The 57671-nt window shown below is 42.0% G+C and carries 38 protein-coding genes, 1 pseudogene and 1 riboswitch (1 of these 40 running past the window's edge); of the genes and pseudogenes, 32 read left to right on the forward strand and 7 right to left on the reverse strand.

Annotation, left to right across the window (positions count from 1 at the left end; translation table 11 throughout):
- The first annotated feature begins 467 nt into the window (after positions 1 to 467).
- The 3 genes from LPH68_RS02845 (at position 468) to LPH68_RS02855 (ending at position 2097) form a co-directional block, all read left to right on the forward strand.
- Positions 468 to 620: a hypothetical protein gene (locus LPH68_RS02845; RefSeq protein ID WP_004326181.1), complete on the forward strand. Its 153-nt coding sequence runs from the start codon at positions 468 to 470 to the stop codon at positions 618 to 620.
- 29 nt (positions 621 to 649) lie between these two features.
- The gene (locus LPH68_RS02850; RefSeq protein WP_009038782.1) at positions 650 to 826 is read left to right on the forward strand and encodes a hypothetical protein; all 177 of its coding nucleotides are present in this window, start codon (positions 650 to 652) and stop codon (positions 824 to 826) included.
- 479 nt (positions 827 to 1305) lie between these two features.
- On the forward strand, positions 1306 to 2097 hold the full coding sequence (locus LPH68_RS02855; protein ID WP_151923848.1) for a hypothetical protein: 792 nt from the start codon (positions 1306 to 1308) through the stop codon (positions 2095 to 2097).
- A gap of 116 nt (positions 2098 to 2213) precedes the next feature.
- Here the strand turns inward: LPH68_RS02855 and LPH68_RS02860 are convergent, their stop codons facing one another.
- Positions 2214 to 2942, reverse strand: coding sequence for a GntR family transcriptional regulator (locus tag LPH68_RS02860; protein WP_004321898.1), 729 nt, complete (start codon positions 2940 to 2942; stop codon positions 2214 to 2216).
- A gap of 142 nt (positions 2943 to 3084) precedes the next feature.
- Here LPH68_RS02860 and LPH68_RS02865 point away from each other — a divergent pair, with 142 nt between their 5' ends.
- From LPH68_RS02865 to LPH68_RS02905, 9 genes are all read left to right on the forward strand, one after another.
- Positions 3085 to 4815, forward strand: coding sequence for a class I mannose-6-phosphate isomerase (locus LPH68_RS02865; protein WP_151923847.1), 1731 nt, complete (start codon positions 3085 to 3087; stop codon positions 4813 to 4815).
- A 33-nt stretch (positions 4816 to 4848) separates the two neighbouring features.
- Entirely contained in the window at positions 4849 to 5949 is a 1101-nt protein-coding gene (locus tag LPH68_RS02870) for an ROK family protein (protein ID WP_121960290.1), read from the forward strand.
- A 39-nt stretch (positions 5950 to 5988) separates the two neighbouring features.
- Complete coding sequence (locus LPH68_RS02875; protein ID WP_121960291.1) at positions 5989 to 9036, forward strand: TonB-dependent receptor; 3048 nt, start codon at positions 5989 to 5991, stop codon at positions 9034 to 9036.
- Positions 9037 to 9047: 11 nt separating this feature from the next.
- The gene (locus tag LPH68_RS02880; protein ID WP_004313538.1) at positions 9048 to 10652 is read left to right on the forward strand and encodes a RagB/SusD family nutrient uptake outer membrane protein; all 1605 of its coding nucleotides are present in this window, start codon (positions 9048 to 9050) and stop codon (positions 10650 to 10652) included.
- A gap of 30 nt (positions 10653 to 10682) precedes the next feature.
- A complete protein-coding gene (locus tag LPH68_RS02885) occupies positions 10683 to 11822 on the forward strand; it encodes a SusE domain-containing protein (RefSeq protein WP_008024909.1) in 1140 nt (379 codons plus the stop codon).
- 12 nt (positions 11823 to 11834) lie between these two features.
- Positions 11835 to 13061, forward strand: a complete 1227-nt coding sequence (locus LPH68_RS02890; RefSeq protein WP_008024907.1) for a glycoside hydrolase family 76 protein — start codon at positions 11835 to 11837, stop codon at positions 13059 to 13061.
- A gap of 3 nt (positions 13062 to 13064) precedes the next feature.
- Complete coding sequence (locus LPH68_RS02895) at positions 13065 to 14261, forward strand: glycoside hydrolase family 76 protein (protein WP_151923846.1); 1197 nt, start codon at positions 13065 to 13067, stop codon at positions 14259 to 14261.
- Positions 14262 to 16637, forward strand: coding sequence for a GH92 family glycosyl hydrolase (locus tag LPH68_RS02900; RefSeq protein ID WP_151923845.1), 2376 nt, complete (start codon positions 14262 to 14264; stop codon positions 16635 to 16637).
- A gap of 78 nt (positions 16638 to 16715) precedes the next feature.
- Positions 16716 to 17885: a sugar MFS transporter gene (locus LPH68_RS02905; RefSeq protein WP_151923844.1), complete on the forward strand. Its 1170-nt coding sequence runs from the start codon at positions 16716 to 16718 to the stop codon at positions 17883 to 17885.
- Positions 17886 to 17988: 103 nt separating this feature from the next.
- On the opposite strand, the gene LPH68_RS02910 is transcribed toward LPH68_RS02905, so the two are convergent.
- From LPH68_RS02910 to LPH68_RS02920, 3 genes are read right to left on the reverse strand one after another with little or no spacing between them, the layout of a single operon-like run.
- Positions 17989 to 18744 carry an ABC transporter ATP-binding protein gene (locus tag LPH68_RS02910; RefSeq protein ID WP_004313546.1) on the reverse strand — a complete coding sequence of 252 codons (756 nt, stop codon included), beginning with the start codon at positions 18742 to 18744 and terminating at the stop codon, positions 17989 to 17991.
- A complete protein-coding gene (locus LPH68_RS02915; protein ID WP_151923843.1) occupies positions 18741 to 19757 on the reverse strand; it encodes an iron ABC transporter permease in 1017 nt (338 codons plus the stop codon). Before LPH68_RS02915 ends, LPH68_RS02910 begins: the two co-directional genes overlap by 4 nt.
- A complete protein-coding gene (locus tag LPH68_RS02920) occupies positions 19754 to 20887 on the reverse strand; it encodes an ABC transporter substrate-binding protein (RefSeq protein ID WP_192923132.1) in 1134 nt (377 codons plus the stop codon). Before LPH68_RS02920 ends, LPH68_RS02915 begins: the two co-directional genes overlap by 4 nt.
- Positions 20888 to 21012: 125 nt before the next feature.
- Positions 21013 to 21224: riboswitch (cobalamin riboswitch) on the forward strand.
- A 210-nt stretch (positions 21225 to 21434) separates the two neighbouring features.
- Between LPH68_RS02920 and LPH68_RS02925 the strand changes: the two genes are divergently transcribed.
- The 6 genes from LPH68_RS02925 to LPH68_RS02950 all read left to right on the forward strand — a co-directional run bounded on the left by LPH68_RS02925 (position 21435) and on the right by LPH68_RS02950 (position 30961).
- Positions 21435 to 23441, forward strand: a complete 2007-nt coding sequence (locus tag LPH68_RS02925) for a TonB-dependent receptor (RefSeq protein ID WP_008641099.1) — start codon at positions 21435 to 21437, stop codon at positions 23439 to 23441.
- The gene (locus LPH68_RS02930) at positions 23438 to 24598 is read left to right on the forward strand and encodes a DUF5074 domain-containing protein (RefSeq protein ID WP_004313552.1); all 1161 of its coding nucleotides are present in this window, start codon (positions 23438 to 23440) and stop codon (positions 24596 to 24598) included. Before LPH68_RS02925 ends, LPH68_RS02930 begins: the two co-directional genes overlap by 4 nt.
- A 20-nt stretch (positions 24599 to 24618) precedes the next feature.
- Complete coding sequence (locus tag LPH68_RS02935; protein ID WP_008641102.1) at positions 24619 to 25935, forward strand: PKD-like domain-containing protein; 1317 nt, start codon at positions 24619 to 24621, stop codon at positions 25933 to 25935.
- A gap of 30 nt (positions 25936 to 25965) precedes the next feature.
- The gene (locus LPH68_RS02940) at positions 25966 to 27267 is read left to right on the forward strand and encodes a DUF5074 domain-containing protein (RefSeq protein ID WP_004313554.1); all 1302 of its coding nucleotides are present in this window, start codon (positions 25966 to 25968) and stop codon (positions 27265 to 27267) included.
- Between the two features lie 252 nt (positions 27268 to 27519).
- Positions 27520 to 30276: an outer membrane beta-barrel protein gene (locus LPH68_RS02945; RefSeq protein ID WP_151923563.1), complete on the forward strand. Its 2757-nt coding sequence runs from the start codon at positions 27520 to 27522 to the stop codon at positions 30274 to 30276.
- Positions 30277 to 30328: 52 nt separating this feature from the next.
- Complete coding sequence (locus LPH68_RS02950) at positions 30329 to 30961, forward strand: AAA family ATPase (RefSeq protein ID WP_004313556.1); 633 nt, start codon at positions 30329 to 30331, stop codon at positions 30959 to 30961.
- Between the two features lie 94 nt (positions 30962 to 31055).
- Here LPH68_RS02950 and LPH68_RS02955 read toward each other — a convergent pair whose 3' ends face one another.
- A complete protein-coding gene (locus LPH68_RS02955) occupies positions 31056 to 32720 on the reverse strand; it encodes a putative transporter (protein WP_008641106.1) in 1665 nt (554 codons plus the stop codon).
- Positions 32721 to 32989: 269 nt separating this feature from the next.
- Here LPH68_RS02955 and mutA point away from each other — a divergent pair, with 269 nt between their 5' ends.
- The 11 genes from mutA (at position 32990) to LPH68_RS03010 (ending at position 50856) form a co-directional block, all read left to right on the forward strand.
- Complete coding sequence (mutA, locus tag LPH68_RS02960) at positions 32990 to 34891, forward strand: methylmalonyl-CoA mutase small subunit (RefSeq protein WP_008641109.1); 1902 nt, start codon at positions 32990 to 32992, stop codon at positions 34889 to 34891.
- A 1-nt stretch (position 34892) separates the two neighbouring features.
- Entirely contained in the window at positions 34893 to 37040 is a 2148-nt protein-coding gene (scpA, locus tag LPH68_RS02965) for a methylmalonyl-CoA mutase (protein ID WP_087318868.1), read from the forward strand.
- Between the two features lie 148 nt (positions 37041 to 37188).
- A complete protein-coding gene (locus LPH68_RS02970; protein ID WP_151923564.1) occupies positions 37189 to 37740 on the forward strand; it encodes an RNA polymerase sigma-70 factor in 552 nt (183 codons plus the stop codon).
- Positions 37741 to 37803: 63 nt separating this feature from the next.
- Positions 37804 to 38811 (forward strand): FecR family protein, encoded by a 1008-nt coding sequence (locus LPH68_RS02975; protein WP_004313561.1) that lies wholly within the window; start codon positions 37804 to 37806, stop codon positions 38809 to 38811.
- Between the two features lie 228 nt (positions 38812 to 39039).
- Complete coding sequence (locus LPH68_RS02980; RefSeq protein ID WP_055235746.1) at positions 39040 to 42402, forward strand: TonB-dependent receptor; 3363 nt, start codon at positions 39040 to 39042, stop codon at positions 42400 to 42402.
- Between the two features lie 5 nt (positions 42403 to 42407).
- Positions 42408 to 44048 (forward strand): SusD/RagB family nutrient-binding outer membrane lipoprotein, encoded by a 1641-nt coding sequence (locus LPH68_RS02985; RefSeq protein WP_134985099.1) that lies wholly within the window; start codon positions 42408 to 42410, stop codon positions 44046 to 44048.
- A 25-nt stretch (positions 44049 to 44073) separates the two neighbouring features.
- Complete coding sequence (locus LPH68_RS02990) at positions 44074 to 44976, forward strand: glycoside hydrolase family 18 (protein ID WP_049702108.1); 903 nt, start codon at positions 44074 to 44076, stop codon at positions 44974 to 44976.
- A 12-nt stretch (positions 44977 to 44988) separates the two neighbouring features.
- Positions 44989 to 46287 carry a DUF1735 and LamG domain-containing protein gene (locus LPH68_RS02995; RefSeq protein ID WP_049702109.1) on the forward strand — a complete coding sequence of 433 codons (1299 nt, stop codon included), beginning with the start codon at positions 44989 to 44991 and terminating at the stop codon, positions 46285 to 46287.
- Positions 46288 to 46322: 35 nt separating this feature from the next.
- Complete coding sequence (locus LPH68_RS03000; protein WP_118408312.1) at positions 46323 to 47885, forward strand: BT_3987 domain-containing protein; 1563 nt, start codon at positions 46323 to 46325, stop codon at positions 47883 to 47885.
- A 199-nt stretch (positions 47886 to 48084) separates the two neighbouring features.
- The gene (locus tag LPH68_RS03005; RefSeq protein ID WP_049702111.1) at positions 48085 to 48852 is read left to right on the forward strand and encodes a DNA-binding domain-containing protein; all 768 of its coding nucleotides are present in this window, start codon (positions 48085 to 48087) and stop codon (positions 48850 to 48852) included.
- 285 nt (positions 48853 to 49137) lie between these two features.
- Positions 49138 to 50856 (forward strand): ATP-binding protein, encoded by a 1719-nt coding sequence (locus LPH68_RS03010; RefSeq protein WP_008015586.1) that lies wholly within the window; start codon positions 49138 to 49140, stop codon positions 50854 to 50856.
- Positions 50857 to 50903: 47 nt separating this feature from the next.
- On the opposite strand, the gene LPH68_RS03015 is transcribed toward LPH68_RS03010, so the two are convergent.
- On the reverse strand, positions 50904 to 52466 hold the full coding sequence (locus LPH68_RS03015) for an ATP-binding protein (RefSeq protein WP_008641128.1): 1563 nt from the start codon (positions 52464 to 52466) through the stop codon (positions 50904 to 50906).
- Positions 52467 to 52589: 123 nt separating this feature from the next.
- Here LPH68_RS03015 and LPH68_RS03020 point away from each other — a divergent pair, with 123 nt between their 5' ends.
- Both LPH68_RS03020 and LPH68_RS03025 read left to right on the forward strand, forming a co-directional pair.
- Entirely contained in the window at positions 52590 to 54767 is a 2178-nt protein-coding gene (locus LPH68_RS03020) for a DNA topoisomerase 3 (RefSeq protein WP_151923565.1), read from the forward strand.
- Positions 54768 to 54876: 109 nt separating this feature from the next.
- Entirely contained in the window at positions 54877 to 56913 is a 2037-nt protein-coding gene (locus LPH68_RS03025) for a hypothetical protein (RefSeq protein WP_151923566.1), read from the forward strand.
- A 27-nt stretch (positions 56914 to 56940) separates the two neighbouring features.
- Here LPH68_RS03025 and LPH68_RS26595 read toward each other — a convergent pair.
- A pseudogene (locus LPH68_RS26595) lies at positions 56941 to 57084 on the reverse strand (formylglycine-generating enzyme family protein); the annotation flags it as partial.
- A gap of 181 nt (positions 57085 to 57265) precedes the next feature.
- Here LPH68_RS26595 and LPH68_RS03030 point away from each other — a divergent pair.
- On the forward strand, positions 57266 to 57671 hold the 5' portion of the coding sequence (locus LPH68_RS03030) for a linear amide C-N hydrolase (RefSeq protein WP_008024815.1). Its footprint extends 653 nt past the window's final position; 406 of the gene's 1059 nt are visible here — the first part of the coding sequence; the start codon lies at positions 57266 to 57268; the stop codon falls past the right edge of the window.

Below are 57671 nucleotides of genomic sequence, written 5' to 3' on the forward strand. Positions count from 1 at the left end.
TTTTGCGGTTCATCCTAGGATCTTCTATTTGTTTACAAAGGTCAATTATGCCAATTTTCATGTTAGTTTATGTTTTAATATATCTTATAAAGATAAGAAAAACAATCGATATAAACAAATGATAGTGTATTAATAATCAGTAGTATAGCAAAGAAATAACAAAGGAGAATATAGTAAAAAATATAATGCGTCTGCCCTGTTAATTACTACTATTAATTCGTTCTACCAAGGTTATTCTTTAGTTCTACCTTGGTTATCGTTTGGTTCGACCATGGTATTTGTTTAGTTCTACCTAGGTGGAACGAATTGTTATTTGCTACAAAAGTAGGTAGTTTATGTAAGAGAGAGGTGCTTTAATTGTAGAGTGGTTTCTTATTTGAATAAGATAACTTCGTTATAACTTGCACTTCCTGATTTATTCAATTACTTTTGTAGCGTATAAACCCAAAGAAAGGAGTTGTATAAGTATGGCAAGACCAATTAAGGAAACTCCGATACTTTTCGGAGAAGATGCTCGGCGATTTGAAGAACGGATGAAAGAGAAGCGTAGTGAAACGCCGGAGCAGCGGGAAAAAAGGTTGAAAGACTATGAACTGGCAATGAAAATCTTTAAAAAATAAAATACGAACCTTTTCTTTATCGGGAAGCTTTGTTAGCTGTAAGTAATGTACTTGAAAATAAAACGGGTTGTCGCTTTTTAACTGTAGATGCGTATGCAGCAGCTGTTCCTTTTTATGAGAAAAATGGGTTTATTCCTTTGAATAATGAAGATGTGGATTCTGCTACACGTTTGCTTTATTTTGACTTGAATGATATTGTGCTCTAGATTAGAGCAGCTTTATTAAATATTTTGTTTTGTATACGAGACAAAATGGTGTGCCCCTTATTTTATATACGAAACAAAAAACTTATTGAAACCTGCCTTTTTATATACATACGCTTTAATTATACAATCATCATTCGTTTTCTTTCCTAAACATTTATGACTCTCTCTTGTTATTTTCCGAAAAGTATTTGTACCTTTGTCATTGGAACGTAGCACGCCTTTGTGGTGTGCGATTGTGCGTTTCCTCGGCTAGTAGGAAATTGTAACGGATTTTTTAATGCATGCTGGGAAGACGCCTGTACTTCTATGACTTCTCATAGGGTACGGGTTGTCTGCCCGTATGCATTGGGTAGCCGTTACTACCTCCTACTAGCGGGATGTGACAGCTCCGTACTCTTTTATAATAAAAGGTACGGGACTAGTTAATATTATTAATCTAGTTCCGTTTTTTTATGTCAAATTGGCTCACAACAAAACAGATGTCTGAAAGACGCGACATTCAAGAAGCTATTCTAAAGAATTGGGCAAATCTTGGATACATTACGAGTTCCCGAATCAACGATCAGTTGTTTTTGGATGATGAGAGTTTGGATGCTTATCTGGAAGCTCACAAAAGACTTGGTTTAGAAGCAGGTTACCTTTCTAAAATCGTAGAAGAAAAGAAACTGGAACGGGACTTTATCATTTCAAAATACGATGATCTACTATATGTATTGAGAACACAGAAGACTTGTAAACCGCTATATGAAATAATCATTCGTGAACTGTCAGCATTGATTCTTCACCCTGTTACCCGCGATATCTTCTATTCAATTTCTACAGGAGAATCAGTAGAGAAAGTGGCTGATCGGCATCGAATTACCTATGGGAAGACATTGCAAATGTATAACTCTATACTTAAAGGGTTGAAACTGAAAAAAGATATATTGGCTACTTATCGAAAGCGTGCTATCGATGCTCGTTTTTTATCCTTGGTAGACAATAATAAGAATATAAATGTTGGGCAGGAGGAATGGATACTTCAATTGCCTGTTCGTAAAGTAGCTGATACCCGGTTGGCTAATATCTTGTATAATCAAGATGTTCGAACGGTGAAAGATTTGTTGGATATAGTATCGGGAAGAGGTTGGAAAAGTCTGTTGAGAATAGAAGGAGTAGGAAAAACTTCCTACTATCATTTATTATCCAAACTTCAGATGATAGGTGTTGTGGATGAAAGTCTGGATCGGATTCTTGCCGGATGCTCTAATGGTAAGTTCGATAATAAATGACGGGTAGGACATAATTATGGAAAGAGAGATGATATAAAGAGGTTATTTTAAAGGAAAGATAGAAATTTCAACTTCTAAAATAGCCTCCTTATATTATATATGTATGAACATACGGTCTATCTCTCTGCCTCTATTGTATAAGTAAAGCTGTCTGCCCGATAATACCCGACGTTGTATTCAATAGGTACTCCGTTCACATCATAAACAAATCTTCTCCTTATTAATATAGGGTCATTGGATTTTATCTCCAGTTTCTCTGCAATAAATTCCCCTGCAAGTCTGGCTGAAATCTCCTCCTTGCTGGTCTTTACTACTATATTATATTGGGTTTCCAGCATTTCGTATAATGGGCGTGTATAATCTTCCTCTCCGGTTAGTGGAATATTGGGGTTGAAATAAGAGATGAAGTAAACAAACGGATATTCTTTTTTTCCTCTGACACGCTCCATCACTACACAGCGAGTGTCGGGATTGGAACCTAAATCAAAGAATGTGCCGATTTCTTCGGTTGGACGCTTTAAACTGATATGCAGCTCGAAATTGCGAATCTCGATACCTAACATCTTCATCTCCTGTGAGAAACTAAGCCAGTTCTTTACTCCGCCTACGATACCTTTCTTTACTACCTTCGTTCCGTAACCTTTCTTTCGCACCAAAAGCCCCTCAAACACGAGTTTGTTGATAGCTTGTCTTAATGTGTTCCTTGAAATGTGTAATTGTTCAGACAATTCGACCTCGTTGGGAAATAGCTTCCCGTTTTTGTACTCTTCAGATTCTATGAGTCTTCTTAGTATCTCTTCTGCCTGAATATGAAGCGGTTTATCACTATTATGATCTAATTTCATATCTATTCTGATTGGTTTATTTTCAGCAAATATAAGATTTATCAAAAAATAATCCAAGTTTTGTTTGGAATAAAAATAAAATCTATATATTTGCACAATTGAAAGTATGTATGAACATATAAAATTTAAAAACGCTATAAACATGAGAAAAGCTAATTATGGTAAATTTCCTTCTACGAAGCTGACGGGGATGCTTGTTCAGGGGTGGGATTCTATCATTTCTATGTTAAAAGAGAAAATGGATGCAAGAAAAGTGCTGGCTGTGGATTTATATACAGGAGTATATGAAGAAGAAGTGCTGGATGCTTTTTCAAAAGAATTCTCCGGAAGAGTGATGAATGTACGTGATTTGATGAAACCGGAAAAAGAAATTCAAACGTTGACAGAACGCTTCATGACTGAAGATGTATTATTCGGCTATGTCACCAATTTGAAGCTGGAAGATTATTTGGATGCGGATAAGGTGGCTGTTGCACGGAAGCAAATCAGTGAAGCAAAAGAAACCATTGTAATCATAGGTACGGGTGCTGCTGTTGTTGCTCCACAGGACGCAATGGTGGTTTATGCGGATATGGCACGTTGGGAAATCCAACAACGTTTCCGCCGGCATGAGGTAAAAGCTTTAGGTATAGACAATCGGAACGATGCTGTTTCTTTGCAATACAAGAGAGGGTATTTCAACGATTGGAGAGTATGTGATAGGTATAAGGAAGGATTGTTTGACAGGGTAGAATTCTGGATTGACACCCATGTGGCCGGGACACCGAAGATGATTGATAAGGATACTTTCTTTAAAGGGGTAGAGGCAACGGTGAACACACCGTTCCGGGTAGTTCCTTTCTTCGATCCGGCTCCCTGGGGTGGTCAATGGATGAAAGAGGTTTGCGACCTGGATCGTGAACGCGAAAATTTCGGCTGGTGCTTTGACTGTGTACCTGAAGAGAACAGCCTTTATTTTGAAGTGAACGGAGTGCGCTTTGAACTGCCTTCGGTTGATTTGGTTTTGCTGAAAAGTAAAGAGTTGCTTGGTGAACCGGTGGAGGCACGCTTTGGAAAAGACTTCCCTATTCGTTTCGACTTTTTGGATACGATGGGCGGAGGTAATTTGAGTTTGCAGGTGCATCCTACTACTCAATTTATCCGCGACAGCTTCGGTATGTACTACACACAGGATGAAAGTTACTACATGGTGGATGCGGGAGAAGATGCCGTAGTTTATCTGGGAGTGAAGACGGGGGTTGATAAGGAGGCGATGATCGGCGATTTGCGTAAAGCACAAAAAGGTGAATTGGTGTTCGACGCAGAAAAGTACGTAAATAAGATTCCGACAAAGAAACACGATCACTTCCTGATTCCGGGAGGAACGGTTCATTGTTCCGGTGCCAACAGTATGGTGCTTGAAATCAGTTCGACTCCGAACCTCTTTACTTTCAAACTATGGGACTGGCAACGCTTGGGACTGGATGGAAAACCGCGTCCGATCAATGTGGAACGTGGTAAATGCGTAATCAACTGGAACCGGGATACGGAATATGTGAATGAACATCTTCGCAACCAGTTCAAGGAGGTTGCTTCCGGAGAAGGCTGGATAGAAGAACGTACCGGATTGCATCCGAACGAATTTATCGAAACCCGCCGTCACCGTTTCTCATCACCGGTATTGCATCATACAAACGATAGTGTAAATGTACTGAATCTGTTGGAGGGAGAAGAGGCCGTAGTTGAGAGTCCTACTCATGCTTTTGAACCTTTCGTGGTACATTATGCCGAAACATTTATCATTCCTGCCGGGGTGAAAGAATATACCATTGCCCCGTATGGTAAATCTGCAGGAAAAGAATGTGTAACGATCAAAGCTTACGTACGCTTTTAATAATGAAATAAATCATCTAATATCTTGAAAACTATGTATGAACATGATGAACGAATCGTAATGACGCTCGATGCGGGAGGCACTAATTTCGTGTTTTCAGCCATACAAGGTTGTCGCGAAATTGTGGAACCTATTTGCCTTCCGGCAGCGTCCGACGACTTGGAGCGTTGCTTGTCTGTTCTTGTAGAAGGTTTCCTGGAAGTTGAAAAACGATTGCCGAAACTTCCGGTAGCTATCAGTTTTGCTTTCCCCGGGCCTGCTGACTATGAGCATGGAATTATTGGTGACTTGCCCAACTTCCCGGCCTTCAGGGGAGGAGTGGCACTTGGACCTTATTTGAGGGAACAGTTTGGTATTCCGGTTTTTATTAATAATGACGGTAATTTGTTTGCTTATGGCGAAGCCTTGGCAGGCACTTTGCCCGAAGTGAATAAACGCCTGAAAGAAGCAGGCAGCAGTAAGGTATATAAGAACCTGCTCGGAATTACGCTGGGTACGGGATTTGGTGCCGGAGTGGTGATTGACAGCCGGTTACTGACCGGAGACAACGGTTGCGGCGGCGACGTCTGGATTATGCGGAATAAGAAATATCCCGAAATGATCGCGGAAGAAAGTGTCAGTATCAGGGCTGTCAGGCGAGTATATCAGGAATTGACCGGAAAGGATGCTTCTTCTTTGACTCCCAAAGATATATATGATATTGCCGAAGGGACTGCAGAGGGAGATCAGCAGGCTGCTGTCCGGAGTTTTAACGAACTGGGAGAGATGGCCGGTGATGCTATCATCCGTGCATTGAATATTGTTGATGGCTTGGTAGTGATTGGCGGAGGAGTGGCCGGAGCGGTTAAATACATACTTCCGGGAATTATGAATGAGATGAATCGGCAGATTGGCACGTTTGCAGGAGCTTCTTTCCCTTGTTTGCAGATGGAGGTGTTCAATCTGTCCGAAAAAGAGGCATTTGATAAATTTCTGAAAGAAAAAGACAAGATGGTGAAAATACCATTTTCGGAGAGAGAGGTACATTATGCCTGTCACAAGAAAATAGGCATTGCTGTTTCTACATTAGGAGCAAGCAGGGCTGTTGCTTTAGGGGCTTATTCCTTTGCTTTGTCCCAACTTAATATCTTATAATATATGATAACTCTTCTATTAATTCAAATATAAAATGTTATGAAACAATCTAATCTATTGAACGCGCAATTTGCCCGCCGGCTTTTCAGAACGGCATTTTCGAGTTGGCAATTATTGGCTGTTATGTTGATTGTTTGTATGAATGTGGCTGTTGGTTCCAAACTGTATGCGCAATCTAATACAATCGCAGTGAAAGGTAAGGTAATGGCAGACGGGGAACCCGTGATTGGGGCTACCGTGCTGGTGAAAGGTGTATCTACGGGTACGGCTACGGATATGGATGGAAATTTTTCACTGAATGTTGCTTCGAAAGCGGTATTGGTAGTTTCCTCAATAGGATATGAAACACAGGAAGTTCCGGTGAACGGCCGCCAGTTTATCAATGTGGTGTTGAAGTCGGATGTGGTTGCTTTGAAAGATGTGGTAGTGGTAGGCTACGGTGTGCAGAAGAAAGTCAACCTGACAGGAGCTGTGTCTTCTGTTTCTACGGATGAATTGGAAGGAAAGCCGATTTCCAATGTATTGGAAGCGATGCAGGGAACGACTCCCGGTTTGGTAATTCAGCAGGGAAGTTCTACTCCGGGTAGTGTACCTTCTATTAATATCCGTGGTTTGAATACGATGAACAACAATGATCCGTTGGTGATTATTGACGGAATTGAAGGATCGCTCGCCAATCTGAATCCGGCTGATATTGAGCAGATTTCTATTTTGAAAGATGCTTCTTCTACTGCTATTTATGGTTCACGTGCTTCCAATGGTGTGGTACTTGTCACTACCAAGAAAGGAAAAGCTGGTAAGGTGGAAATCTCTTATGATTTTATGTATGGTGTTCAGCAACCTACTTCATTGCCTAAGATAGCAGACTCGTGGGTATACGCTGAACTGTATAATGAAGCGGCTGTTAATTCGGGAAGAGCTGCAAAATTCACTCCCGAGCAGATTGCGCAATATAGAAATGGTGGTCCGAATGTAAATTGGGTGAAAGAACTTTATAATCGTAATTCTCCTCAAAGTTCACACAATGTTTCGATGACAGGCGGTAACGACCAGTTGTCTTACATGGCTTCTTTGGGTTATATGGATCAGAACAGTATGTTCAAGGGACCTGATTATGGTTATAAACGCTACAATGCACGTCTGAATGTAAGCCATAAGGTGACGAATAACTTTACATTGAATTTGACTTCTCAATTTGCCCGTAATGATATTAAAGAACATGCTTACTGGACGGAATGGATTATCGAGCAGGCAAACCGTATGCCGCCGATTTACCCGATCAAGAATGAGGATGGTAGTTATAATTATCCTGCCGGAAGTAACTCAAACGGTTTGCAGCGTTTGGAAGAAGGCGGTTATCGCCAGAATGTGAATGATGAATTATTGGGAACCATACAAGCCGAATGGGAAGTATATAAAGGACTGAAACTGATCGGAAGTGCCGGTGGACGTGTTTGGAATAATAATTTGCATGAAAACCGGAAGGCCTTCGAAGGTACGGGAGATAGTGAAAATAAGTTGACCGAGCAATTCTATCGTTCTAAGAATATCACTACCAATCTTATGGTGACTTATAATACGAAAATAGGGAAACACTCTATCGGTGGATTATTAGGATATGCTTATGAGGGTTTCTCTGAAAAGCAGTTCTCTACCAGTCGTTTGACGGAGGATTCTAAATATGATATTTTTGTAGGTGATTTGAGTGGGGATAAAGTTAGCAATGGTGGTTCGGCAAGTGACTGGGCTATCTATTCCGGTTTTGCAAGAGCCACTTATAATTATGATGAGAAATATCTGCTGGAATTTAATATTCGTAATGACTATTCTTCTTATTTTGCGAAAGGAAACCGTTCGGGAGTCTTCCCGTCTTTCTCGGCAGGATGGCGTATCTCGGAAGAAAAATTCTGGTCTGTACTGAAACCGTATGTTTCTTCTCTAAAAATCAGAGGTTCATGGGGATTGGTTGGTAATAACCGCATTGGTGCTTATCAATACATGCAGACCGTGTCTGTAAAGAACGGTATCAGTTTTGGCGACAAGCTGGCGCAGACGGCTGAATTCGCTTCTACAAACCCTGATCTCAAATGGGAAACTACCCGTATGGCTAATATCGGCTTCGAATTGGGATTGTTGAATAATGATTTGAATATTACTTTTGATTGCTTCAATAATCGTACAAAAGATATTTTGGTGAATTTACCGGTTCCCGGATTGTTTGGTAATGGTGCCCCGATTCAAAACGCTGGTAAGGTAGAGACGAGAGGATGGGAATTATCAGTAAGTTATCGTTTGAAGACCGGTCCGGTAGTGCATAACTTCGCCGGAAATATTTCGGATAGCTTTAATGAAGTAATAGATACACGCGGTACGGAAATTATCGGTGGCTCGGATGTACAGACAATTATCAAGGAAGGTTATCCGTTGTACTCTTACTATGCATATCGTTCGGATGGATTTTTCCAGAATGAGGAAGAATGTCAGAAAGGACCGCACTTGGAAGGTATTACACCGAAACCGGGAGATATTCGTTATTTGGATAAGAACGGCGATGGTGTGATTAAACCGGACGATGACCGTTTTATTGTTGGTAATGACTTCCCAAGATATACTTTCGGCTTCACCTATGGTTTGGAATATAAAGGTTTTGATTTCTCGATGATGTGGCAAGGAGTAGGAAAACGTAACAAGTGGATGCGTGGTGAATCTGTAGAGGCTTTCCATAATAACAATGAAGGTCCTGTAATGGATTTCCATCAAGATCGCTGGACTCCGAATAATCCGGATGCTACTTATCCCCGTCTGACAATGGGTGCGGAATCTGCTAATAATGCAGCGAAATCAGATTTCTGGATTCAGGATGCTAAATACTTGCGTTTGAAAAATGCGCAGATTGGATATACTTTCTCGCAACAATGGATGAAAAAACTCTATGTCAAGAATTTAAGAATCTTTGCCAGTGTGCAGAATCCGTTGACTTTCACAAAGATGAAAGGCGGATGGGACCCGGAATATACCGGAGACGGCAGTGGTCGTTCTTATCCTGTGGCAAGAGTATATTCATTTGGACTTAATGTTAAATTTTAAACTGTACCGTGATGAAAACAACTATAAAGAATTTGATTTTATCTGCTGTCTTGGTAGTGGGCGGTGCCTCTTGTGTTGACTTGGATACGGCACCGTATGACAGAGAAACGGACTTGACTTATTGGGAAGAGGATCCTGAAGCAGCTGTCAAGGCGTTGAATACTTGCTATACCTATTTGGGAAATATGGACGAACAGCTTTATTGTGAAGCAATGACGGACAATGCTTATACCAAGCAACCGAACGATGCTACACAGAATATCGGTAATGGTTCATATTCTACAGCAGACCCTTACGTGAAAAAGGTTTGGGACGGACGTTATACGGGGATTCGTATGTGTAATGAACTATTGGAGAATATTGATCGCGTACCGGATTTGGATCCTGAATTGAAGAAACGTTATATTGGCGAGGCAAAAGTGCTTCGTGCTTATAATTATTATGAGTTGTATACGAAATTCGGAGATGTTCCTTATACTACCAAAGTGCTTTCTATTAAAGAAAGTATGTCTATTGCACGTACGGCCAAAGCCACTGTAATAGCAAATGTTTTGGCCGATCTGGATGAAGTGATTAATGGTAACTATTTGCCGACTTCTTATGATGCGGATAATAAAGGTCGGATTACCCGTTGGGCGGCAATGGCGATTAAAGCTAAAATCTATTTGTTTGAAGGTAATTGGACGCAAGTGAAAAATATCACTTCTACCATTATGACAGAGGGAGGCTTTAAACTCTTTGGAAGTTATGCAGGATTGTTTGAGATCGCTAATGAATACAACTCTGAAGTAATTTTGGATGCACAGTATCGTCCGACCAGTCGTGAACATCAGATGATGTATGTTTTCCTGCCGCCCACTTTGGGTGGATATTCCCAGCTTTCTCCTTTGCAGGAGTTGGTAGACAGTTATATTATGCTGGATGGAAAAACAATTAAGGAAACAGGAACATCGTTTGATGAAAGTCATCCGTATGCTAATCGTGACCCACGTTTGAAGGCAACGGTGATGTACACTGGAAACTCATATACGTTGGCCGACGGAACAGAAGTTGTTATCAACTGTGAGAAAGGTGAAGGCAAAGATGGTTATGGGGTAGGTTCAGACTGTTCGGCTACCGGTTACTATATTAAGAAATATTGGGATAACACTTATCGTGCTACTCTTTATTCTGGTTTGAATCCGATTCTGATTCGTTATGCTGATATTTTATTGATGAATGCGGAAGCATTGGCAGAATTAGGAGAACTGGATAAGACGGCTTGGGATGCAACTATTAAACCAATTCGTGATAGGGCCGGATTTACACTTGCTTCAGCACTGGAATTCCCGGAAGGAGCTTCTAAAGATAAACTGATTGAGATTGTACGAAACGAACGTCGTTCGGAATTGGCATTGGAAGGACATCGCCATAAAGATATTATCCGTTGGAGAATTGCGGACAATGTATTGAATGGATGGTGTCACGGATTAAAGACAAATGATGTGGTAGGTACGGATGATGGATACGTTCGGGTTGAAAACAGAACCTTTAATGCAAATAAACATTATTTGTGGCCTATACCACAGGCTGAACGTGACTTGAATGGTAATTTGGAGCAGAATCCGAATTGGTAATTGGTTAAAACGACTCAAAAAGGAATGATTATGAAAAAGATATTATGGATATGTTCAGTACTTCTGGCAATGGTTTCATGTCAGGAAGATTATGAATTGAACACGGATTTTGCAGTCCCTACAGAATTAAGTTCCCCTGCTTCTATCCAGTTGAATGTGTCATCTCCAACGCCTGTTGTGTTGTCGTGGTCAGGAGGTGGTGCGGCAGATGGCGGAATTGTATTGTACGAGGTGCTGTTTGATAAGGCAGACGGTGATTTTTCAAAGCCGCTGGCTACGGTGAAAAGTGATTTGGGAGCTGCGACCAGTTTGTCAATCACTCATGCAGCTATTAATACGATTGCCAGAAATGCAGGCATTTATCCTTTGGAAACCGGAGATATAAAATGGACGGTAAATGCTTCGAAAGGTGGAGTGGTGAAGAGAACCGACAAGGTGGCTACCATCACAGTAACTCGTGGAGAGGGAATTGATAATATTCCGGCTGAATTGTATTTATATGGTTCGGCTACGGAGAACAGTGGACAGGGGGGAATTCCGTTCCGTTGTGTAGAAGAGGGCGTTTTCCAGATTTATACGAAGTTATCTGCAGGAAATATATCATTTAAGTCTGCTACTACAGGTGAAACATTCAGCTATTATATTGATGATAGCTCGAAGTTAAGAGAAGGGGAGGGCGAAACGGCAGTCGCTGCTTCCGAAGAAGTAACCCGTCTGACTGTGAACTTTAATACAATGGCAATGACCACGGAAAAAATCGGTTCTTCTGTTCGTTGTATTTGGGGAGCAACATTTGGAGATATAGCTGTATTAGAGTATGCGGGTGATGGTAAATTTGTGGGAGAGGGTGATATCCGATTCCTTGATCCGTCCAAACCGGAAACCGGTGCTCCTGATTGGTTAAGTTGGATAGAAGAACGTTACTACTTTTTAGCAAAAGTAAATGGTGGTGATATGTGTTGGGGTAGAGGTGATGGCGTGAGTGCCGAACGTCCGGTAGGTGGAGAACCTGCTTCTTTCTATGCTTTGTATGAATTCCAATGGAGTCAGTGGGATCATCTTTGGAAAATGAAAGGTAGTCTGGATTATACGCATGCGACTATCACTATCGATACGAATTCGGATGGATTGATGATACATACATTTACTAATGTGACTCCGATTAATTAATAAAACTAAGTTATGAAAAAGATAAAGACTATTTTAGCTATTCTTCCGGCACTATTATTCTCCTGTGCCGGAGATGACGTAGAGAAATATATCCCGCCTACACCGATTGCTCCGTCAGAACCCGGAGAGGAGGTCGTTTATCATAAACGTGCCAAAGAGCAGTTTGACTTGATTAATCAGTGCTACCGGATCAATAGTGGGGCAACAGAAGGACTGTATAATGAAAATTATCCTAAGAAAGACGGGGATAATTCCGCTTCTTTCTTGTGGCCGTATGACGGACTGGTTTCCGGAGCAGCAGCTTTGCATGCCTTAGGTTATGATGTGAATTATGCAGATATGGTAGACCAGTTTGAAGTTTATTATCGTACTCCTAGTGGAACTGTGGGTGGTTATGGTTCTCAAACCAATGGTACTACCGGTAGTGGAACACGTTTTTATGATGATAATTCTATTGTGGGGATTGAACTGGTAGAGGCTTTTAATTTGCTAAATAATCAAGATTATTTAACGAAAGCTAAAAGAATCGTTGAGTTCCTGCAAGCTGGTGAAGATGATATGTTTGGAGGAGGTCTTTGGTGGAATGAGGACCAGAAAGGACAGCAGGGAGTTGGTGATTCGAATAAACCGACATGCGCTAATGGATATGCAACGCTATTCTTGCTTGAATATTATTCTGTATGTCCTCAAGAGGAAAAAGCGGATGTGTTGGCTCTGGCAAAACGTTTATATGCTTGGACGTTGACTAACTTGCGTGATCCGGAGGATGGCTGTTACTGGAATGATAAACAAGCAGACGGATCCATTAATAAAACAAAATGGACTTACAATACAGGTGTAATGATTTCTAACGGAGTCCGTCTATACAAAATAACAGGTGAGCAGACTTATCTGGACAGTGCCATTGCTTCTTCCGAAGGTGCGTATAATTATTTTGTACGTCCGCTTAATGGGTTGGCGTTGGCTTATCCTGATCATGACCCTTGGTTTACAACCAAATTAGTTCGTGCATTTATTGATATTGAACCTTATTACAAAAATGCAGGCAATTATATCAAAACATTCATCAACTTCCTGGATTATGCATACGAAAATGCCCGTTTATCAAACGGACTGTTCTATGAAGACTGGACAGGAGCAACTCCAAAACGTGCTGAACAGTTGTTGATGCAGGATGCTGCGCTTGAATCTTTGGGAATGATTGCTTTGTACAAAGGAGAAACAGTGACAGAGGAATAGGATATGAATAGTAAAATTAGAAATATAGTTTTATTTGTATCGACGGTATTCGTGCTTCTTTCTTGTGCCGGAGAATCAAAAACGACTCCGAATAAAGATAAGGCAGAAGAAATGTTTCAGCGTGTTTGGGAACTCTACCGGGTTCCCAAATACGGCCTCTTCTCTGAATATTACCCAAGCAGTCATCGTCCTGATCTGACTTATTTTAATGATTCCACCCGGCAAGCGCAGGAAGTTTCTTATCTGTGGCCTATGAGTGGTGTCTTTTCTTCGGCAGTGTTGATGGCTGCTATCGAACCGGAGAAATATACGGTTTATGTCGATTCGATGGTGATGGCAATGGAGCGTTACTATGATACAACGCGTGTTCCTTTTGGTTATCAGGCTTACCCTGTTCAGTTTGGAAAGGTAGACCGCTATTATGATGACAATGGTTTGGTGGGGATTGATTATATTGATTCTTATCTGGTAACTAAAAATTCTCATTATCTGGAGAAAGCGAAACAGGTATTGACCTTTATTTTAAGTGGCTGGGATGAGAACTTTGAAGGAGCTGTTTCCTGGCTGGAAGGAGTGAAAGATCAGAAACCTGCCTGTTCTAACGGAAAAGCGATGGTGTTGGCTTTAAAACTTTATGAAGCAACTAAAGATGAGTATTATCTGGAGGTGGGAAAGAAGTTCTATCATTGGATTGATAAATATCTGAAAGATCCGGAAAGAGGAGTCGTTTGGAATTCATGGTTAACAACGACTTCGGCAGTATGCCCGGATTTGTATACTTACAATACAGGTACTTTATTACAAGCAGCTGTAGCTTTATATAATTATACGGGTGAGCAGGCGTATCTGGATAATGCTAAATTTCTGGCAGAAGGAAGTTACAAAGTGTTTTTTAAGTATACGGAAGACGGTATTCCTTATATTGCAGATTTGCCTTGGTTTAATTTGGTTTTGTTTAGAGGTTATCACGATCTGTACAATGTTACGGGGGATTCAAAATATGTGGATACGATGATAAAAGGACTGGATTATGCTTGGGAGCATGCACGTGACCAGGCGGGACTGATGTATCATGACTGGACAGGGCGGACTGATGAAAAACGTAAGCCGAAATGGTTATTGGATGCTTCGTGTGTACCGGAGTATTATGCACGTGTGGCGATGATTAAAGGAGAAGTTACAAACAGAAAAAATAAATAAATGATGAAATTAAAATGGATAGGCAGCTTGTTGATTTTGGCAGGTGTTGTTGGGTGCAAAACACCTGATCGTCCCAATTTGGTAGAATATGTAAATCCTAATATCGGAACTGTACATAGTCGTTGGTTTTTCTATACTCCGGCTGCGGAGCCTTTCGGCTTGGCTAAGTTAGGTGCATCTACAAACGGTACGTATGGAAACAATCAAGGTTGGGAGGCCGTAGGTTATGAAGACGGTCATACTTCTATTGATGGCTTTCCTTGTCTGCATGAGTTTCAGATAGGTGGCATTGCATTAATGCCTGTAACGGGAGAAGTAAAAACAAACCCCGGAAAACTGGAAGATCCCGATAAAGGTTTCCGTTCCTGTTTTGATAAGAAAGATGAAACGGCTCGTCCGGGATATTACTCTGTATTATTAAAGGATTATCAGGTAAAGGCAGAACTTACCGCTACGGCTCGTGTCGGATTTCAGCGGTATACATTTCCCGAGTCGGAGAATGCCCATATTTTGTTTAATATAGGTAATCGTCAGGGAGAAAGTGGAGCAGTGCGTGATGCGTATATCAAACAGATAGATGAAAATACAATTGAAGGTTACGTGATTACGGAACCGGAATACGTGAAGAAATATCAGGCAGGCGCTTCCGTTGCCATGTATTTTTATGCTAAATTGGATCGTGCGCCGGAATCTGTCGAGGTATTCTATCAGGATAGTGCTTTAACGGCTCGTAACGAAATAAAAGGGCCCGGGGCTATCATGTGTCTGAATTATAAAACAAAGAAAGATGAAGTAGTCAATGTAAAAATAGGTCTGTCGTATACTTCCATCGAAAATGCCAAAGTGAATTTGGAATCAGAAGCGAAAGACCTTACTTTTGATGAGGCTATGAAAGCGACCACAGATAAATGGAATGAGTCTTTGAGCCGCATATTGGTTTCCGGTGGTACGGAAGATAGCAAAATCAAATTTTACACTGGGTTGTATCATGCATTATTAGGTAGAGGACTCGCGAGTGATGTGAACGGGGCTTATCCTAAAAATGACGGTACTATCGGTCAGATACCTTTAAATAAAGATGGCAAACCGGAACATAATCATTATAATACGGATGCGGTTTGGGGAGCTTACTGGAATCTTACTTCTCTTTGGGCATTGGCATATCCGGAATATTATAATGACTTTGTAAACAGTCAGTTGCTGGTGTATAAAGATGCTGGTTGGCTGGGTGATGGTATTGCAACCAGTAAGTATGTTTCCGGGGTAGGAACCAACATGGTGAGTATCACTCTGGCAGGTGCTTATAACAGTGGAATTCGCAATTTTGATGTGGAAACAGCTTATCAGGCAGCATTGAAGAATGAACTGGGCTGGGAAGGACGTATTGAAGGTGCGGGCAAAATGGACGTAAAACAGTTTGTTGAAAAAGGTTATGTGCCTTATGAGAATAGTGTTCATTTCGGCACCCATCCGGAAGGTTCCAGTTTCTCCGTATCTCATACATTGGAATATAGTTTTAGTGCTTATGCGGTGGCTCAATGGGCAAAAGCCTTGGGACGTACGGAGGATTATAAACGTTTGATGGAACTTTCTGCCGGTTGGGAGAAGTTATTCGATGATTCGTTGAAGATGATTCGTCCGAGAGTGCCTAGTGGTGAGTTCATTGATAACTTTAATCCATTGGAATCATGGAGAGGATTTCAGGAAGGAAACGCGATGCAATATACTTTCTTTGTTCCACAAAATCCGGCTCGTTTGATTGAAAAGGTTGGAAAGGATGAATTTAACAACCGGTTGGATTCTATCTTTACGGAAGCTCGTAAGTCGATCTTTGGCGGTGGAAAGGTTGTAAATGCCTTCTCGGGTTTACAGAGCCCTTATAATCATGGAAATCAGCCTAGTCTTCATATTTCCTGGTTATTCAATTTTTCCGGTAAACCTTACTTGACACAGAAATGGACGCGTTTGATTTGTGATGAGTTTTACGGAACAAACGGAGAGCATGGTTATGGCTACGGTCAGGATGAAGATCAGGGACAGTTGGGAGCTTGGTATGTGATGGCGGCAATGGGATTGTTCGATGTACAGGGCGGTTCTTGTGAACGGCCGACTTTCCAGATTGGCAGTCCGTTGTTTGATAAGATTGAAATCAAACTTAGCCCGATGAATGCGACGGGAAAAACGTTTGTGATTGAAACGACTGGTAATATACCGGATGCCTATTATGTACAGTCTGCTACGTTGAACGGTAAACCGCTGGAACAATGTTGGATGTACCGGGATGAACTCTATAAAGGTGGAACATTGAAACTCACAATGGGTAATCAACCGAATGAAAAATGGGGAGTGGAAAATCCGCCTCATTGTTCTGAATAAACAGCTTATTTTCCTCGGTGCCGATGTTGCTTGACATGGTGTCGGGGACTCTACATTTTATAATATAGTGAGTTAAATATGAAAACACAAAACTCTATTTATGCCGCCCTTCCCGTTCTTTTCGGGTTCTTTGTAATGGGCTTCTGTGATATAGTCGGCATTTCGTCCGATTATGTTCAACGTACTTTCAACTGGTCTCCTGTGATGACGGGATTTGTTCCTTCATTAGTATTTATCTGGTTCCTGTTTTTGAGTATTCCTATTGGAAATCAGATGAACAAATGGGGACGTAAAAATACAGTTCTGCTTAGTATGGGAATAACGGTAGTGGGTATGTTATTACCATTGATCGTTTATAATAGCGCGACTTGTATGATAGCTTATGCTCTTTTGGGAATTGGTAACGCTATTCTGCAAGTTTCACTGAATCCGTTGTTAAGTAATGTGGTAACCAGTCAACGTTTATTGACTAGTAGCTTGACGGCAGGGCAAGTAATCAAAGCTGTGTCTTCTCTTGTTGGGCCGGAGATTGTATTGTTGGCTGTAGCTCACTTTGGAGACGACAAATGGTATTATTGCTTCCCGATATTAGGTTTTATTACATTATTATCCGCTGTTTGGCTGATGGCTACCCCTGTTAAGCGAGAAGATTCCAGTGCTGCAACCCAACAACTTTCTATCAGTGATACTTTTTCTTTGTTGAAGGATAAAACGATTCTGTTGTTATTTTTGGGTATCTTCTTTATTGTGGGGGTAGATGTTGCCACTAACTTTATCAGCTCTAAGCTGATGGCAGAACGTTTTGACTGGACGACAGAACAAGTGAAGTTTGCTCCACAAGTTTATTTTTTAAGTCGTACGGTAGGTGCTTTATTGGGTGCTTTCTTGTTGGCCCGTATCGCTGAAATAAAATATTTCCGTGTGAATATTGTTGCCTGTATTTTCTCTTTGCTTATTCTGGCTTTTGTGAAAAACGATATGGTAAATCTGATTTGTATCGGTGCTGTCGGTTTCTTTGCGTCATCCGTATTTTCTATCATTTATTCGATGGCTTTGCAGGCAAGACCGGAAAAAGCAAATCAAATTTCAGGGTTGATGATTACTGCTGTTGCCGGTGGCGGAGTAGTTACTCCAGTTATTGGGTTTGCGATTGGAACAGTAGGTGTTATCGGAGGCGTTTTTGTCACTTTAGCTTGTGTGTTTTATTTGACTTATTGTGCTTTTGGAGTGAAAACAGCCAAAGCATAGTTTTATTGAGAGGAGGAAGCTATCTTTGCCCGAATCCTGCTCAATGACATGGAGGTTCTTAGACGGAGAAGTTGCTTTCTCCGTCTGAAGTAAACTTTTGTTTTTATTTGATGATTATCTTCATAGCTTGTGCATCAAATGTCACAGACTCGTTCCGGAATAGTCTTTCTATATGTCCGCTCGTTATCATCTCATTTGTGGGGAGACTATACAATTGTGGGTTGTCAATCAGCATGATCGTGTCGCAGAGAGACAGGGCAATGTCCAGGTCGTGTGTGGAAAACAGGATACATTTTCCTTCCGTTTGCGCGAGTTTTTTCAGTAGCAGACAGAGTTCGTAGCGATTAGGTAAATCCAGAAAAGCAGTAGGCTCATCAAGAAGAATGATAGGTGTGTCTTGTGCAAGTGCGCGTGCTATCATGATTCGTTGGCATTCTCCGTCGGACATCTTATCCATTGTCTTTTCTGCATAATCGGACATTCCTACCAGGTGCATGGCAGTAACCACTCTTTTCTCATCTTCCGCCTGTAACTGTCCGATCCAGTTGGTATAAGGAGCACGTCCCAATGCGACTACATCTTTACAACGCAGGTTGGCGATGCGTACTTTGTCGGTAGTTACAAAACTAATCTTTCGGGCTAATTTCTCCGGTTTCAGTGAAGCGATGTTTTTCCCATGCAGGATGATTTCTCCGTTTTTAGGTGTTTCCAACCCCATGATGGCACGGAGAAGCGTGCTTTTTCCTGTACCATTCCGTCCGAGCAGTGCGACAAGTTGCCCACCCGTGATATGGGTGGAAACTTTCTCCAGCAATATACGTTGTTCGTATCCTAATGTCAGATCTTTTAGTTGAATCATTTGAATATACGCAAGTTTTTACCTATTACCCATAAAATAACCGGAACACCCAATAGCGCAGTGATGCAATTCACCGGCAACAGAAACTTCTTGGCTATGATGTCACAAATCAGCATCCCGATCAACCCTGTCAGCATTGTACCTGGCATCAATATCCGGTGATTGGCGTTGTCAAACAGAATCCGTGTGATATGTGGGATAGCCAGCCCGATGAATCCTACCGGACCGCAAAAGGCTGTGACCGTTCCTGTCAGTAACGCTGTAGATATAAAAATAAGCGTTCTTGAGCGCTTGATATTCATTCCCATGGTGCGTGCGTAATTTTCACCAAGCAACAACAGATTCAGTGATTTGATGCAGGCGATGGATAGTAGTAATCCTATGCATATTACTGGTAGCATAATCGTTAATTGCCCTGTCGTGATGTGGCTAAGTGAGCCCAAAGACCAGAGTGTGAACATTTTCAGTTGTTCTGCAGAACTTAGGTATTGTAATATCTGGATGATAGCTCCCGCCACATAACCTATCATGACTCCCATAATCAGTACACCTAATATATTCTTTACTTTTCGACTGATGATGGCTACTCCTAGCAGTATGGCGGAAGTCCCTATCCACCCCGAACCTACAATACCGACTGATTGCAGAAAGGGAAAATCTGTCCAACCGAGAAGCGGGGCGCCTAGTATAAACAATGCCACTCCAAGACCCGCCCCGGAGCTTACTCCCAACAGGTAAGGATCTGCCAGCGGATTCTGGAAAATTGTCTGCATTTGCAGACCGCTAACTGAAAGCGCTATACCTATCAATGCAGCCACTATGACGCGGATAAAGCGGATGGAGAGAATTATATTGCGGGTGGTTTCGTCACATTCACCTCCGGTGAGTACTGCTCCTATCTTTGATATAGGGATGAAAGTATCTCCTGTTGCCATATCTACTAATAGTAACAGAATGGCAACTATTCCTAATGCGGTGAATAATAGAGCGGTACGTCTGCGGGATTGTTTCATTCCAGGTGTCTGTAATAATAAGGTGAATCGGAAACGAGTTCCGGATGGAAAATATGAATCAGATCACGCAACACCACATCAGGACGAACAACTGCTGATTCCCAATAATCATTGCCTCCTGTCGATGTCAGTCGCAGGTTATTGTTGTAGACTGTCTTTTCCCGGACGGCTTTAGCATCTGCAAATTTAGGATTGACAGCTTTTAATTCATCTAATGTGGTGACCGAACCTACATTGATCCAATAATCTGCCTTTTGTATCAGTCCGTAGGCTGTTTCCAAGCCGATAGGAGTTGAACTGTTGGAATTGTTCTCTTTGTAAATGTAGTCTGCTCCAGCGTCTGCGATTAATTGTGCCATGTAGCTTTGAGTGGAAGGCATTACCCAACTGTCGTTCCACGGAGTGTTGAACATGACGGTAGGGTGTTGGCTGATGGAGTCGGTGAGAGCTTTTAAAGCATAGTAGCGTTTCGGGATTTCCCGGAACACCTCAATCCCTTTCTCCCGGTTATCAATCAATTCGGAAAGAACAACCATCCACTCGGCTTTTCCTAGTGGAGATTCTTCCAGATATTCTCCCATATATATATAAGGTATGGCTAATTCTTTCAGTTTATCTGTAACAGCTGTTTGAGCATCACCAATGCCATATAATAGTACGACGTCCGGCTTTAATCCCAGCAACAACTCATAATTCATTTCCGCTCCCATATCTTTGATTGAATCTTTGTGGGCGAGAATGTAGGGATTAGACACGTAATTGATGCCGGATACTCCGACAATACGTTTGAGTTCTCCCAATGCATCGAGCATGGCGATGTAGGAAGAAGACATACATACGATATTTCTGGCTCCGGCAGGAATGACAGGACCATTAAAACCTGCAGGAGCTTGCTCTCCGTTGCGCGAAATGAAATAGGACATTTTCACGTCCTGTGCTCCTTGCCATGGATTGGAAACTTGAATGAGGGTACTGGCCGCATTGTCTGCCCCCAGGATTTTAAATCCGGAAGCGTATTCGGGAGTATATATATCCTGATTGAATCTCTCCAGAGATGTTTTATTACGTGATATACAGCTTGCCAAAAAGAAGAGGCATAGTAGCGCGATGGTTAAGATTGGAGATTTCACTTTTATACAGATTTTAATTAGAAAAAAGATTAGTGGATGCTCTCGAGTGGCAAAGATAGGACTAATTATTAGTTTGTTTTTATTTTCATTAGAATTTTCTTCTGATTTGTTTCTATTTGATGTATCTTTGCCGCAGAAATTTTGGTGTCATTCGTCCGATGCTACGGAAGAATGGTGAAAAGGGAATCAGGTGTAAATCCTGAACAGACCCGCTGCTGTAAGCTCCGCCAGAAGTTTTCCTACAATACTCAAATCCACTGTCTCGCTTTGGAGAGATGGGAAGGGCGTTAGGAAAATGGAGTAAGTCAGAAGACCTGCCAAAATTGAATTCTTGAAACTTTCCGGGATTAGAGTTTGAAGAGTGCAGTTTTTAATTCAAAATACATCTTTAATTGCTGATGTGAAGTTTCAGAAAGGAGAAATATGCCTTTTTGAATGTACCATTATACGGGGGAGAAGTACGTATATTGGTTTGAGTATGTAGAAAATTGCATCCTTGCTGTAACCTTATGAAAGTTTATTATTTAAATTAATAAACAGGAGGATTATGTTCAGGCAGATTCATTTTAGAGTATTTTGGATAGGATGCTTTTCGAGCATGTTTTTATTACTATCAGCACAAAGTAAACTGGATAGCTTACACCATCTTCATGAAGTAGTAATTACTGCTAAAATTAATAAGGAAGTGATTCCGGTACAGTCTTTATCTGGTGATAAGTTAGAAAAATTAGCCGTACATTCGGTTGCAGATGCCATACGCTATTTTTCGGGAGTGCAAATAAAGGATTACGGTGGAATAGGAGGATTGAAGACCGTAAATATCCGAAGTATGGGGACGAATCATGTCGGAGTGTTCTATGATGGCATTGAATTGGGGAATGCACAGAATGGAGTGATTGATTTGGGACGCTTTTCTTTGGATAATATGGAGGCCGTTACTTTATATAATGGGCAGAAAAGTGCTATTTTCCAGCCGGCGAAAGATTTCGGTTCTGCCGGTTCTATTTATCTTCAGTCGAGAACGCCTGTTTTTCAGGCGAATAAGGCTTATCATGTAAAAGCTGCTTTTAAAACAGGTTCCTTTGGCGTTGTCAATCCATCTCTACTTTGGGAACAGAAACTAAGTGAGAATGTAAGTGCGTCACTTAGTACTGAATATATGTATACCACCGGAAAGTATAAATTTACTTATGCAGTAGCTGGGGGATACGATACTACGGCAGTCCGCCGTAATGGCGATGTGAATGCTTTACGCACGGAAGGTGGTTTATATGGTAAAATAAAAGGCGGTTACTGGCGCACAAAAGCTTATTTTTATAATTCAGAACGTGGGTATCCCGGTGCTGTTGTGCGGAATCGTTTTTCACATGAAGATCGCCAATGGGATACCAATTTCTTTCTTCAGTCTTCTTTTAAGAAAGATTTTGGTGAAGCATATAGTCTGTTGTTGAATACCAAATATGCATATGATTATTTACACTATTTGGCAGATCCCAGAAAAGAGGAGGCTACTATGTATGTAAATAATACATATCGTCAACAGGAGGTTTACTTGTCAATGGCTAATAGAGTCACTGTTCTTCCTTTTTGGGATATAAATCTTTCAGTGGACTACCAGTGGAATAAGTTGAATGCCAATCTGACTGATTTCCCTTATCCACGGCGAAATACGACGTTGGTGGCAGCGGCTACCTCTTTGCATTTTGATCGTTTTAAGTTTCAGGCTAGTGTCTTGGGAACTTTCGTGCATGAGAACGTTGCTTCGGATACTACTTCAGCTGGGAATAAAATGGAATTTACTCCTACTGCCATCGCTTCCTATAAACCTTTCAAGAATATTGATTTTAATTTGCGTGCCTTTTATAAGCGGATATTTCGTATGCCGACTTTAAATGATTTGTATTATACATTCATAGGAAATATCAAATTAAAACCAGAATATACAAATCAGTATAATATTGGATTCACTTATCAGAAGTTATTTACCGGAACATGGTTGCAAGCCTTGAATGTTCAGTTGGATGCATATTATAATGAAGTGGAAAATAAAATAATAGCTACTCCTACCAATAATTTCTTTCGTTGGACAATGATTAATTTGGGGCTTGTTGAAATAAAAGGAGTGGATGTTGTTTTACAAGGAGGCTGGAAATTAGGTGATAATTGGACCTTTGACAGCCGCTTATCATATACTTATCAGAAAGCACAGGATTTTACTGATAAGTTGGATGAGGATACATATGGAGGACAAATATCGTATATACCTTGGCATAGTGGCTCGGCTATACTAAATGCTGAATATAAATCATGGGAACTAAACTATAGTTTTATATATATAGGTGAGCGCTATGGTATTTCGGCCAATACTCCGCATAATTATTATCTTCCCTGGTATACAAGTGACGTGTCTCTGGCAAAGAAATTCAATTGGAAAAAGAAGGATTTCAAGTTGGCTTTGGAAGTCAATAATATTTTAAATCAACAATATGAAGTGGTGAGGGCTTATCCGATGCCAGGAACTAACTTTAAATTCATTTTAAACTTAACTATATGATTGTGAATAATATTTTTTCACGCATCTTGTTTGGAATATTAGCAAGTTGCTGTTTGCTGGCTTGTCGGGGGGAGCTTCCGGTTTTACCGTCTGATGAGATAGAAGTCGGTAAGGATCCTTTAGGGGGTGTTCATATTAAAGGAATGTATCTTCTCAATGAAGGAAATATGGGTAGTAATAAGTGTACACTTGATTTTTATGACAGTACTACCGGTAAGTATCATCGTAATATTTATGCTGAACGGAATCCATCTGTAGTGAAGGAGCTGGGAGATGTTGGAAATGATTTGCAGATTTATGGAGACAAGTTGTATGCTGTAATCAATTGTTCCAATTTTATAGAGGTGATGGATGTGGAAACTGCACAACATTTGGGGCAAATAGATGTGGTTAATTGCCGTTATATCACTTTTAGTAATGGAAAGGCGTATGTCAGTTCGTACGCGGGGCCTGTTGGGATAGATCCCAATGCGCGTCCGGGAAAAGTGGTTGAAGTGGATACGACAAATTTAGCTATCACCCGTGAAGTGGTAGTCGGTTATCAACCGGAAGAGATGGTGATAAAGGATGGAAAACTTTATGTTGCCAATTCTGGCGGATATCGTTTCCCTGATTATGACCGGACTGTATCGGTTATTGATTTGAAGACTTTTCAGGTTATTAAAACAATTGATGTAGCTATTAATCTTCACCATATGAAGTTGGATCGTTATGGACGTATATATGTTAGCTCGCGAGGGGATTATTATGGAACCGGATCAAATGTCTTTGTTATAGATACTCAAACGGATTGTGTGACAGGAAGCTTGGGTATTGCCGCGAGTGAAATGTGTTTAAGTGGGGACTCTATTTACATGACTAGTGTAGAATGGAGTTACGTTACAGAAAGTAATACAATTACTTATGCTCTCTATGACGTGAAACAAAATAAAATGGTCTCTCGCAATTTTATAACCGATGGAACAGAGGCGGAAATAGCAATTCCGTATGGGGTGACTGTGAACCCGGAGACGAAAGAAATATTTGTAACAGATGCAAAAAGTTATGTTGTGCCTGGTTATCTCTATTGTTTTAGTCCTGAAGGAAAGAAAAGATGGAAAGTCAGGGCAGGCGATATACCGGCTCATTTTGCTTTTACAACAAAAACATTTCAATAACTAACTGATATTTAATAAAAATGGACAAAAAGATTTTAAGACTAACATTAGTCATTGCAGTTTCTTTATTTTGGGGAACTGCATTTACAGGGTGTAGTGATGAAGAAGATACTCCGGCGGCTTATCAACTAAAGAAGGAGGATATTCGTGTATCACAACCGGAGGGTGGTTTTGCGGTTGTGATAGATCAACTACTAAAAGTGCAGGTTGAAAGTGAATCAGACGAAGGAATCTCTTATGTGTGGTTGTTGGATGGTACTGAAATTGCTCAGACGAAAAGCTTGGAGTATATGTTTGAAGAGGTGGGAGAATACGAATTGACATTACGTGTGTCACAGGGAGAGAGTCGTTTTGATTATCCCTTTACGGTTACTGTAACTTTTGAAAACATAGAACCTGCTCCTGAAGGAGCGACAGCTTATGTTACTAAAGTTTTTGATTTTGTTCCGGCTGTCGGACAATTTACTAATACATTGCCGGTATATAAAGAAGGTGATACACAGGAGGCTATGAATGAAAAAGTATTGGCAGCCATTGGCAATAATAAAAAAGGGATGATTTCGTTAGGGGGATTCGGAGGATATGTTGTAGTCGGTTTTGACCATACGATAACCAATGTTACTGGGAAACGTGATTTTCGGGTACTTGGCAATGCTTTTTATTCTGCGGCTAATCCAGACTCTGGCGCGCCAGAAGGAGGAAGTTGTGAACCGGGAGTTATCATGGTGGCTTATGATAAAAATCAGAATGGGAGACCGGATGATGATGAATGGTATGAAATTGCTGGTAGTGCTCATGAAGATGCTACATTAGAATTATGGTATGATAAGGCTGTTGCTGCCGGGAATGATGTGAAGACTTATCGAAATTATGAAATTACTTACTATCGGCCGGAAAAAGAACCGACAACTGCGGAAGAAAGAGAAATGTATATTCGCTGGGAAGATAACCAGGGAAAATCTGGATATAAAGTGAAGAATACATTTCATAATCAATGCTATTACCCGGAATGGATAAAGGAAGATAAAGTAACATTTAAGGGAACTTGTTTGCCTCAAAATGCTGTTGATGAGAGTGGACAAGGAAGTTATTTTGTTTTGTATAAATTCCGATATGGTTATGCTGATAATGAATTGAATAGTAAGGATGAATCTGCTATTGATATAGATTGGGCAGTAAATTCGAAAGGTCAAAAAGTACACCTGCCAGGAGTCGATTTCATAAAGATATATACTGGTGTCAATCAGGAAAACGGTTGGCTGGGTGAATGTTCTACTGAAATATCAGGGGTTGAGGATTTACATGTTTTAGGAGTTGATATTGATGCTCGCAAATAAGCTAAGAAATAATTGAAAATAAAAGTAAGAATGAGAAAGTTTTTAGTATTGGCAACTGTTGCCTTGGGATTTGTTTTTACAGCGTGTGATGATGAAGATAATTTGAATTCGTCTGTATTAATCGGAAATAAGTCGGGAAGTAATGTGATAGTGCAATTAGATACCTTGTATCTGGATGCCCGGGCTGAAAATCTGTCCGGAACGATGGAGTATTTATGGACAGTAGATGGGAAAGAAGTCTCAACCGCTTCAACATATAAGTTTTCACAACCTAAGACTGGAGAGTATGTTATAGGGTTGACTGTGTCGGATGGCAATGGAGAAACTCTTCAAACGAATATAACTGCCAAGGTAGAAGGTCGGTTTGGAAAAGGAACTTTTATTTTGAATGAAGGAAATATGAGTAATGAAACCGGAACTTTGACCTTTGTGGATTCAAAAGGAACAGCGATGGATAGTGCATACTATCGGGTAAATCAAACTTTACTCGGTAATGTCTGCCAGGATTTGTTCATTAGTGATAGTAAAATTTATGTACTTTCTCAAAATGGAGCAAAGAATGGTGGCGAGGGATTACTGACTATTGCTAATGCGGATAATTTAGAGAAAGAAAGAATTTATGATAATGCTACTTTGTCTTGGCCTACTAATTTAGCGGTAATAAAAGAGGCTCTTTATATTCGTGATAATAAAGGTGTCTATATGCTAAATACTTCTACAGATGCTTTGACTTTTGTCGAGGGTACTGGCGGAGCCTTGAAAAATCGTATGGCTGTGGTTGGAGAAAAAGTTTTTGTGATGGGTAGTAAGAAGCTTTTTGTTATTCAGAATGGAACAGTTATACATACTATTCCTTTTGAAAGTGCCTTGTCTGGTATCGCGAAGGCATATGATGAAAACTTATGGGTATCATGTACAAATCCGGCAAGTATTAATAAAGTTAATCCTCTTGATTATACGGTTGAGTCTCATGCTTTAGATGTTAGTATTGGCGCCGGTTGGGGTGTTGCTCCTGCTTTTTCTGCGAAAGATGATATTGTTTATTTCAGTAATGCAGGCTTTAATCTGTATCGACATATTTTCTCTCAAAATAAGACGGAAAAAGTTGCTAATATCAAAGATTATGTAGAAGATGCCGGAACATATTACAATAGCTTAGGTGTTGATCCGGTAAGTGGAGAGGTTTATTTTGCGACTTTAAAGGGATTTTCAGAGTACAAAATAAATGATATTGCCATATTTGATTTTACTAAAACACCAGCTTTACAGGCTGACATTAAAAATAAGAATAGTTTTCCGGCAGGAGTTTTCTTTACGGAGAATTTTAAGTGATAGATTTAACTCTATAATCTATCATTTTTATTGATGAGGACTTTCTCATTCAATCAAAAAATGTCCTTTTAAAAAGAGTCTGTTTTTTGATTGATGGGAAAGTCTTTTTGGGGATTATACTGTGACCTTATGTGATTGGAATGTAATTAGTTTTAATTAAATAAATAAAGTAGTATATTTTCAAGAAAACTCCTTAATTTTACCTCCACAATTTTGACTCAAATTAGAATATAGACTTATACTGCTATTGACATGAAAACTTGTAGACTATGTGGACTACTTTTGCTGTTACTTTGCATACATACTGTATTATATGCTCAACAAACAAGAACTGTCAAAGGCAGAGTGCAGACGTTGGAGTCTGGGAGTAATAAACGACAGCCTTTACCTTCGGCTAGTGTTATTGTTTTGCAAAAGAATGACTCTACTTTCATAAAAGGAATAACAAGCGATAAAAATGGTCGTTTTACTCTTAGTTACCAGTCGCAGAAGAAAAAACAATATCTGTTGAAAGTCTCTTTTATGGGAATGCAATCCGTATATCATGCATTGGGCGATTCGGCATTGGTAAATGTTGGTACACTTACATTGAAGGATGATGATATTCAGATTGGGGAAGTGGTAGTGACCGGGAAATTGCAAGAAGTAGTAATGGAAAGAGATACTACCGTTATCAATGCTGCTGCTTATAAAACTCCCGATGGAGCTTATTTGGAGGATTTAGTGAAGCGTGTTCCGGGATTGGTATATAATAAGAAAGATCAATCGCTGACATATAATGGGCAACCTATCAGTGAAATCAATGTGAATGGCGAAGCTTTTTTCTCCGGAGATAAAAAGACGGCACTCGAAAATTTGCCGGCAGATTTGATTAGTAAGTTGAAAGTGTACGATAAAAAATCAAAAGAAGAAGAATTTACCGGAATTAGTTCAGGAGAAAAGAAATATGTACTTGACTTGCAGACTAAGGATGAATTGAATAAAACCTGGCTGACGAATGCCACTGTGGGATATGGAAACAATCAAAAGAAGGATTTGGAAGGGCAGGTGAATTATTTTAGCAAAGATGGAGAAAATCTTTCTTTCATAGGACGTTCCACCAACCGATATCAGAATAGCACTTACAAGGATAATATTAATAATTCGGTGGGAATGAATATGACTCATAAATTCGGAAAGAAGTTTTCTTTGACCGGAAACATGAACTATAATCTCAATCGGAACGGAAATATTTCTTCCATGTATCAGGAGCAATATTTAACTGCTGGTAACCAATATTCTGCGTCCACTAATGAAGGTAACTCTAAAAGCCGGTCGTTCAATTCTAATATCATGGGTAGTTGGGAAGTGGATAAACGTACACGCATACATTTTAACGGTGGTTTCAGCTTTTCTCCTAACCGGAATGAAAGTAATAGCCAGAATGCTTCTTTTGACGCTCCTCCTAACGTCAATCATGAAAGCTTGTTCGATGATTTTGAATCGATTACCCAAGATATCAAAGTAAATCGTAGTGAAAACCGGTCGCGTTCGGAAGGGCAATCGAACCGTTATAATTGGATGATGGGGATTATGAGGCGGCTGAATGAAAAAGGTACAACTTTAGGATTGAACATTCAAAGTTCGGATTCTTGGGGGGATAATGAAAGTTTTTCGCTTTCAAAAACTACTTATTTCCGTCTCAAAGATAAGCAAGGCAACGATTCATTGCTTTATCGTAACCAGTATTTGAAGTCACCCCAGAAAAATAATTCGTGGCGGGTAGGGATTAACTTCACCCAACCTATCGGTAAGAAAATGTATATTCGTGCAGCGTATAACTGGAACACTCATTATGAACGCGATAACCGCGACACTTATGAATTGTCTTCTTTGGCGAAGTCGGATGTTTTTGGTGAGTTGCCTCCTGACTATGAAAAGGGGTATGTAGATAGTTTGAGTAATCGAAGTCATAGTCGTACTAATGGACATGATCTGAATGTAGGCTTCAATTACTCTGATGACACATGGATGGTGAATGCATCATTAGGGATTACTCCGCAAAGGCGAACCATTGAACGGAAAATGGGGAAACTGTATGCGGATACCACTGTGCATACTATCGACTTTCAGCCTATGATATGGCTGGCCTGGAAAAAGAAAGAGGCACGAATAACTTTCAATTATGACGGTAGAACCCGGCAACCTTCTTTATCGGACTTAATGCCACTTACAGATAATAGTAATCCATTATATATTACTCGAGGGAATCCGGATTTGAAGCAAATGTTTGCTCATAGTATGCGTATAAGCTTTCAACATTCTAAAAAAGGCATATCTGCGAATCTTGGAGGACAGTTGGAACAGAATAGCGTTACACAGGTAATGATATATGATGCACAGACTGGCGGACGTGAGACATATCCTGTTAATATAAACGGTAACTGGAATATGTATGGAAGTGCTAACTGGTGGAAACGTTTAGGACATTTCTCTTTACGGTTGGATATGAACGGTAATCATAGTAATCGTGTCAGCATGATTAATGAAGATAGAAGTCTTGAGCCGGTGAAAAGTACAACGCGTGACACTGGCTTGAATTGTGAAGCGAATGTTTCTTATCAGCCTGCCTGGGGAGGTATTGACTTCTCTACTTCCTGGAATTATCAGTATTCGCTCAACTCTGTGAATGATAACAATACATATACCCGTTATTATAATTTCCGTTTGGAAGGATATGTTGATCTTCCTTTGGGCATACAATTACGGACGGATGGGGCTTATACTTTCCGTAATGGTACGAATATCCGTAAAGGAGAAGATGATGAGATGTTATGGAATGCGAGTGCTACCTGGAGATTCTTGAAAAAGAAAGAAGCAGAACTGTCTGCTTATTGGGTAGACATTTTAGGAAAGAGGAAAAGTTATAACCGTATGGCAACTTCCGACGGCTTTTATGAGTATCGTACGCAGGAAATAAAAGGGTATTTCATCGTTACTTTCAAATATAACTTTCGTTTGATGATGTGATTTTTAGAAAAAAGTCGTATGTTTGCTATAGAACCATAAAACAAAATGTACTATGAGCGGTAATTATGTTATCAACATCGGTCGGCAACTAGGTAGCGGCGGAAAAGAAATAGGAGAGAAGTTGGCAGCCCGTTTGGGGATTGACTTCTACGATAAAGAATTGATTAATCTGGCTTCTGAAGAAAGCGGGTTGTGCAAAGAATTTTTTGAAAAAGCGGATGAGAAAGCTTCGCAAGGTATTATTGGCGGATTGTTCGGCATGCGTTTTCCTTTTATCAGTGAAGGAGCTATGCCATGTAATAACTGTTTGAGTAATGATGCCCTGTTTAAAGTGCAAAGTGATGTGATTCGTCATCTGGCGGCAGAAAAATCTTGTGTCTTTGTCGGACGCTGTGCGGACTATATTCTGCGTGAACATCCCCGTTGTGCGAATGTTTTTATTTCGGCCTCTAAGGAAGATCGTATTGCGCGATTATGCGCCATGCATCATATTGATGCGGAAGCTGCAGAAGAAATGATAGAAAAAGCGGATAAGAGACGTTCGGAGTATTATAATTATTATAGTTATAAAACGTGGGGAGCAGCTGCTACTTATCACTTATGTGTCGATTCTTCTTCTTTGGGAGTTGAAGAGACAGTTCGGTTTATAGAAGAATTTGTAGTGAAGAAACTACAGCTTATATAATAGGCGTAGAAGAAGTCTATAAGAAAAAGAAATAAAGCCGGTATATTCCATTGAAGGATATGACCGGCTTTATTATTTATAAATAAAACATGATTTACATCATCGTTAATAATATCATCTGTCCCGTCAGAATACGGAGGAACATGGATAATGGGTAAACTGTAGAATACCCTACTGCCGGAGCATCTCCGGATGTTGTTTGATTGGCATAAGCCAATGCGGGCGGGTCGGTATTACTACCGGCTATCAATCCCATCAGGGTAAAGTAGTTTACCTTATAATATAATCTTGCGATAGCACCGATTATAAGCAATGGGATAACGGTGATAAGGAAACCACAACCTACGTATAGTAATCCGTCACCTTCGACTACCGTTTGCACAAAGTTGGCTCCGGCATCTATACCGACACTAGCAAGGAAGAGCACGATACCGATTTCGCGAAGCATCAGGTTAGCGCTCATGGTTGTATAAGTCACTAAATGGAGCTTATGACCGAAACGTCCGATAAGAATAGCTACTACCAGCGGTCCGCCTGCCAAACCTAATTTCAGAGGAGTCGGCATACCGGGGAATGCTATAGGAAGGCTACCCAGGAGAATTCCTAAGAAGATACCAACGAAAATAGTCACAATGTTCGGTGTGTCCAGACGTTTTAACTGATTACCCAAAACACCTGCCACACGTTCAACTGCATCTTGCTGACCTACCACCATTACACGGTCACCTACCTGAAGTACCAGATTTGGATCGGCAAACAAGTCCATACCGGAACGGTTGATGCGGGTTACGTTCACTCCGTACATACTACGAAAATGCATAGATCCTAAAGTCTTTCCGTTGATTTCCGGTTTAGTCACCAGAATACGGCGGGAAACCATGGGAAGGTCTTGTTTCTCCCAGTCGAGTTCCACTTCTTTACCGATAAATACGGTAATTGCAGGAGCATCTTCTTCTGAACAGACAATGAATAATTGATCCCCCATATTGAATATGGTTTCATGGTTGGGGATACTTACATGACCTTCATGACGAATACGGGAACAAACGAACTGGCGGCCTAAAAACTCTTTGATTTCAATCAACGTTTTTCCGCTGATTGATTCATTGCGTACTTCCAGACTCATCATGTGAGGTTTGTGATGTGCATCTCCACTTTGGATTTTCAGACTTTCTTCCTCTTTGGCCATATTGACACGGAAGATGTAGCGGATAGCAATGATTGAACCGATAATACCTACTACCCCCAGCGGATAAGCACACGCATATCCCAGTGCGATTTGTGGACCAGTGTAATTAAGCTGGTTCAATGCTTCATTGGCGGCACCAAGTCCCGGAGTGTTTGTGACAGCTCCATAGAGGATACCTACCATCATCGGCAGTTCTACTCGGCCGTTCCAGAGGTAGTAAAGCCCCAGTGCAACGGCAATATTTAACACTACGATGCCTACAGCCAACAGGTTCAATGTCATTCCTCCTTTTTTGAAAGAAGAGAAGAAAGATGGCCCCACCTGAAGACCGATACAGAATACGAACAAGATCAATCCGAATTCACGGATGAAATGTAGGATGTGTGTATCGGCTGTGAAGCCGAAATGTCCCATTAGGATGCCGGCAAACAAAACAAATGTGACGCCCAAAGATACTCCGAATATCTTTATCTTGCCCAAATACACTCCGGCTGCCACTACAAATGCGTAGAGAAGCACGATGTGAGCTACGGAGCTGGGGTCCCACAATAAACTTTGTAACCAATCCATAATATAGCAGTTTTTATAATGTTTTTCTAAAAACGGGTGCAAAATTACTCATAACATTGGAGCAAATCAAATAAATGGAGAACTAAAAAAATAAAGAATGAAGAATTTCTATACAGATTCTATGCGAGAGTGAGAGGTGTGCGAATTTTCTATAAAAAGAAGTTTTGTTTTAACTTATTGGTTATATTTGCATGTCGAACAACAGACAATTAGAAAGAGATAGATAAAAATAAAGACAATATTAATCTTGTTTTAATTTTAGATAAACTATGGCAGACAAAAAAGAAAAACTCTTCTCAGACTTTTCTCCTGTCTCCACCGAACAATGGATGGAGAAGGTTACAGCCGACTTGAAAGGTGCTGATTTTGAGAAGAAGCTCGTTTGGAAAACAAACGAAGGGTTTAAAGTGAAACCTTTCTACCGGATGGAAGATCTGGAGGGTTTAAAAACTACTGATGCGCTTCCCGGAGAGTTCCCTTATCTGAGAGGAACTAAAAAAGACAACAATGAGTGGTTGGTTCGCCAGGAAATCAGGGTAGAATGCCCCAAAGAGGCCAATGCAAAAGCACTGGACATCTTAAATAAGGGTGTTGATTCACTATCTTTCCATGTAAAAGCAAAAGAACTCAATGCGGAATATATCGAGACGCTGTTGAATGATATTCAGGCAGAGTGCGTTGAATTAAATTTCTCAACTTGTCAGGGGCATGTTGTGGAGTTGGCCAATTTGCTGGTGGCTTATTTCCAGAAGAAAGACTATGATGTGAAGAAGCTGAAAGGCTCTATCAATTATGATTTCTTCAATAAGATGCTGACTCGCGGTAAGGAAAAAGGGGATATGGTGCAGACAGCGAAAGCGTTGATCGAAGCTATCCAGCCGCTTCCTTTTTATCGTGTATTGAATGTAAATGCAATCTCATTAAACAATGCCGGTGCTTATATCTCTCAAGAGTTGGGTTATGCATTGGCTTGGGGTAATGAATACATGAATCAGTTGACTGATGCCGGCATTCCCGCTGCCGTAGTAGCTAAAAAGATAAAATTCAACTTCGGTATCAGCTCCAATTACTTCCTTGAAATTGCGAAGTTCCGTGCCGCACGTCTATTGTGGGCAAATATCGTAGCTTCTTATAAACCTGAATGTCTGCGTGATTGCGATAATAAGGGAGCTAATGGCGAATGTCGTTGTGCAGCAAAAATGGCGGTTCATGCCGAAACTTCTACTTTTAATCTTACTTTGTTTGACGCACACGTGAATTTGCTTCGTACACAGACTGAAGCAATGAGTGCCGCTTTGGGTGGGGTAGATTCAATGACAGTCGTTCCGTTTGATAAGACTTATGGGACTCCGGATGAGTTATCAGAACGTCTGGCTCGCAATCAACAACTATTGCTGAAAGAAGAATCCCATTTCGATAAAGTAATTGATCCGGCTGCCGGTTCTTATTATATTGAGAACCTGACTGTATCCATTGCTAAACAAGCGTGGGAAATCTTCCTTGCTACAGAAGAAGCAGGTGGTTTCTATGCCGCATTAAAAGCTGGTACGGTTCAGGCTGCAGTAAACGAAAGCAATAAAGCTCGTCATAAAGCAGTGGCACAGCGTCGTGAAATTCTGTTGGGTACTAACCAATTCCCGAATTTCAACGAAAAAGCCGGTGACAAGAAACCTGTGGAAGGAAAATGCTGCTGTGGAGGTGACTCTCATACTTGTGAGAAAGATGTGGATACATTGGTATTCGACCGTGCAGCTAGTGAGTTTGAAGCGTTACGTCTTGAAACGGAAGCATCGGGCAAACGTCCGAAGGCGTTCATGTTGACAATTGGTAATCTGGCGATGCGTCAGGCACGTGCGCAATATTCTTGTAACTTCCTGGCTTGTGCCGGTTATGAAGTAATCGATAATCTTGGATTTGAAACAGTAGAGGCAGGAGTAGAGGCAGCGATGGCTGCGAAAGCTGATATTGTTGTAATCTGTTCCAGCGATGATGAATATGCTGAATATGCAGTTCCTGCTTTCAAAGCCTTGAATGGTCGCGCTATGTTTATCGTTGCCGGTGCTCCGGCTTGTATGGATGACTTGAAAGCCGCAGGTATCGAAAACTTCATCCATGTTCGTGTCAACGTATTGGATACCTTGAAAGAGTTTAACGCTAAACTATTGAAGTAAGATGAGAAAAGATTTTAAAAACATCGATATATATGCCGTATTTCAGCCTGCTAATGGTGCTGAATGGCAAAAGGCTAACGGTATCTCCGCCGACTGGAAAACACCGGAACACATTGAAGTGAAGCCTGTTTATACAAAAGAAGACCTCGAAGGAATGGAACACCTCGGCTATGCTGCCGGACTTCCTCCGTATTTGCGTGGTCCGTATTCAGTAATGTACACCCTTCGTCCCTGGACCATCCGTCAGTATGCCGGATTCTCCACTGCCGAAGAATCCAATGCTTTCTATCGCCGTAATCTGGCTTCCGGTCAGAAAGGTTTGTCAGTAGCATTTGACTTGGCTACTCACCGCGGTTATGACCCCGACCACGAACGTGTAGTGGGTGACGTAGGTAAAGCAGGTGTATCTATCTGTTCATTGGAAAACATGAAGGTTTTGTTCGATGGTATTCCTTTGAATAAGATGTCTGTATCCATGACGATGAATGGTGCTGTACTTCCGATTATGGCATTCTATATCAATGCCGGTTTGGAACAAGGTGCTAAACTCGAAGAAATGGCAGGTACTATCCAGAACGATATTTTGAAAGAATTCATGGTGCGTAACACCTATATTTATCCGCCTGCATTCTCTATGAAGATTATCTCTGATATCTTTGAATACACTTCACAGAAGATGCCTAAGTTTAACTCTATCTCTATCTCCGGTTATCACATGCAGGAAGCAGGTGCTACCGCAGATATCGAGCTGGCTTATACATTGGCTGACGGTTTGGAATATCTTCGTGCCGGAACAGCGGCAGGCATCGATATCGATGCATTTGCTCCGCGTCTTTCTTTCTTCTGGGCAATCGGAACCAATCACTTCATGGAAATTGCCAAGATGCGTGCTGCACGTATGCTGTGGGCGAAGATTGTGAAACAGTTTAATCCGAAGAACCCGAAATCACTGGCCTTGCGTACTCACTCACAGACTTCCGGATGGTCATTGACGGAGCAAGATCCGTTCAACAACGTAGGACGTACCTGTATTGAGGCTATGGCTGCAGCTTTGGGACATACCCAATCTTTGCATACCAATGCATTGGATGAGGCTATTGCTCTTCCGACAGATTTCTCTGCACGTATCGCACGTAACACACAGATTTATATTCAGGAAGAAACTTACATCTGCAAGAACGTTGACCCATGGGGCGGCTCTTACTATGTAGAATCTCTGACGAACGAACTGGCACACAAGGCTTGGGAACATATTCAGGAAATTGAAAAACTGGGTGGTATGGCGAAAGCTATCGAAACAGGTATTCCTAAAATGCGTATCGAAGAAGCGGCTGCACGTACACAGGCTCGTATCGACAGCGGTCAGCAGACCATTGTGGGTGTGAACAAGTATCGTTTGGAAAAAGAAGCTCCGATTGATATCCTTGAAATTGATAATACGGCAGTTCGTCTTGAACAGATTGAAAATCTGAAACGTTTGAAAGAAGGACGTAATCAGGCTGAAGTGGACAAGGCATTAGCAGCTATCACTGAATGTGTGAAGACCGGCAAGGGTAACTTGCTTGAACTGGCAGTTGAAGCAGCTCGTGTTCGTGCTACTTTAGGCGAAATTTCTTATGCGTGCGAACAGGTTGTAGGACGTTATAAAGCAATAATTAGAACTATATCAGGCGTGTATTCATCAGAAAGTAAAAACGATAGCGACTTCAAGCGTGCTTGTGAACTGGCAGAGAAGTTTGCGAAAAAAGAGGGACGTCAACCTCGTATCATGGTTGCAAAGATGGGACAGGACGGTCATGACCGTGGTGCCAAGGTAGTAGCAACGGGTTATGCGGACTGTGGTTTCGACGTGGATATGGGACCGTTGTTCCAGACTCCGGCAGAAGCTGCTCGTGAAGCGGTAGAAAACGATGTTCATGTAGTAGGTGTTTCTTCACTGGCTGCCGGTCATAAGACATTGGTTCCGCAGATTATTGAAGAACTGAAGAAACTGGGACGTGAAGACATTGTGGTGATTGCCGGTGGTGTTATTCCTGCACAGGATTATGACTTCCTGTATAAGGCAGGTGTAGCTGCTATCTTTGGTCCGGGTACTCCGGTGGCGAAGGCTGCTTGTCAGATTTTGGAAATTCTGATGGATGAAGAATAACTTCTGAGATTCTTTAGAATCTTATAATATTCCCACCTTTTAGACTTGTTTTGGTTTAAAAGGTGGGATGTTTTTTTTGTTTGCATCCATTGCCTGAAATTAATTTTGCCTATATTTGCCCCGGGTTTCATAGTAAAAGACTCGACAGATGAACGAAACGATAGCAGAATTGGATATCCGTTTTGAGCAGTTTTATGCCGCTAACTTCCCTCGTGTGAAGAACTTTGCGAAGTTGTTGACCAAGTCGGAGGAGGATGCGGAAGACATTGCCCAGAATATATTTCTTAAGTTATGGACACGTCCTGAACTTTGGCAAGATCAGGAAACCATGACTGGTTATCTCTATACTGTGACTCGGAATGAAATATTCAACCTGTTCAAGCATCAGAAGGTAGAGCAGGAATATGAAGACAAAGTTTTGAAAGCCCAGTTGTTGGGTGAACTTTGTGACGAAGATTCCTCCCTGTTAGAAAATCTATACTATAAAGAAGTATTAATGCTTATTAGGATGACACTCAGTCAGTTGCCTGATCGCCGTAGACGGATTTTTGAGATGAGCCGTTTTGAAGGACTTTCTCATAAAGAAATAGCAGATAAACTGCAAATCCCCTTGCGTACCGTAGAAGATCACATCTATAAAACATTGACGGAACTCCGCAAAGTGTTAATGTTTGTTATTCTATTCCGTCTTTTCCCGTAGTTGTCCTTGCTGAGTAGTGATATTTACGTAAGCGTTTCTAAACAGAACAATAAATATCACCTTATGAAGAATTATATTCGCGATGTAATCGACCGTTATATCAATCACGACTATCCGAAAGAAGTCGATCAGGATTTCCGTACATGGCTGACCGACGAAGAACGTGCCGATGAAAAAGATCATGAACTCAATCAACTTTGGGAAGCTACCGAATCGGCAACGACTTCCGGCTACCGTCATTCTTTGGAACGGATGCGTGAACTGACAGGCATCGGAACGAGGCGCAGGATACATTCTTTACGTACTCATCTGGTAGTGTGGCGCGTAGCGGCAGCTTTGTTGATTGCATTTTCTTCCGTTTCTATCTATCTGGCTTTGCAGAACCGGCAGGCACCAGATTTGTTGCAAGCATATATTCCTACCGCCGAGATGCGGAACATCACTTTGCCGGATGGTACGCAGGTATTGATTAATTCCCAAAGCACTTTACTTTATCCACAGCAATTTAAGGGTGATACCCGTTGTGTGTATCTTGTGGGAGAAGCCGGCTTCAAGGTGAAACGTGACGAAGAGCATCCTTTTATCGTGAAGTCCTCGGACTTTCAGGTGACGGCACTCGGAACGGAATTCAACGTGACAGCCTACCCCGACGAAGAGGAAGTGACAGCTACCCTGATTTCCGGAAAAGTGTTGGTAGAGTACAATAATCAGCAGGGGCAGGAGATCTTGAAGCCGAACGAGCAACTGGCTTATAACAAACGTACCCGCTCCGGAAACGTACTTCATCCTGATATGCAGGATGTCACTGCTTGGCAACGTGGCGAAATCGTTTTCCGCAGTATGACATTGGAAGAAATCTTCACCCGTCTCGAACGCAAATACCCTTACACCTTTGTTTATAGTTTCCGTAGTCTGAAAGAAGACCGGTTCAATCTTACTTTCGGGCAAAATGCTTCTATGGAAGAAGTGATGGATATTATCGCTCGTGTGACGGGAAATCTGGACTATAAAATAGTGGGAGACAAGTGCTATATTTCAGGCACCGGGGAAGGGCGTCTCCGGCACCGATGAAGATAGGCTCCGGTACCGGGGAAGACATGCTTCGGCACCGGGGAACAAAATAGAACTTGTAAACACTGAATATTAACCTTAAAATACATTGAGCCTATGCGGAAAAAATATCCGGGAGAAGCTGCAACCTTCCCCCGGATGTGAAATCGAAATTCTTACTATTAGCGTTAACCAGACGCTACTAAATTCGAGAATCTAACTTTATCTGTATAAACTAATACTAAGAAGATGCAGCAAATTTATGAATTTATAGCCAATAAGCAGGCAATCAGTCGAGTATTTATGCTTTTTTTGTGCTGTCTGCTCCTTTCTACCCCTACTTTTGCTCAAAGTAGTAATGCCCGGATTACGATCCATAAGAAAAACATATCGGTCATCGAGGCATTGAAAGAAGTGGAAAAACAAACGAAACTGTCCGTTGGTTACAACGAGTCGCAGTTGAAAAACAAACCCTCCATCGATTTGGCGTTGGAAAAAGCCACGTTGGAGAACTCTCTCACGGAAATCCTAAAAGGTACAGGATATACGTATCAGCTCAAAGGAAAATATGTCATCATCGTTCCACAAGAACAGAAAGCAACCGAAACTGCTTCCACCAAACGTATCACCGGACGCGTACTGGATGATAGCGGAGAACCGTTGATTGGTGTCAATGTACGTGTGGAAGGTACAAGCATTGGAACTATCACAAACATAGACGGTAACTTTTCGCTCGAAGCTCCTGCAGGAAGTGTGTTGAGTATCAGTTATGTAGGTTACACTCCACAGACGGTAAAAGTAACCGGACAGAATACATATAGCGTGCAACTGGCTTCGGATACAAAACTGTTGAGTGAAGTCGTTGTAACAGCACTTGGCATCAAACGCGAGCAGAAAGCATTGAGCTACAACGTACAGCAAGTAAAGTCCGACGAACTGACCCAAATTAAGGATGCTAATTTTGTAAACAGCCTGAATGGTAAAGTTGCGGGTGTTACTATCAATACGAGCTCTTCCGGTGTCGGTGGGGCAAGTAGAGTGGTGATGCGTGGAACAAAGTCTATTGAACAGAGTAGTAACGCCTTGTATGTGATTGACGGTATTCCGATGTATAATTTCGGTGGCGGAGGAGATACGGAATTTGGTTCAAAGGGAGCTACCGAGGCCATTGCTGATATTAATCCGGAAGATATAGAAAGCATTTCCGTACTGACTGGAGCGGCAGCTGCCGCCCTTTATGGTAGTAATGCGGCAAACGGTGCGATTGTGATTACTACAAAAAAAGGACAGGTAGGTAAGCTGCAAGTAGGTGTATCAAGTGGCATCGAATGGTTGAATGCTTTTAAGATGCCCGAGTTCCAGGACCGTTATGGTACAGGTAGTAATGGTAAAACAGGAAATTCCAATATTTATAGCTGGGGACCGAAGTTAAACTCGGCTGCTCAAACAGGATATGAGCCGGATGATTTTTTTGATACGGGTGCGGTATATACAAATTCCGTTACGTTGTCTACCGGAACGGATAAAAATCAGACTTTCTTTTCTGCGGCTGCCGTCAATTCGGCAGGGATGGTTCCCAACAATAGGTATAACAGATATAATTTCACTTTCCGCAATACGACCAGTTTCTTGAATGACAAGATGAAACTGGATGTAAGTGCAAGCTATATTCTTCAGAACGACCGTAATATGACCAATCAGGGGCAGTACTCCAATCCGTTGGTTTCTGCTTATCTTTTCCCTCGTGGGGATGATTTCTCTATAGTGAAGAATTTCGAGCGTTGGGATGAAGCCCGGAAAATTAGCGTACAGTTTTGGCCGCAGGGCGAAGGTGACCTTCGTATGCAGAATCCTTATTGGATTGCTTACCGTAATCTCCGTCTCAACAATAAGAAACGCTATATGGCTTCAGCAGGTTTGAGTTACCAGATTCTTGACTGGCTGAATGTGGCAGGGCGTGTTCGCATCGACAATACTCATAGCGAATATGAAGGCAAGCTTTATGCAAGCAGTAGCAACACGCTGACTGACGGTAGTTCACAAGGCCATTATACAGTAAATAACGGACAATATTCGCAGACTTATGCCGATGTGTTGGTGAATATTAATAAACGTATTCAGGATTTTACGATTGTAGCCAATATCGGTGCCAGTTATAGTGGAGTGACTAGTAAGGAATTGGGCTATGCGGGGCCTATACGAGAAACTGGTATTCCTAATCTGTTCAATGTTTACGACCTTGACAACGCAAAAAAACGTGCTACGCAGGTGGGTTGGCGCGAAGCGACCGAATCTATTTTTGCCAGTGCCGAAGTAGGGTGGAAAAGTATGCTTTATCTCACCGTTACAGGACGTAACGACTGGGCTTCGCAGCTGACACATTCTCCGCAGGCTTCATTCTTCTATCCTTCCGTAGGGCTTTCGGCTGTCATCACTGAAATATTGAAACTGCCTGATTGGGTGGATTATCTTAAAGTACGTGGATCGTTCAGTTCCGTAGGTAATCCTTATCCTCGTTTTCTTACCTATCCTACTTACTCGTATGATGCCAATAAGCAGGACTGGAAATCGCAGACGAATTATCCCATTGGTAAACTATACCCCGAGCGTACTGACTCATGGGAAGTAGGTCTGGATGCAACCCTATTTAAAGATTTCAAATTGAGCGGATCTTTCTATTACGCCAATACTTATAATCAGACATTTGATCCTCGGCTTCCTGTTTCGTCAGGATATGACAAATTGTATGTACAGACCGGATATGTACGCAACTATGGTTTCGAGGCTATGTTGTCTTATGGGCATCGTTGGGGAGATTTCGGCTGGGACAGCAGCTTTACTTTCTCGGCCAACAAGAATGAAATCGTCGAACTAGTGAAGGATTATGTTCACCCGGAAACGGGCAAAACTTACAACGTCGATAAACTGGAACTCAAAACCGATGAAGGTCGCGGATTCGGAAAGGCGAAATTTATCCTGAAGGAAGGTGGTACGCTGGGCGATCTTTATACCCATGCCGATTTAAAGCGTGATATTAACGGTAATGTCCTGATTGACGATAGCGGCAATGTGACAGCCATCGACAATGCCGGTGACATAAAGTTGGGAAGCGTACTTCCTAAGGCAAATTTAGCCTGGAATAATAGCTTCTCTTATAAAGGTATCAATGCCGGTTTCTTGTTGACAGCCCGTTTGGGCGGAATCGTTTATTCGGCAACACAGGCTTATCTTGATCTCTACGGAGTATCTGAAACATCTGCTGCCGCGCGTGATGCCGGAGGAGTATGGATAAATGGCCGTAGCCGCGTGAATCCGCAAAGCTTCTATGAAGTGGTAGCATCGCAGAGCGGATTGCCTACCTACTATACTTATAGTGCTACCAACCTGCGTCTGCAGGAGGCACATATCGGTTACACCGTTCCGCGCCGCTGGCTGGGCAATGTTTGTGATATCAATGTATCCCTTGTGGGCAGAAATCTCTGGATGATCTACTGTAAAGCTCCTTTCGATCCTGAAGCAGTAGCTACTACGAACAACTATTATCAGGGAATCGACTACTTCATGATGCCGAGTACCCGGAATATAGGATTTAACATAAAGATTAACTTCTAAATACTATGATGGACATGAAACGAATATATAACATTCTTCTGATAATGATCCTTTCATTATTTCTGCTTCCGTTGGGCGGTTGTTTCGACAGCGACATCAACCGGAGTATGTACGAAGCGGACGGAGAAGAAATGCAGCGTGAGAATCATATTGTAGGTGCTACGCTCAAAGGAATGCAGGGATTGGTGATTCCTACACGTGAACACCTTTACCAGTTTATGGATGCTATGGCAGGAGGAGCATACGGTGGTTATTTGGAAGGAATTGTAGACACTTGGGTGATGAAATTCTCTACTTTCAATCCCGAACAGGGATGGCTCAAATCCCCGTTTGCCGATCCGATTAAAGACATGTACCCGCAGTACCGCGATATGATGAACAAGACGGATGACCCTGTGGCATTAGCTTTCGGTAAAATTCTCCGGGTGTGTATCATGCATCGTGTGACGGACATTTACGGTCCGATTCCTTATTCGAAGATGATGGATAATGATAATTCGGGTGAAGACCTGGCTGTCGCTTACGATTCGCAGGAGCAGGTATATACACAGATGCTGAAAGAACTGGAAGAAGCGGATAAAGTGTTGGAGGAAAACAAAGACCTGTCGTCCGAGGCTTTCCGCAAACTGGAAGACTTGTATTACGGTAACATTTCCAAATGGCGTAAGTTTGTACATTCCATGCAACTTCGCATTGCCATGCGTATGAGCTATGTCAATCCTACCGAGGCGCAACGTATTGCGCAGAAGGCTGTGGAAGCGGGAGTGATTGAATCGAATGAGGACAACGCCATGCTTCATGTGGCGGAGAACCGTTCGGAGTTGCTGTTTAATAACTGGAATGACTACCGTATTAGTGCCGATTTAGTTTCTATTATGAAAGGTTATGAAGATCCGCGTTTGGATAAGATGTTTGTCAAAGGTGTGCAGACAGTCGATCAGGATGGCGAGAAAGTCGATGTATACGATTATTACGGTGTACGTATCGGCATATTTACCCAGAAGAAAGACGACATGATTAATCTTTACTCAAAGCAGGTGATTTCCAGCACCGACCCTTATCTCTGGATGAATGCGGCGGAGGTGACTTTCCTTCGTGCCGAGGGCGCGTTGCGTGGTTGGAATATGGGAGGCGATGCGCAGGCATTGTATGAAAAGGCTATTGCCCTTTCATTCGAAGAGCGTGGCGGAGCCACCGGAGCAGACCAATATGTGAAGGATGCGGAGAAAAAGCCTATAGACTATGTGAACCCGATGGACGGGGCTGATATTAAGTATAGCCATCCGGCGGTAAGTACCATTACGATTGCCTGGGAACCTGGAGCGGAGTATTTCGAACGGAACCTGGAGCGTATCATTACTCAAAAATGGATTGCAATATTCCCGCTGGGGCTGGAAGCATGGGCGGAACATCGTCGTACGGGCTACCCGAAGTTGTTGCCTGCCGTGGAGAATAAAGACCCCAATAATAGTGTGAATGTAACAATCGGTCCCCGTCGTCTGCCTTTCCCTGCAGATGAATATACGGGAAATCCGAAATACATCGATCAAGCTGTAGAAATGCTGAATGGTCCCGATGCCGCAGGAACTAAACTTTGGTGGGATAAGAAAGACCATTCCATTGAGAATAGTCAATCTTCAAACTAGAACGAACCTTTAAATCAATGAGATTATGAAATATAAATCAATCTTTAAGTTATGCCTACTGACTACTTTCCTGTCGGTTGCCACCATCAGTTGCGACGACTGGACGGAAATGGAAATACACGATAGTCAGGTGAATGGGTTTAAGGAACAGAATCCGCAAGAATATGCGGCATATACGCAGAATCTTCGCGCATATAAAGCAACGAAACATGCTGTCGTTTATGCCCGGTTGGATAATGCTCCGGAAGTATCTACCGGTGAGAAGGACTTTCTCCGTGCGTTGCCGGACAGTATCGATATAGTGACGATGCGTAATGCCGACCGTCTGTCCGAATATGACCGGGAGGATATGAAGTTGGTACGTGAGGATTATGGTACGAAAGTGCTTTACTATATAGATTGCACGGCTAAAGATAAACTGAATACCTCTATTACTTCTGCTGTTGAGGCAGTGCGTACAGGGACATTTGACGGGCTTGCCCTCGGTTCGGAAGGCTCTGCGGTAGACGTCTCGGCGTTAAAGTCGCTACTGGATGCTTTGGGACAGACACCGTGTCTGTTAGTTTTTGAAGGTACCCCTTCCTTGTTGCCGGAAGCGCAGCGCAGCCTTTTCAACTATTTCGTACTTGATATTTCCGGTGCATCCGATGAATATGATATAGAAACCTCCGTATTTTATGCCACCGGATATGGCAAGGCCGCTCCGGATCGCCTGCTGTTGGCTGTCACTCCTGACGGTACATTGACCGACTATAACGGAGTGACGCGCAATGCCATCGCCGGAGCTGCTTACGGTGCTCTCAATATGGAAACGCCATTGGGAGGTATTGCTATTTACAATATCTCTACCGATTACTACGATACTGATATTATTTATAAACAGACCCGTGGAGGTATTCAATTCCTGAATCCTGCTTCGGCTCACTAAACGATGTAAACTATGAGAATACATAAACTTTATCAGTGCTTTGCAGCCGCAGTTTTGTTATTTCTGCCGGTTGCCTGTGATAATACGGATTACAGCGAAAAGTCACCGTTCGATAATTCGGCATACTTGAATGTGGCTGCCAGTAAAAATACGGAGGCTTTCACTTTTAACCGTAAGGTGACAAGCCAAACGAAAGTCTTTAACGTGAACTTGACTTATCCGTCGGGGAATGACGTGAAGGTCAGTCTAAAGGTAGACCCTTCAATGATTAGTACCTATAATGCAAAGAATGATACTCACTATGAAGCACTTCCCGAAGCATATTACCAGCTGTCGACAGACGCGGTGACTATTCCGGCAGGGAAGACTACCTCCGAAGAAGTACACATCAAGTTTCTGAAACTCGATGAACTGGAGATTGATGCTACCTATCTTTGTCCTCTTTCTATAGGAGGAGCCGAAGGGGTAGGCATCATGAACGGTTCACGCACAATGTATTACCTCGTGCGTCGTTCCAGTGCCATCACTACGGCAATGAACCTGAAGAACGTGTATGTTGCCGTTCCGGGATTCGACAAGGGAAGCCCTACCGCAGATGTAGTGAATAATCTGACAGCTATTACAATGGAAGCAATCATACGGATTAACCAATTTGATGATGAAACGAATATTTCTTCAATAATGGGTATCGAGCAGTATTTGTGTGTGCGTTTGGGAGATGTTGACTTTCCTCGTCAGCAGTTGCAGGTTCAGACCCCTGTGGGTAAATTTCCTACTGCCGACAAAAAACTCCAACTTCAAGCGGGAGAGTGGTATCACATCGCATTGACGTGGGATTTGAATACGCAGGTGATTGCTTTCTATGTGAACGGAAAATTGCAAAGCAGAGAAGAAGGACACGGCAAGAGCGATGTAACAACCATTAGTTTGGGGGATAAACTGGCGGATGATGACACAGGTAATGGTGGTGACTTTAATTTCTATTTCGGACGTTCGTACGGACAATCTCATGATATAAGTCGTCAGTTAAACGGTGATATTAGTGAAGCCCGTATATGGAGCGTGGCACGTACCGAACAGCAAATCTATGAGAACATGTATAATATCGATGACCCGGCAGCTGAATCTGATTTACAGGCTTACTGGAAATTTGATGAAGGCACTGGAAATACGATTATAGACCGGACCGGACACCATAATGATGCGAAGATGATTCCATACTTTACGAATGACACCTATACACAGCCACGTCCGAAAACGGAAGCAGAGTTATGGCCCAGTGGTGTGGAAGTGCCTATAATGAATAAATAAGTCAAAGTGGTTATAAACTAAAAACGAATGACGATATGAAACGAATATTAAAATATATCTGGCTTTGGGGCTTGCTGTCTTTATGCGTTTCTTCTTGTGAGGAAGAAGCAGCTGTAATCAATCCTGATGTTTCGCATGATAAACCGACCGAAGTGGTTATAGGTGATTCACCAAGATTGTGCAGCGAGTTGCAGACAGATAATCAACAGGTGTTCCTTATAGTTACTGATAAAGAGAATGAGGTCGTAACAGACCAAGTGTCTGTTGTACTGAAAGAAGCCGCTACGGGAACGAAGAATTTGACAGTGGTGGTAGATAAAGATTTCGATGTGGAAACTTTCCAATTAGCATATACCAACTCGAATTACACATTGTTGCCGGATAATGCTTATGAGTTGGGCAATGGTGGTAGTCTGACAATTGCTGCCGGAGCTATGCAATCGGGTAAGATGACTTTAATTCTTAAAGGATGGATGTTACCGGTTCCAAGTAATTCTAATTTAGGAGCTTCTCAGTATCTACTTCCTCTTAAAATTAAGGAAGATGGTAAATATCAAACGTTGCTTTATCGTATCAATTGGACCAATGGAAAGCATCGTTTGACTTCTTCCAGAAAAGGATATACTTGTATAGGATATGTTGACACTGAAAAGATGAGTCCTTTGGTAAGCTCTGTGTATTGGCTGGAAGATGCAAGCTGGGAGATGAGTAAAGCTTCTCAACTTTTTGATGTTGTAAACTTATTAAGAGCTACTGTTGGTACAGGAGGTGAACTGAAATTGAATGCGGACATAAGCCACGTTCTGAAAAATGCGGATAAATACATTCGTCCGTTGAAATTAATGGGAATGAAAGTTTGTCTGACTGTGAAGAATAGTTCAACTATAGGCTTTTGTCATTTGACAGATGGTGAGATTGAGAATTTTGTAGCACAAGTGAGAAATGCAGTGGAGTTGTACGAGTTGGATGGTATTGATCTTTGGGATGACAGTGATGAATATGGTATAGATGGTATAAAGAATACTAGTACTTATCCTAAATTAATAAAAGCCTTACGTGAGGCATTATCCAAAGAGACAATGTTAACGGTTGCTGATAAAGGGGAAGCGACTGCCCTCTTTTTTGATAAAGAAAAGTGTGGTGGTATAGAGGTTGGAAAATATATTGATTATGCTTACACAGGTTATATAAACCAATATTCTCTTCCTTTTTGGACGGAGTTTGAAATACCTGAAGCTGAATGGATGATTTGTGGACGAAAACCGTTTGCTGGATTGGAAAAAAGTGATTTTGTTTGTTTTACACGAGACTTTACGAAATTTTATCTTGACTATTATTCGGCTGATATGAATTTTATGTCTTTCGTTATGGATATGGGTACAGGCGATGTGCCGGGAATGTCTGTTTTTAATGAAAGCAAAGGGTATATTGCTTATGACATACCTGATAATGTGCGAGGAATGGAGATACTCACAATAGGAGTTACGACTGATATGCAAATGATGATCGATCCGTCAGTTCAGATCTCTGTACATCCTCACGAGGCTGGTGCAGTTGGAAATGATGTTGATAATACTTATTTCCGTAAAGACTGGTAACAGCTTAAGATGCTAATTCTCCATATTGAGAATCCATAAACCTTTTCTGGTGGATATTATTTATTCTTTTGATAATAAAGTAGTACATCAGAATTCGTAATCAAACAGTTCTCAGTCATCTCGGACTGGCTGATGGCGAATATGTCTGTAATTTATAGTTGAATACAACAAAATAACTTTTTTACTAATAAATTGAATAATGAAGAATGTATTGAAAATCTGGTTAGTCGACAACACTGTAACCGTCGACAACAAAGACGATAAGATCGGTCAGCTCGAATCGTCCGGTAATCTTTCGTTGAAGGACATCCTCGACGAGATGCACAAGGAAGACACCGGGCTCCGTCCCGAAACCATCGAGCACGTCGTGAAGCTCTACAACCGTGTTGTGAGCGATCTCATCCTTAGCGGATATAGTGTCAACACCGGTCTTTACCACGCCGTAGCGCAACTCCGCGGTGTTATCGATGGCGGAAAATGGAATCCCGAGAAGAACTCCGTCTACGTCTCCTTCACCCAAGACAAAGAACTGCGTGAAGCTATCGCCCAAACCTCTATCAGTATTTTGGGCGAACGCCAAAGCGTGATGTACGTTGCCGGATTCTCACCTGCCACCGCCACTGCAGGCCGTCCGTTCACAGTCAATGGCCGTATGTTGAAAATTGCAGGTACGGATTCTTCCGTCGGCATCACTATCACCGACAGCAAAGAACAAACCACACCTGTCGACCTCAATATGTTGGCCGTCAACAACCCGTCACAACTCACATTCATTGTTCCTGCCGGTCTGGCCGATGGCGAATATACCCTCACCGTCACTACACAGTATGCAGGAAGCACGCTCCTGAAGACACCCCGAACCGCTATCGCTACTTTCTACGTCGGCACGAAACCCGATGCAGGAGGCGGCTCCGGTTCCGGTGGTAGCGAAGGCGGCGGAGGAGAGGCGCCCGATCCTGCGGCATAAATGTTCTCTTGGCCTGGCGGAGCAATGTCCCGCCAGGTTTATGCAGAGAGGCTGCATAGCTCTATACACGCATCATGTATAGAGTTGTGCAGCCTTCGTGTATAGGGCTATACATGCTAAATGCATAACTTTGATCTTTTTCTCTGTTTTGCCCTCTTTTTCATCAAAGACTTATGTATATAGCCATAATTGAGCTTGGTATTTATTTATCTTTTTCGCATTATCTTTTTTATGGTACTAATTTATTAGTACTTTTGTCTTTACCGAAAGAAAAGATCAACGATTATGGCAAGAATAACGATTCCATACGCAGTGGCCGACTTCGCAGAAATGCGTGAACGTGGCTTTTATTATGTTGATAAGACAAATTACATTCCGGGGCTTGAAGACTATAATGCTCCCATCTTTCTCCGTCCCCGTCGTTTCGGGAAAAGTCTGCTCATCTCCATGTTGGCCCACTACTACGACCGTACGAAAGCGAATCGTTTTGAAGAACTTTTTGGCGGCACCTGGATTGGCGAACATCCTACGGAAGAACATAATCAATATTTGGTGATTCGTTATGACTTCTCGGCTATGGTGATGGCGGATGATATGGAAGGGGTGGTACAGAACTTCAATGACCTGAATTGTGGACCCGTGGAAGTTACGGTAGAACATAACCGAGACCTGTTTGGTGATTTTCAGTTTACAACTCGAGGAAATGCTGTGCAGATGTTGGAGGAACTTTTGGGTTATATCAGCTCACATGGATTGCCTAAAGCATATATATTGATTGACGAATACGATAACTTCACCAATCAACTGCTTACTTCCTATAATGACTCACTTTATGAGGAAGTAACCACTAGTGATAGTTTTCTTCTCACCTTTTTTAAAGTTATCAAAGCGGGTATCGGCGAAGGCACGATTCGCACTTGTTTCTGCACAGGCGTATTGCCTGTCATCATGGACGACCTGACCAGCGGGTACAACATTGCGGAAATCCTCACATTCAAACCCGTTTTTTTGAATATGCTCGGCTTCACCTATGAAGAAACGAAAACATACTTGCGCTATGTACTTGATAAATATGCTCCCGGTGCAAGCGAAGAACGCTTCGAGGAAATCTGGCAGCTTATTGTGAACAACTACGACGGTTATCGTTTTAGCCCTGTCGGTGAACGTCTTTTTAACTCCACTATCTTAACTTATTTTTTTAAGAAATTTGCCGCTAATGCCGGAAGTATTCCCTCCGAACTGATCGATGAGAACCTGCGTACGGACATCAACTGGATTCGCCGCCTGACTCTTTCGCAGAACAACGCCAAAGAGATGCTCGATGCCCTGGTGATAGGCGGTGAATTGTCATACAACGTCAGAGATCTGTCCGGCAAATTCAACAAGAAGAAATTTTTTGAGAAAGAATTCTATCCCGTCAGCCTGTTCTACTTAGGTATGACTACCCTGAAGAGTGCATACCGCATGGTGCTCCCCAACATGACCATGCGCAGCATCTACATGGATTATTACAACCAACTGAACAAGATCGAAGGTAACGCCAGTCGTTACGTCCCGGTTTATGAACTTTATGATTCCAATCGTAGTTTTGAACCCCTTGTGCAGAACTATTTCGAGCAATATCTGGGACAATTCCCCGCACAGGTTTTCGATAAGATCAACGAGAACTTTATCCGTTGTTCTTTCTACGAGCTTGTCTCCCGCTATTTGAGCCATTGTTACACTTTTGCCATCGAACAAAATAACTCCGTCGGTCGTTCGGATTTTGAAATGATCGGCATCCCCGGCACGGATTATTACACGGACGATCGCGTGGTGGAATTTAAATACTATCGTTCCAAAGATGCCGACCGTATGCTTGCGCTCACCGAACCGCTGGTAGAACACGTAGAGCAAGTGAAAGGTTATGCCGCAGATACAAAAAGAAAATTCCCCAATTACCATGTTCGTTCGTACATTGTGTATATCTGTGCCAACAAAGGGTGGAAGTGTTGGGAGGTTTAATATGAATCATTTGTAGATAAATATGAGGAAGAAGTAATTATACTCTCTTATTCCTCGGGTAGCCATCGACTGACATTTCGTGTGTCAGTACTGAATTCTATTCCAACCTTTTTGACTTCCCGTTCATCTGCCTGATAAGGGATAAGATATCCTTTATCTTCGATTTGCTGTAATGCTTGCTCGGCTGTGCCATTTAGTTTGAATTCGAATACATAAATATACTTCGGTGTTTTGACAACTGCATCAGCCCGTCCTTTTGCACTGCGTACTTCTGCTTGTGTGAACTGTCCCATGAGTTTGAATATCAGATAGAAAACAGTCTGGTAATGCCGCTCTGTCTGGTCATTCAGTTCGTAAGGTATATCGGCAAAGAAGGCTTGAAGGCGGGTTAGAAAAGCATTGATATTGCCACTTTCCAACTCATGGACAAATTTGCCAATATAGAAATCTTGCTCATTATCGGGAATATTAGAGTAGAATGGCAGAAGGAAATTCATAAAGCCATATCTCACTTCATCATTGGGAAAAGCAAGTTGATAAGTCTTGAAACGAGGGTCGTATTCTTTAATCGTCAGATACCCGCTTTGATAAATCAGCGGAATAGGATTCCTGCTTTCTGCCCGGTACTCGTTGAATGACGCTGCGTTTGCTTCCACTCCGTCAATGAGCGTTCGCAGGTCATAGTTGCTATCCATCAGCATCTTGACAAGGAAAGTAGGAGTGCCTGTCTGAAACCAGTAATTCTCAAATTTATATCCATCGAACACATTTAATACACTGAACGGATTGAACATGCCTTCTGCATATTCACAGAAATGATACCCGTCGTAAAGTGAGGTCATCTTATGGATTGTATCTTCTGGTGTCATCCGGTTGTATGAGGCCAGCTTATCCAATTCCGGAGTGAATGTATCTATCAGTTCCTGCTTGGTGATGCCGCAAATGGTGGCATAAGGCGGTTTCATGCTGATATCATTCAGTTGATTCAAATCACTGAATACACTGACTTGTGAGAATTTGGTAACACCTGTCAGAAATACGAAACGCAGATAGCGGTCAGCACTTTTCAATACTCCATAGAATGCTTTTAGCATTTTGCGGTATTCTTCAAACAAGGGCAGATTATCCAGAGCTTGCAAAAGAGGTTTGTCATATTCGTCTACTAATACGACTACTTGCTTTCCGGTTTGCACACATGCGCGTTCTATAATATAGGCGAATCGTTCTTCCGGTTGTCGATCTTGCTTTTCGGTTCCGTAGATTGCTTCCCATTTTTCCAGATGTTGGTTGAGCATCGCTATCAGATCTGCCGGAGAATCATACTTGCGTGCATTCAAGTCAATATGAAAAACCGGATAGACTTGCCAGTCAACTTCCATTTGTGAGATGGCTAGTCCTTCGAATAAGTCCTTGCGTCCCAGAAAGTAAGCCTCGAAAGTGGAAATCAGCAGGCTTTTTCCGAAACGTCGGGGACGGCTAAGGAAATAGGGGATGCTTGTGGACACCATTTTTCCGACAAGGGCGGTTTTATCTACATACAGATAATTTCCTTTGCGGATTTTCTCGAAAGTTTGTATTCCGATGGGCAATTTGCGGTTTAAATCAATCATACTTGTTCTTTGTTATAAGAATTCTACTCTTGCAAAGGTAACATATTTTGTGGGATATTGTTCTTTTAGACAAATATTCGTGTAACTTTGCAAATTGATAGTTTAAAAACAAGAAGAGAAAAAATGATAGTTTGCATAGCCGAAAAGCCGTCTGTAGCACGTGATATAGCCGAAGTACTCGGCGCTCATACCAGAAAAGAAGGATATATAGAAGGAAACGGATACCAGGTGACCTGGACATTCGGGCATCTTTGTACCCTGAAGGAGCCACATGAATACACCCCTAACTGGAAATCATGGAGCTTGAGCAGTCTGCCGATGATTCCGCCACGTTTCGGTATCAAGCTGATTGGGCATGATCCGGGTATTGAGAAGCAGTTTCATGTGATAGAGTGGCTGATGCAGAATGCGGATGAAATCATCAATTGCGGTGATGCCGGGCAGGAGGGAGAATTGATTCAGCGCTGGGTGATGCAAAAAGCTGGCGCACGCTGTCCGGTGAAGCGCCTGTGGATTTCTTCGTTGACGGAAGAAGCTATTCGTGAAGGATTCTCGAAACTGAAAGACCAAGCTGAATTTCAATCACTTTACGAAGCCGGTCTTTCCCGTGCGATGGGTGACTGGCTGTTGGGAATGAACGCTACCCGTCTTTATACCCTTAAATACGGTCAAAACAAACAGGTGCTCTCTATCGGTCGTGTACAGACACCGACGCTGGCATTGATTGTCAACCGTCAATTGGAGATAGCCAATTTTGAACCCAAACAATATTGGGAACTGAAAACAAACTATCGTAATACCACTTTCTCTGCACTCATTCGCAAAAGTGATGAAGAAATTGCCGCGGAAGAGGAAAAGAACGGCGGAAAAAAGAAAATAGATAACCCGGGCATCGACCCTATTGCCAACCGGGAAGAAGGAGAAGCATTGGTAGAACGTATTAAAGACCTACCTTTTGTAGTCACCAATGTCGGCAAGAAAGACGGGAAGGAATACGCTCCACGTTTGTTCGATTTGACTTCCCTTCAGGTAGAATGTAACAAGAAATTCGCTTATTCAGCCGATGAAACACTGAAACTGATCCAGTCTCTTTATGAGAAGAAAGTGGCGACCTATCCGCGTGTGGATACCACTTTCTTGAGCGATGATATTTATCCGAAATGTCCTGCTATCCTGAAAGGACTCCGTGATTACGAAGTCTTGACAGCTCCGTTAGCTGGCACTACACTTCTTAAATCAAAAAAGGTATTTGACAACTCGAAAGTGACGGATCACCATGCCATTATCCCAACCGGAGTCTATGCTCAAAACTTGACGGATATGGAACGTCGTGTCTACGACTTGATAGCCCGTCGTTTTATAGCCGTGTTCTATCCGGACTGTAAAATTTCTACTACCACCGTAATGGGAGAAGTGGATAAGATAGAGTTTCGGGTAACCGGAAAACAAATTCTGGAACCGGGATGGCGTGTCGTGTTTGCCAAGGAAGTAAAAGACCCTACTGAAGAAAAAGAGGAAGAGGATGAAAATGTACTTCCTGCTTTTGTGAAGGGTGAAAGTGGTCCTCATATTCCGGACCTGAATGAAAAATGGACACAGCCGCCCAGACCTTATACTGAAGCAACCTTGCTTCGTGCAATGGAAACAGCCGGAAAACTGGTGGACAATGATGAACTTCGCGATGCTTTGAAAGAGAATGGTATCGGTCGTCCGTCTACCCGTGCTGCAATCATTGAGACGTTGTTCAAGCGAAATTATATCCGTAAGGAAAGAAAGAACCTGATTGCCACCCCGACAGGAGTGGAGTTGGTGCAGCTTATTCACGAAGAATTATTGAAATCGGCAGAATTGACAGGTATTTGGGAAAAGAAGTTGCGTGAGATTGAAAAGAAAACATACGATGCCCGCCAGTTCCTCGAAGAACTAAAGCAGATGGTTTCAGAGATCGTAATGAGTGTACTTTCTGATAATACGAATCGACGCATAACTATTCAGGACGCAGTTGCTGCAAAAGCCGAAGAGAAAGAGAAGAAAGAACCTAAAAAGCGTGAACGAAAACCGAGTACACCGAAAGAAAAGAAACCAAAAGCGGAAAAAACGACGAATGAAGTGAAGACTGATTCGCCCGGTTCTCCTGCTCCGGTGGCCATGGCAGCTTCAACTCCTTCTGCGGCAGGTGAGGTAGATGCGTTTGTAGGTCAACCCTGTCCACTTTGTGGTAAAGGAACCATCATTAAAGGGAAGACTGCTTACGGGTGTTCGGAATGGAGAAGTGGATGTACTTTCCGGAAGAATTTCTAATTTTCCGCACAGTAACAAGGTAAAGTGTATGGCTGAAATAGTTTAGTGGAAAACTACTTGATTTATAGAAAAATACACTATATTTGTACATAAATCTATATGGACTACTATGAACCGTTTTGCAAACTACTACAAGAAGATATTCTCGCAAGAGTATATAGATCGCACCATTTCGGGCGGTATCAAGTCACAGCTCACCTTGCTACTCGTTACCATTGCTACGGCGCTGGCTATCTTTTTTATTATCGCGATGCTCTTTTCCATCCAATTGCATGGACACGAGGAATGGGGAGAAAGGCTCTGGGCAGTGTACAACAACTTTGTCGATCCCGGTAACCAAATAGAAGAGACTGCCTGGCCTAACAGGATATTAGTGGGGCTTATCAGCATTTCGGGATCCGTTTTACTGGGCGGTGTGCTCATCTCTACTATCTCTAATATTATAGAGCGGCGTGTGGGAGTGGTATACGCGGGGCGAATGACCTACCGTAATATAAAAAATCATTATGTACTGATCGGATTCAACGAATTGTCTATCAATATGATACGTGAACTGTATGACGAATGTCCTTCGGCACGTATTTTGCTGATGAGCGGTATGGAGTCGGCAACGGTGCGGCATCGTATACAGTCGGCCCTGCCTGTTGAAGTTGAGCGACAAGTGCTTGTTTACTTTGGCAACATTGAGTCGATCGAAGAACTTCAGCGGTTGAAAATAGAGAGTGCTATTGAAGTATATGTGCTGGGTGATGAAGAACGTTACGGGCGCGATGCTAAAAATATAGCTATTGTGCACTTGGTAAGTACTCTGCGTGGTAAATGTTATGATGGTAAGATGATGCCTGTGTATGTACAGTTTGATAGCATCCCTTCGTATTCTAACATACAGAAAATGAATCTGCCGCCCGAAGTCTTTTGTATAGAAGGCAAGCCTAATATTTTCTTTCGGCCCTTTAATCTCCATGAAAACTTGGCCCGGCAGCTATGGAGCCTTTATGGAGCTGATTGTGAAAGGCGTTATGATCCGCTGGATTATCGCCCCATAAGCATTACACAACAACCTGATGGAAGTTGGAGTGCTACCAGTCAAGACTATGTGCATCTGGTTATCGTGGGATTCAACCGAGTGGGACGTTCGTTGCTACTCGAAGCATTGCGTATCTGCCATTATGCCAATTATGATGACCGTCTGCCTGCAGATGAACGTATACGTACCCGTATCACTTTAGTGGATCGCGAGATGGAGGCACAGAAAGACTACTTCAAAGCTCAATTCCCCTATATAGAGAGCCAAATAGATGATATTGAGGTGGAATATTGCCATGATGATATTTGCAGTACTGCTATGCGTACCCGCCTGCAGCAGTGGGCACAAAATAAGCATTGTATGCTTACAGTGGCCATTTGTGTGCATGATCCTGATTTGAGTCTTTCATTAGGACTCAACTTACCACATGAAGTTTATCAGTATCAGTGTCGTGTGCTAATCCGTCAGGAGTTTAATAATGATTTGTCGTCGATGGTGGACGACGAGAAGGGACGCTATCGCTATGTCAAGGTGTTTGGTATGGTAGACAGGGGAATAAAGAAAAACATCTTGCAAGATAAACTGGCTTTGTATGTGAACTACTTATACGATTGTTGTTATGCTGATGAAAGCCTCAAACAAAAAGAGGTATTGAAGAAGATGTATGAATCCTATGGTAACCATTCTGCCGACTTTATTTTGATGAACCACCAGGCGCAGTATTTGTGGAATAAACTAAGCGAACCACTACGTTGGGCTAATCGCTATCAGCTGGATGCCTATAGTGTATTTTGTCGCACACTGGGCTACGGCATCAGACGGAGTGACCACTCACCGGCACACATATCCGAATCTATGTTCAATGAAGATCTGCCAGCTCAAGTTTTGTATCTGTTAGTACGCATGGAGAAGTACCGATGGAATGCCGAGCGTACGGTGGCCGGCTGGAGACGTGCTAAGGTGAAGGATAAGGTATTTTTGCAACATCCTCTTATTATGCCTTTCAGCGAATTACTACAAAAGTATCCCGAGGAGGTAGAGAAGGATGCTGATGTAATTTATAATCTGCCCTACATACTGGCATTGGGAGGATATGAGCTTTATAGATTGGCCGATTAATAAGCCGACTTAACATTTATACATAAGTTAGAGAGACACTACTAACCGCAACCCGTAATCAATATCCCACCGTTGTGGGGTCACTCCATAACGGCTGGTGACTTTACAGTATTTCTCGAAGGTGTAATAACTGCCTCCGCGTAATACTTTATGCATATCCTTTTTATTTATTTAATATCTATCGCTAGAAATGAGTTCTGCGATGATAACTATCATGCGTCGAAAACCAAAAACTTCCTCATTCACTGAATAAATTCTTTTTTTTCATTAAAATCATCTTTCTTGTAGGCAATAATCGTGGCATATTTGTTATTTATAAAATGAGAGTATCAATTATTTAAATAGAAAGAATATGAAGAAAAGATTAGTAGGAGTTGCATTGGTGTTGGCTGCCGTCTCTTTGGGGAGTATACAGCCTGTGGAAGCATGTACGCGTGCAGTATACATAGGTCCTGATCAGATGGTGATAACGGGGCGTACCATGGACTGGAAAGAAGATATCATGACGAATATCTATGTGTTTCCACGTGGTATTCAGCGTGCGGGACATAACAAGGATAAAACGGTGAACTGGACTGCCAAATACGGAAGTGTGATTGCCACAGGATATGATATTGGTACTTGCGATGGAATGAACGAGAAAGGATTGGTGGCGAGTCTGCTTTTCTTACCGGAATCCATTTACTCTCTTCCCGGTGATACCCGTCCGGCAATGGGAATCAGTATTTGGACACAGTACGTACTCGATAACTTTGCTA

The organism is Bacteroides sp. 1_1_30 (assembly GCF_020982715.1).
In the GTDB taxonomy this organism is placed as follows: domain Bacteria; phylum Bacteroidota; class Bacteroidia; order Bacteroidales; family Bacteroidaceae; genus Bacteroides; species Bacteroides xylanisolvens.

Coding starts and splice junctions, on each gene's coding strand:
- LPH68_RS02865 (WP_151923847.1), top strand. CDS start 3,085: ATGAGAAAAGCTAATTATGGTAAATTTCCTTCTACGAAGCTGACGGGG.
- LPH68_RS03015 (WP_008641128.1), bottom strand. CDS start 52,466: ATGATTGATTTAAACCGCAAATTGCCCATCGGAATACAAACTTTCGAG.
- LPH68_RS02945 (WP_151923563.1), top strand. CDS start 27,520: ATGAAAACTTGTAGACTATGTGGACTACTTTTGCTGTTACTTTGCATA.
- LPH68_RS02910 (WP_004313546.1), bottom strand. CDS start 18,744: ATGATTCAACTAAAAGATCTGACATTAGGATACGAACAACGTATATTG.
- mutA (WP_008641109.1), top strand. CDS start 32,990: ATGGCAGACAAAAAAGAAAAACTCTTCTCAGACTTTTCTCCTGTCTCC.
- LPH68_RS02985 (WP_134985099.1), top strand. CDS start 42,408: ATGATGGACATGAAACGAATATATAACATTCTTCTGATAATGATCCTT.
- LPH68_RS02870 (WP_121960290.1), top strand. CDS start 4,849: ATGTATGAACATGATGAACGAATCGTAATGACGCTCGATGCGGGAGGC.
- LPH68_RS03025 (WP_151923566.1), top strand. CDS start 54,877: ATGAACCGTTTTGCAAACTACTACAAGAAGATATTCTCGCAAGAGTAT.
- LPH68_RS02845 (WP_004326181.1), top strand. CDS start 468: ATGGCAAGACCAATTAAGGAAACTCCGATACTTTTCGGAGAAGATGCT.
- LPH68_RS02950 (WP_004313556.1), top strand. CDS start 30,329: ATGAGCGGTAATTATGTTATCAACATCGGTCGGCAACTAGGTAGCGGC.
- LPH68_RS02970 (WP_151923564.1), top strand. CDS start 37,189: ATGAACGAAACGATAGCAGAATTGGATATCCGTTTTGAGCAGTTTTAT.
- LPH68_RS02885 (WP_008024909.1), top strand. CDS start 10,683: ATGAAAAAGATATTATGGATATGTTCAGTACTTCTGGCAATGGTTTCA.
- LPH68_RS02905 (WP_151923844.1), top strand. CDS start 16,716: ATGAAAACACAAAACTCTATTTATGCCGCCCTTCCCGTTCTTTTCGGG.
- LPH68_RS02990 (WP_049702108.1), top strand. CDS start 44,074: ATGAAATATAAATCAATCTTTAAGTTATGCCTACTGACTACTTTCCTG.
- LPH68_RS02880 (WP_004313538.1), top strand. CDS start 9,048: ATGAAAACAACTATAAAGAATTTGATTTTATCTGCTGTCTTGGTAGTG.
- LPH68_RS02925 (WP_008641099.1), top strand. CDS start 21,435: ATGTTCAGGCAGATTCATTTTAGAGTATTTTGGATAGGATGCTTTTCG.
- LPH68_RS03020 (WP_151923565.1), top strand. CDS start 52,590: ATGATAGTTTGCATAGCCGAAAAGCCGTCTGTAGCACGTGATATAGCC.
- LPH68_RS02860 (WP_004321898.1), bottom strand. CDS start 2,942: ATGAAATTAGATCATAATAGTGATAAACCGCTTCATATTCAGGCAGAA.
- LPH68_RS03010 (WP_008015586.1), top strand. CDS start 49,138: ATGGCAAGAATAACGATTCCATACGCAGTGGCCGACTTCGCAGAAATG.
- LPH68_RS02940 (WP_004313554.1), top strand. CDS start 25,966: ATGAGAAAGTTTTTAGTATTGGCAACTGTTGCCTTGGGATTTGTTTTT.
- LPH68_RS02895 (WP_151923846.1), top strand. CDS start 13,065: ATGAATAGTAAAATTAGAAATATAGTTTTATTTGTATCGACGGTATTC.
- LPH68_RS02875 (WP_121960291.1), top strand. CDS start 5,989: ATGAAACAATCTAATCTATTGAACGCGCAATTTGCCCGCCGGCTTTTC.
- LPH68_RS02900 (WP_151923845.1), top strand. CDS start 14,262: ATGATGAAATTAAAATGGATAGGCAGCTTGTTGATTTTGGCAGGTGTT.
- LPH68_RS02980 (WP_055235746.1), top strand. CDS start 39,040: ATGCAGCAAATTTATGAATTTATAGCCAATAAGCAGGCAATCAGTCGA.
- LPH68_RS02890 (WP_008024907.1), top strand. CDS start 11,835: ATGAAAAAGATAAAGACTATTTTAGCTATTCTTCCGGCACTATTATTC.
- LPH68_RS02995 (WP_049702109.1), top strand. CDS start 44,989: ATGAGAATACATAAACTTTATCAGTGCTTTGCAGCCGCAGTTTTGTTA.
- LPH68_RS02855 (WP_151923848.1), top strand. CDS start 1,306: ATGTCTGAAAGACGCGACATTCAAGAAGCTATTCTAAAGAATTGGGCA.
- LPH68_RS02915 (WP_151923843.1), bottom strand. CDS start 19,757: ATGAAACAATCCCGCAGACGTACCGCTCTATTATTCACCGCATTAGGA.
- scpA (WP_087318868.1), top strand. CDS start 34,893: ATGAGAAAAGATTTTAAAAACATCGATATATATGCCGTATTTCAGCCT.
- LPH68_RS03005 (WP_049702111.1), top strand. CDS start 48,085: ATGAAGAATGTATTGAAAATCTGGTTAGTCGACAACACTGTAACCGTC.
- LPH68_RS02955 (WP_008641106.1), bottom strand. CDS start 32,720: ATGGATTGGTTACAAAGTTTATTGTGGGACCCCAGCTCCGTAGCTCAC.
- LPH68_RS02975 (WP_004313561.1), top strand. CDS start 37,804: ATGAAGAATTATATTCGCGATGTAATCGACCGTTATATCAATCACGAC.
- LPH68_RS03000 (WP_118408312.1), top strand. CDS start 46,323: ATGAAACGAATATTAAAATATATCTGGCTTTGGGGCTTGCTGTCTTTA.
- LPH68_RS02935 (WP_008641102.1), top strand. CDS start 24,619: ATGGACAAAAAGATTTTAAGACTAACATTAGTCATTGCAGTTTCTTTA.
- LPH68_RS02930 (WP_004313552.1), top strand. CDS start 23,438: ATGATTGTGAATAATATTTTTTCACGCATCTTGTTTGGAATATTAGCA.